The 55,209-nt window shown below is 67.1% G+C and carries 57 protein-coding genes (1 of these 57 only partly in view); 32 read left to right on the plus strand and 25 right to left on the minus strand.

Going from position 1 to position 55,209, the window contains the following annotated elements:
* Window positions 1–417, minus strand: a 417-nt coding sequence (locus tag ABFP37_RS12475; protein ID WP_347033760.1) for a hypothetical protein, incomplete at its 3' end; no start/stop codon positions are given.
* A 55-nt stretch (window positions 418–472) separates the two neighbouring features.
* A complete protein-coding gene (locus ABFP37_RS12480) occupies window positions 473–1,498 on the minus strand; it encodes a LacI family DNA-binding transcriptional regulator (RefSeq protein WP_347033761.1) in 1,026 nt (341 codons plus the stop codon).
* Between the two features lie 226 nt (window positions 1,499–1,724).
* Here ABFP37_RS12480 and ABFP37_RS12485 point away from each other — a divergent pair, with 226 nt between their 5' ends.
* From ABFP37_RS12485 to ABFP37_RS12520, 8 genes are all read left to right on the plus strand, one after another.
* Window positions 1,725–2,147: an L-rhamnose mutarotase gene (locus ABFP37_RS12485; RefSeq protein ID WP_347033762.1), complete on the plus strand. Its 423-nt coding sequence runs from the start codon at window positions 1,725–1,727 to the stop codon at window positions 2,145–2,147.
* 81 nt (window positions 2,148–2,228) lie between these two features.
* Window positions 2,229–3,395 (plus strand): L-rhamnose isomerase, encoded by a 1,167-nt coding sequence (rhaI, locus tag ABFP37_RS12490; protein ID WP_347033763.1) that lies wholly within the window; start codon window positions 2,229–2,231, stop codon window positions 3,393–3,395.
* Window positions 3,396–3,399: 4 nt separating this feature from the next.
* The gene (locus ABFP37_RS12495) at window positions 3,400–5,451 is read left to right on the plus strand and encodes a bifunctional aldolase/short-chain dehydrogenase (protein WP_347033764.1); all 2,052 of its coding nucleotides are present in this window, start codon (window positions 3,400–3,402) and stop codon (window positions 5,449–5,451) included.
* On the plus strand, window positions 5,448–6,941 hold the full coding sequence (locus ABFP37_RS12500) for a rhamnulokinase family protein (protein ID WP_347033765.1): 1,494 nt from the start codon (window positions 5,448–5,450) through the stop codon (window positions 6,939–6,941). The genes ABFP37_RS12495 and ABFP37_RS12500 overlap by 4 nt, the downstream gene beginning before the upstream one ends.
* Window positions 6,942–6,999: 58 nt before the next feature.
* Complete coding sequence (locus ABFP37_RS12505) at window positions 7,000–8,007, plus strand: acetylxylan esterase (protein WP_347033766.1); 1,008 nt, start codon at window positions 7,000–7,002, stop codon at window positions 8,005–8,007.
* A gap of 359 nt (window positions 8,008–8,366) precedes the next feature.
* Window positions 8,367–9,545, plus strand: a complete 1,179-nt coding sequence (locus ABFP37_RS12510) for a 3-deoxy-7-phosphoheptulonate synthase (RefSeq protein WP_078030225.1) — start codon at window positions 8,367–8,369, stop codon at window positions 9,543–9,545.
* A gap of 102 nt (window positions 9,546–9,647) precedes the next feature.
* A complete protein-coding gene (locus ABFP37_RS12515; protein WP_056634547.1) occupies window positions 9,648–9,860 on the plus strand; it encodes a helix-turn-helix domain-containing protein in 213 nt (70 codons plus the stop codon).
* Window positions 9,861–10,083: 223 nt separating this feature from the next.
* Window positions 10,084–10,182, plus strand: a complete 99-nt coding sequence (locus ABFP37_RS12520) for an AURKAIP1/COX24 domain-containing protein (RefSeq protein WP_003792170.1) — start codon at window positions 10,084–10,086, stop codon at window positions 10,180–10,182.
* 161 nt (window positions 10,183–10,343) lie between these two features.
* Here the strand turns inward: ABFP37_RS12520 and ABFP37_RS12525 are convergent, their stop codons facing one another.
* On the minus strand, window positions 10,344–11,162 hold the full coding sequence (locus ABFP37_RS12525; protein WP_078030226.1) for an HAD-IB family hydrolase: 819 nt from the start codon (window positions 11,160–11,162) through the stop codon (window positions 10,344–10,346).
* A gap of 69 nt (window positions 11,163–11,231) precedes the next feature.
* Here ABFP37_RS12525 and ABFP37_RS12530 point away from each other — a divergent pair, with 69 nt between their 5' ends.
* Both ABFP37_RS12530 and ABFP37_RS12535 read left to right on the plus strand, forming a co-directional pair.
* The gene (locus tag ABFP37_RS12530) at window positions 11,232–11,489 is read left to right on the plus strand and encodes a glutaredoxin family protein (protein ID WP_078030227.1); all 258 of its coding nucleotides are present in this window, start codon (window positions 11,232–11,234) and stop codon (window positions 11,487–11,489) included.
* 86 nt (window positions 11,490–11,575) lie between these two features.
* Window positions 11,576–12,271 carry a redox-sensing transcriptional repressor Rex gene (locus ABFP37_RS12535; RefSeq protein ID WP_078030228.1) on the plus strand — a complete coding sequence of 232 codons (696 nt, stop codon included), beginning with the start codon at window positions 11,576–11,578 and terminating at the stop codon, window positions 12,269–12,271.
* A 76-nt stretch (window positions 12,272–12,347) separates the two neighbouring features.
* Here ABFP37_RS12535 and ABFP37_RS12540 read toward each other — a convergent pair whose 3' ends face one another.
* The 3 genes from ABFP37_RS12540 to ABFP37_RS12550 all read right to left on the minus strand — a co-directional run bounded on the left by ABFP37_RS12540 (window position 12,348) and on the right by ABFP37_RS12550 (window position 14,966).
* Window positions 12,348–13,244, minus strand: coding sequence for a hypothetical protein (locus ABFP37_RS12540; protein ID WP_347033767.1), 897 nt, complete (start codon window positions 13,242–13,244; stop codon window positions 12,348–12,350).
* Window positions 13,245–13,481: 237 nt separating this feature from the next.
* Window positions 13,482–14,276, minus strand: coding sequence for a hypothetical protein (locus tag ABFP37_RS12545; protein WP_347033768.1), 795 nt, complete (start codon window positions 14,274–14,276; stop codon window positions 13,482–13,484).
* A gap of 141 nt (window positions 14,277–14,417) precedes the next feature.
* Window positions 14,418–14,966, minus strand: coding sequence for a YceI family protein (locus ABFP37_RS12550; RefSeq protein WP_078030230.1), 549 nt, complete (start codon window positions 14,964–14,966; stop codon window positions 14,418–14,420).
* A gap of 203 nt (window positions 14,967–15,169) precedes the next feature.
* On the opposite strand from ABFP37_RS12550, the gene ABFP37_RS12555 reads away from it, so the two are divergent.
* From ABFP37_RS12555 to ccsB, 5 genes are read left to right on the plus strand one after another with little or no spacing between them, the layout of a single operon-like run.
* The gene (locus ABFP37_RS12555; RefSeq protein WP_078030231.1) at window positions 15,170–15,835 is read left to right on the plus strand and encodes a histidine phosphatase family protein; all 666 of its coding nucleotides are present in this window, start codon (window positions 15,170–15,172) and stop codon (window positions 15,833–15,835) included.
* Between the two features lie 2 nt (window positions 15,836–15,837).
* Complete coding sequence (locus tag ABFP37_RS12560) at window positions 15,838–16,449, plus strand: TlpA disulfide reductase family protein (protein WP_078030232.1); 612 nt, start codon at window positions 15,838–15,840, stop codon at window positions 16,447–16,449.
* 15 nt (window positions 16,450–16,464) lie between these two features.
* Window positions 16,465–17,220, plus strand: coding sequence for a cytochrome c biogenesis protein CcdA (locus tag ABFP37_RS12565; RefSeq protein WP_078030233.1), 756 nt, complete (start codon window positions 16,465–16,467; stop codon window positions 17,218–17,220).
* The gene (locus ABFP37_RS12570; protein WP_347033769.1) at window positions 17,220–19,040 is read left to right on the plus strand and encodes a cytochrome c biogenesis protein ResB; all 1,821 of its coding nucleotides are present in this window, start codon (window positions 17,220–17,222) and stop codon (window positions 19,038–19,040) included. Before ABFP37_RS12565 ends, ABFP37_RS12570 begins: the two co-directional genes overlap by 1 nt.
* On the plus strand, window positions 19,040–20,155 hold the full coding sequence (ccsB, locus tag ABFP37_RS12575) for a c-type cytochrome biogenesis protein CcsB (RefSeq protein ID WP_347033770.1): 1,116 nt from the start codon (window positions 19,040–19,042) through the stop codon (window positions 20,153–20,155). Before ABFP37_RS12570 ends, ccsB begins: the two co-directional genes overlap by 1 nt.
* Window positions 20,156–20,278: 123 nt before the next feature.
* On the opposite strand, the gene ABFP37_RS12580 is transcribed toward ccsB, so the two are convergent.
* Entirely contained in the window at window positions 20,279–21,202 is a 924-nt protein-coding gene (locus tag ABFP37_RS12580; protein ID WP_347033771.1) for a hypothetical protein, read from the minus strand.
* 199 nt (window positions 21,203–21,401) lie between these two features.
* Entirely contained in the window at window positions 21,402–21,836 is a 435-nt protein-coding gene (locus tag ABFP37_RS12585) for a PLD nuclease N-terminal domain-containing protein (protein ID WP_078027589.1), read from the minus strand.
* Window positions 21,837–22,034: 198 nt separating this feature from the next.
* Here ABFP37_RS12585 and ABFP37_RS12590 point away from each other — a divergent pair, with 198 nt between their 5' ends.
* Window positions 22,035–22,343, plus strand: a complete 309-nt coding sequence (locus ABFP37_RS12590) for a DUF4229 domain-containing protein (RefSeq protein WP_260680550.1) — start codon at window positions 22,035–22,037, stop codon at window positions 22,341–22,343.
* A gap of 116 nt (window positions 22,344–22,459) precedes the next feature.
* Here the strand turns inward: ABFP37_RS12590 and ABFP37_RS12595 are convergent, their stop codons facing one another.
* The 5 genes from ABFP37_RS12595 to ABFP37_RS12615 form a co-directional block, all read right to left on the minus strand.
* Window positions 22,460–23,341: a 1,4-dihydroxy-2-naphthoate polyprenyltransferase gene (locus ABFP37_RS12595; protein ID WP_347033772.1), complete on the minus strand. Its 882-nt coding sequence runs from the start codon at window positions 23,339–23,341 to the stop codon at window positions 22,460–22,462.
* Window positions 23,342–23,446: 105 nt separating this feature from the next.
* Window positions 23,447–24,586: an AMP-binding protein gene (locus ABFP37_RS12600; protein WP_078027587.1), complete on the minus strand. Its 1,140-nt coding sequence runs from the start codon at window positions 24,584–24,586 to the stop codon at window positions 23,447–23,449.
* A gap of 60 nt (window positions 24,587–24,646) precedes the next feature.
* Window positions 24,647–25,600, minus strand: coding sequence for a 1,4-dihydroxy-2-naphthoyl-CoA synthase (locus tag ABFP37_RS12605; protein ID WP_078027586.1), 954 nt, complete (start codon window positions 25,598–25,600; stop codon window positions 24,647–24,649).
* Between the two features lie 21 nt (window positions 25,601–25,621).
* Window positions 25,622–26,062, minus strand: a complete 441-nt coding sequence (locus tag ABFP37_RS12610; protein WP_078027585.1) for a VOC family protein — start codon at window positions 26,060–26,062, stop codon at window positions 25,622–25,624.
* A 63-nt stretch (window positions 26,063–26,125) separates the two neighbouring features.
* Window positions 26,126–26,887 (minus strand): type II CAAX endopeptidase family protein, encoded by a 762-nt coding sequence (locus ABFP37_RS12615; RefSeq protein WP_078027584.1) that lies wholly within the window; start codon window positions 26,885–26,887, stop codon window positions 26,126–26,128.
* A gap of 88 nt (window positions 26,888–26,975) precedes the next feature.
* Here ABFP37_RS12615 and ABFP37_RS12620 point away from each other — a divergent pair, with 88 nt between their 5' ends.
* The 4 genes from ABFP37_RS12620 (at window position 26,976) to ABFP37_RS12635 (ending at window position 31,801) form a co-directional block, all read left to right on the plus strand.
* Window positions 26,976–27,998 carry a metal ABC transporter substrate-binding protein gene (locus tag ABFP37_RS12620; RefSeq protein WP_347033773.1) on the plus strand — a complete coding sequence of 341 codons (1,023 nt, stop codon included), beginning with the start codon at window positions 26,976–26,978 and terminating at the stop codon, window positions 27,996–27,998.
* Window positions 27,995–28,867: a metal ABC transporter ATP-binding protein gene (locus tag ABFP37_RS12625; protein ID WP_078027582.1), complete on the plus strand. Its 873-nt coding sequence runs from the start codon at window positions 27,995–27,997 to the stop codon at window positions 28,865–28,867. Before ABFP37_RS12620 ends, ABFP37_RS12625 begins: the two co-directional genes overlap by 4 nt.
* A gap of 2 nt (window positions 28,868–28,869) precedes the next feature.
* Window positions 28,870–29,745: a metal ABC transporter permease gene (locus ABFP37_RS12630; RefSeq protein ID WP_078027581.1), complete on the plus strand. Its 876-nt coding sequence runs from the start codon at window positions 28,870–28,872 to the stop codon at window positions 29,743–29,745.
* A 211-nt stretch (window positions 29,746–29,956) separates the two neighbouring features.
* Window positions 29,957–31,801: an ABC-F family ATP-binding cassette domain-containing protein gene (locus ABFP37_RS12635; protein ID WP_347033774.1), complete on the plus strand. Its 1,845-nt coding sequence runs from the start codon at window positions 29,957–29,959 to the stop codon at window positions 31,799–31,801.
* A gap of 187 nt (window positions 31,802–31,988) precedes the next feature.
* On the opposite strand, the gene ABFP37_RS12640 is transcribed toward ABFP37_RS12635, so the two are convergent.
* Window positions 31,989–33,917, minus strand: coding sequence for a hypothetical protein (locus ABFP37_RS12640; protein ID WP_347033775.1), 1,929 nt, complete (start codon window positions 33,915–33,917; stop codon window positions 31,989–31,991).
* A complete protein-coding gene (locus ABFP37_RS12645) occupies window positions 33,914–34,393 on the minus strand; it encodes a hypothetical protein (protein WP_139362727.1) in 480 nt (159 codons plus the stop codon). The genes ABFP37_RS12640 and ABFP37_RS12645 overlap by 4 nt, the downstream gene beginning before the upstream one ends.
* Window positions 34,394–34,765: 372 nt before the next feature.
* Here ABFP37_RS12645 and ABFP37_RS12650 point away from each other — a divergent pair, with 372 nt between their 5' ends.
* Complete coding sequence (locus tag ABFP37_RS12650) at window positions 34,766–36,226, plus strand: amino acid permease (protein WP_078027577.1); 1,461 nt, start codon at window positions 34,766–34,768, stop codon at window positions 36,224–36,226.
* Between the two features lie 87 nt (window positions 36,227–36,313).
* On the opposite strand, the gene ABFP37_RS12655 is transcribed toward ABFP37_RS12650, so the two are convergent.
* Both ABFP37_RS12655 and ABFP37_RS12660 read right to left on the minus strand, forming a co-directional pair.
* Entirely contained in the window at window positions 36,314–37,039 is a 726-nt protein-coding gene (locus ABFP37_RS12655; protein WP_347033776.1) for a dienelactone hydrolase family protein, read from the minus strand.
* Between the two features lie 86 nt (window positions 37,040–37,125).
* On the minus strand, window positions 37,126–37,302 hold the full coding sequence (locus tag ABFP37_RS12660; protein WP_078027575.1) for a CsbD family protein: 177 nt from the start codon (window positions 37,300–37,302) through the stop codon (window positions 37,126–37,128).
* 207 nt (window positions 37,303–37,509) lie between these two features.
* On the opposite strand from ABFP37_RS12660, the gene ABFP37_RS12665 reads away from it, so the two are divergent.
* From ABFP37_RS12665 to ABFP37_RS12690, 6 genes are all read left to right on the plus strand, one after another.
* On the plus strand, window positions 37,510–37,968 hold the full coding sequence (locus tag ABFP37_RS12665; protein ID WP_347033777.1) for an SRPBCC family protein: 459 nt from the start codon (window positions 37,510–37,512) through the stop codon (window positions 37,966–37,968).
* Window positions 37,969–37,979: 11 nt separating this feature from the next.
* On the plus strand, window positions 37,980–38,657 hold the full coding sequence (locus tag ABFP37_RS12670) for a pentapeptide repeat-containing protein (RefSeq protein ID WP_260680551.1): 678 nt from the start codon (window positions 37,980–37,982) through the stop codon (window positions 38,655–38,657).
* 121 nt (window positions 38,658–38,778) lie between these two features.
* The gene (locus tag ABFP37_RS12675) at window positions 38,779–39,990 is read left to right on the plus strand and encodes an acetyl-CoA C-acyltransferase (RefSeq protein WP_078027572.1); all 1,212 of its coding nucleotides are present in this window, start codon (window positions 38,779–38,781) and stop codon (window positions 39,988–39,990) included.
* A 29-nt stretch (window positions 39,991–40,019) separates the two neighbouring features.
* Window positions 40,020–40,826: an enoyl-CoA hydratase/isomerase family protein gene (locus tag ABFP37_RS12680; RefSeq protein ID WP_347033778.1), complete on the plus strand. Its 807-nt coding sequence runs from the start codon at window positions 40,020–40,022 to the stop codon at window positions 40,824–40,826.
* Window positions 40,823–41,677, plus strand: a complete 855-nt coding sequence (locus ABFP37_RS12685; protein ID WP_078027570.1) for a 3-hydroxyacyl-CoA dehydrogenase family protein — start codon at window positions 40,823–40,825, stop codon at window positions 41,675–41,677. The genes ABFP37_RS12680 and ABFP37_RS12685 overlap by 4 nt, the downstream gene beginning before the upstream one ends.
* Window positions 41,678–41,729: 52 nt before the next feature.
* The gene (locus tag ABFP37_RS12690; RefSeq protein ID WP_078027569.1) at window positions 41,730–42,194 is read left to right on the plus strand and encodes a hypothetical protein; all 465 of its coding nucleotides are present in this window, start codon (window positions 41,730–41,732) and stop codon (window positions 42,192–42,194) included.
* 83 nt (window positions 42,195–42,277) lie between these two features.
* Here ABFP37_RS12690 and ABFP37_RS12695 read toward each other — a convergent pair whose 3' ends face one another.
* Window positions 42,278–42,706, minus strand: a complete 429-nt coding sequence (locus ABFP37_RS12695) for an SgcJ/EcaC family oxidoreductase (RefSeq protein ID WP_078027568.1) — start codon at window positions 42,704–42,706, stop codon at window positions 42,278–42,280.
* Between the two features lie 83 nt (window positions 42,707–42,789).
* Between ABFP37_RS12695 and ABFP37_RS12700 the strand changes: the two genes are divergently transcribed.
* Complete coding sequence (locus ABFP37_RS12700; RefSeq protein WP_347033779.1) at window positions 42,790–43,398, plus strand: GNAT family protein; 609 nt, start codon at window positions 42,790–42,792, stop codon at window positions 43,396–43,398.
* Window positions 43,399–43,439: 41 nt separating this feature from the next.
* Here ABFP37_RS12700 and ABFP37_RS12705 read toward each other — a convergent pair whose 3' ends face one another.
* Window positions 43,440–44,309: a GDSL-type esterase/lipase family protein gene (locus ABFP37_RS12705; protein WP_347033780.1), complete on the minus strand. Its 870-nt coding sequence runs from the start codon at window positions 44,307–44,309 to the stop codon at window positions 43,440–43,442.
* 256 nt (window positions 44,310–44,565) lie between these two features.
* Here ABFP37_RS12705 and ABFP37_RS12710 point away from each other — a divergent pair, with 256 nt between their 5' ends.
* Both ABFP37_RS12710 and ABFP37_RS12715 read left to right on the plus strand, forming a co-directional pair.
* Window positions 44,566–45,279, plus strand: a complete 714-nt coding sequence (locus ABFP37_RS12710) for a tyrosine-protein phosphatase (RefSeq protein WP_347033781.1) — start codon at window positions 44,566–44,568, stop codon at window positions 45,277–45,279.
* Window positions 45,276–47,645, plus strand: coding sequence for a trypsin-like serine protease (locus ABFP37_RS12715; protein ID WP_347033782.1), 2,370 nt, complete (start codon window positions 45,276–45,278; stop codon window positions 47,643–47,645). The genes ABFP37_RS12710 and ABFP37_RS12715 overlap by 4 nt, the downstream gene beginning before the upstream one ends.
* A gap of 36 nt (window positions 47,646–47,681) precedes the next feature.
* Here ABFP37_RS12715 and ABFP37_RS12720 read toward each other — a convergent pair whose 3' ends face one another.
* From ABFP37_RS12720 to ABFP37_RS12735, 4 genes are all read right to left on the minus strand, one after another.
* The gene (locus ABFP37_RS12720) at window positions 47,682–47,990 is read right to left on the minus strand and encodes an antibiotic biosynthesis monooxygenase (RefSeq protein ID WP_078027564.1); all 309 of its coding nucleotides are present in this window, start codon (window positions 47,988–47,990) and stop codon (window positions 47,682–47,684) included.
* Between the two features lie 117 nt (window positions 47,991–48,107).
* The gene (locus ABFP37_RS12725; RefSeq protein WP_078027563.1) at window positions 48,108–49,433 is read right to left on the minus strand and encodes a hypothetical protein; all 1,326 of its coding nucleotides are present in this window, start codon (window positions 49,431–49,433) and stop codon (window positions 48,108–48,110) included.
* Window positions 49,434–49,679: 246 nt separating this feature from the next.
* Window positions 49,680–50,429 (minus strand): ABC transporter permease, encoded by a 750-nt coding sequence (locus ABFP37_RS12730; RefSeq protein ID WP_347033783.1) that lies wholly within the window; start codon window positions 50,427–50,429, stop codon window positions 49,680–49,682.
* A gap of 75 nt (window positions 50,430–50,504) precedes the next feature.
* The gene (locus ABFP37_RS12735; protein ID WP_347033784.1) at window positions 50,505–50,948 is read right to left on the minus strand and encodes a PaaI family thioesterase; all 444 of its coding nucleotides are present in this window, start codon (window positions 50,946–50,948) and stop codon (window positions 50,505–50,507) included.
* Between the two features lie 185 nt (window positions 50,949–51,133).
* Between ABFP37_RS12735 and paaZ the strand changes: the two genes are divergently transcribed.
* Together paaZ and ABFP37_RS12745 are read left to right on the plus strand one after the other, a co-directional pair.
* On the plus strand, window positions 51,134–53,245 hold the full coding sequence (gene paaZ, locus ABFP37_RS12740) for a phenylacetic acid degradation bifunctional protein PaaZ (RefSeq protein WP_347033785.1): 2,112 nt from the start codon (window positions 51,134–51,136) through the stop codon (window positions 53,243–53,245).
* Window positions 53,246–53,422: 177 nt separating this feature from the next.
* A complete protein-coding gene (locus ABFP37_RS12745) occupies window positions 53,423–53,830 on the plus strand; it encodes a VOC family protein (protein ID WP_078027559.1) in 408 nt (135 codons plus the stop codon).
* A 61-nt stretch (window positions 53,831–53,891) separates the two neighbouring features.
* Here the strand turns inward: ABFP37_RS12745 and ABFP37_RS12750 are convergent, their stop codons facing one another.
* Both ABFP37_RS12750 and ABFP37_RS12755 read right to left on the minus strand, forming a co-directional pair.
* Window positions 53,892–54,734: a DUF427 domain-containing protein gene (locus tag ABFP37_RS12750; protein WP_347033786.1), complete on the minus strand. Its 843-nt coding sequence runs from the start codon at window positions 54,732–54,734 to the stop codon at window positions 53,892–53,894.
* 57 nt (window positions 54,735–54,791) lie between these two features.
* A protein-coding gene (locus tag ABFP37_RS12755) for a TetR/AcrR family transcriptional regulator (protein ID WP_078027557.1) crosses the window boundary here: on the minus strand, window positions 54,792–55,209 show its 3' portion. 200 nt of this gene lie beyond the right edge of the window; 418 of the gene's 618 nt are visible here — the last part of the coding sequence; the start codon falls outside the window, past its right edge — the gene reads right to left on this strand; its stop codon occupies window positions 54,792–54,794.

The raw sequence follows: 55,209 nt of genomic DNA on the forward strand, positions 1-55,209 counted from the left end.
CCCCGCACTGAGGAGTTGCAGGTGCTCGGCCCGGCGGGCGATCTCTTCGGCGAGCCCGGCGAAATCCGCGGCGGCCGGGAAACCGGCCAGGGCCAGCTCACCGGGTGCGGACTCGACCGCGGCCTCCAGCAGCCCCAGGCACCGCTGCAGGTTCTCTGTCGCTCCGCCGGTGAAAGCTGGATCCGTGGCGGCTGCGCCGTCGGTGACTGTGTCAGTTAAAACTGCGCCAGTGAACGACGCAGCGGTGAGAGACCGGCCGGCGGCAGCACCGCCGTCGGACGCCACGCAATCCGTGCGGAAGGCAGAAGCAGGAACGCTGCGAAGCCGGCGGCCCCGCAGCAGGGCAACCGCGCCAAGGCCTGGCGTGACCGCCCGCCCCGCGGCGTGATCCGCTGCGCATTCCCCAATGGCTTCCATGGGGAAACTCTCCCAGAGGGGTCAGACAATTAACGGGGCAATTACCGCGGGGTTTCTACGGCGCGCCAACGGTGCTCTGCCGCACCACGAGTTCGGGAGTGAAAATGACCGCGCGGTGGTGCGGCTGCGCCGAATCCGGGGTGTCCAGTTCCTCGGCCAGCAACTGGATGGCCGTCCGACCCAGGGCCTCGGTGGGTTGCCGAATGGAGGACAACGGGACCACGGCGGACACGGCGAAGTCGATGTCGTCGTAGCCGATCAGTGCGATGTCCTCGGGAATCCTGAGCCTGTGCATCATGGCCAGGGACTGCATGACGCCTAGGGCCAGAAGGTCGTTGGCGCAGAACACGGCGTCGGGCAGCTGGCCTGCGCTGCGGCGGACCAGCTGGTCACCCACGCTGCGGCCCGCCAAGACGGTCTGCCCCGCAGAATCCAATACTTCCAACGAAGCATCCGGCACTTCCGCGACGGCGCGCTGCGCCCCCTGGAGGCGGTCTGCGACCTGGCGTATCGACGTCGGGCCTCCCACGAAGGCGAGCCGACGGCGGCCGAGGTCCAACAGGTGCCGGGCGGCCAGGTAGCCGCCGGCGTCGTCATCCACGGAAACGGAACTGTACTGTGCCTCATCGGCCAGGCGGTCCACCAGAACGGTCGGCACGCCGCGTTCCCGCAGCACGTTGAGGCGGTCCGTCACGTCACCCACGGGCGAGATCAGCAGGCCCTGGACCCGTTGTTCCTGGAACAGGTCGATGTAGTTCGACTCGCGCGCCGCGTCGTGGCCGCTGTCCCCGAGCAGGACGGCACTTCCGTGCAGGGCTGCCGCGTCCTCGGCGGCGCGCACCACGGACGTGAAGAAGGGGTTGCCGACGTCGAGGACTATCAGGCCGATGGTCCGGCTGTGCCCGGCCCGGAGCTGCCGAGCGGCGTCGTTGCGGACGAATCCGAGCTCGTCGATGGCCTGCAGTACGCGGTCCTTGGTCCGTTGGGAGACCCGGTCCGGGTAGTTCAGGACGTTTGAAACCGTTCCGACCGCCACTTGGGCATGCGTCGCAACATCCTTGATGCTGGCTGACCGTGACATCTTTCTCCAAGCTCTCTACTGCGGCGACGGTGTGCAAGGCGCCTAGTCGGTTCCCGTGACCAGTTGCGTGATCCAGCCCCCGCCCGTTGCCGGACAGGCGGACCAGCCTAGGCGAAAGCTCCCGCTCCCCGACAATTGCTTGACACCTGCTCAAATCCAAGGGTACTTTGAATCGTGCCAATGAAACGATTCAAACGTCAAGATTTCAGGAGAGTCGCAGATGAGGGTGTGTTTTCGATCCTCGGTCCAGCCCGGACTGATCGGTGAATACAGGCGCCGGCACGCCGCCGTCTGGCCTGAGATGCTGCGTGCGCTCAAGGACGTCGGCTGGAATGACTACTCGCTGTTCCTCGGCGAGGACGGTCTCCTGGTGGGCTACGTCGAGTGCGACTACTTCGACTCCGCCCGGGCGCGGATGGCTCTCACTGCGGTGAACGCTCGCTGGCAGGCGGAGATGGCCACGCTGTTCGCGGACACGGAACAGCCGCCGGACGCGGGATTCGTGGCACTCGAGGAAATCTTCAACCTGGAGGACCAGCTGGCCACGGCCAGCGACTCGGCCAGGGCCGGGACTAGCGGCTCGGCCCACGCCGGGACCAATGCCGGAGCCCACGGCGGGACCAAGGAACCAGCGCCGCGGACCGACTGAAAGCCGCGGACAAATAGACATGGCCGGCACGGGAGCCGGCCAACAACAGACAACGCAGTACGAGAGACCGGAAGAACCATCATGAATGACGTAGCAACGGCGCTGGGCAGGCTCGGGGAGCTTGCCATCGAAGTCCCCTCGTGGGCGTACGGCAACTCGGGCACCCGCTTCAAGGTGTTCGGCACGCAGGGCACCCCGCGGACCGTGCAGGAAAAGCTGGCGGATGCCGCCAAGGTCCACGAGCTTACCGGCCTGGCTCCCACGGTGGCGCTGCACATCCCTTGGGACAAGGTTGATGACTACGCGGCCCTGAAGGAGTACGCGGCGGGCCTGGGCGTCGGCCTTGGCACCATCAACTCCAACACATTCCAGGACGACGAGTACAAGTTCGGCTCCCTTACGTCCTCGAACGAGGCAGTCCGCCGCCGGGCCGTCGACCATCACTTCGAGTGCATCGACATCATGCACGCCACCGGGTCCAAGGACCTGAAGGTCTGGCTGGCGGACGGCACCAACTACCCGGGCCAGGACGACATGCGGGGCCGGCAGGACCGCCTGGCGGAATCGCTCCAGGAGATCTATGCGCGCCTTGGCGAGGACCAGCGCCTGGTGCTGGAGTACAAGTTCTTCGAGCCGGCTTTCTACCACACCGATGTTCCGGACTGGGGCACGTCGTACGCCCAGACGCTGGCGCTGGGTGAGAAGGCGTTTGTCTGCCTGGATACCGGCCACCACGCGCCGGGAACCAACATCGAATTCATCGTCATGCAGCTGCTGCGCCTCGGCAAGCTCGGCTCCTTCGACTTCAACTCGCGCTTCTACGCCGACGACGACCTGATCGTTGGCGCGGCGGATCCCTTCCAGCTGTTCCGCATCATGCACGAGGTGATCCGCGGCGGCGGCTTCGGCAAGGATTCCGGCGTCGCGCTGATGCTGGACCAGTGCCACAACCTGGAGGAGAAGATCCCGGGCCAGATCCGCTCGGTGCTCAACGTCCAGGAAATGACGGCGCGGGCCCTGCTGATCGACACCGCGGCGCTGTCCGAGGCCCAGCGGGCCGGCGACGTCCTGGCCGCGAACGGCATCTTCAACGACGCCTTTTACACCGACGTCCGCCCGGTCCTGGCGGAATGGCGTGAAACCCGCGGCCTGCCCGCGGACCCGATGGCCGCGTTCAAGGCCAGCGGCTACCAGAAGAAAATCAACGAGGACCGCGTGGGCGGTCAGCAATCCGGATGGGGCGCCTAAACCGATGAGCACCGACAAGAACACGAACAAGACCGTTGACGAGCTGATTTCCCGTTCCAACCGCCTGGGCGCGGACAAGCGCAACACCAACTTCGCCGGCGGCAACACCTCCGCCAAGGGCGCCGGGAAGGACCCGGTAACGGGCGAGGACGTCCAGCTCCTTTGGGTGAAGGGTTCCGGCGGCGACCTCGGAACTTTGCGGGCGGAGAACCTCGCCGTGCTCCGCCTGGACCGGATCCAGGCGCTGAAGAAGGTCTACCCGGGCGTGGAGCGCGAGGACGAGATGGTGGCGGCCTTCGATTACTGCCTGCACGGCAAGGGCGGCGCCGCCCCCTCGATCGACACCGCCATGCACGGGCTGGTGGACGCCGCGCATGTGGACCACCTGCACCCTGACTCGGGCATCGCGATCGCCACCGCGGCCGACGGCGAGTCCCTCACCACCAAGATCTTCGGCGACAAGGTGGTCTGGGTGCCTTGGCGCCGTCCCGGCTTCCAGCTGGGCCTGGACATTGCCGCGATCAAGGACGCCAACCCGCAGGCTGTCGGAACCATCCTGGGCGGCCACGGCATCACCGCCTGGGGCGCCACCAGCGAGGACGCCGAGGCCAACTCGCTCTGGATCATCGACCAGGCCGAAAAATTCATCAAGGAAAACGGCCGGCCCGAACCCTTCGGGCCGAAGCTTCCCGGCTACGCTGCCCTGCCGGAGGCCGAACGCCGGGCCAAGGCCGCCGCGCTGGCTCCGGTGATCCGGGGACTGGCATCCACGGACAAGCCGCAGCTGGGCCACTTCAGCGATGAACCCGCCGTGCTGGAGTTCCTGGAAGCCGCCGAGCACCCGCGGCTCGGTGCGCTGGGCACCTCCTGCCCGGACCACTTCCTGCGTACCAAGGTCAAGCCGCTCATCCTGGACCTGCCCGCCGAGGCCTCGATCGAGGACTCCGTCGCAAGGCTGAAGGAACTCCACGCCGAATACCGGGAGGACTACCAGGCGTACTATGACCGCCACGCGGCCCCGGACAGCCCTGCCCTGCGTGGCGCAGACCCTGCCATCGTCCTGGTCCCGGGCGTGGGCATGTTCTCCTACGGCGCCAACAAGCAGACCGCACGGGTCGCCGGTGAGTTCTACCTGAACGCCATCAACGTGATGCGAGGCGCCGAGGCGATCTCCACCTACGCCCCGATCGAGGAATCCGAGAAGTTCCGGATCGAGTACTGGGCCCTGGAGGAAGCCAAGCTCGCCCGGATGCCCAAGCCCAAGTCGCACGCCACCCGCATCGCGCTGGTCACCGGTGCGGCGTCCGGAATCGGCAAGGCCATCGCCACCCGGCTCGCCGCTGAAGGCGCCTGTGTAGTCATAGCGGACCTGAACCTGGAGAACGCCCAGGCCGTCGCCGCCGAACTCGGCGGCGCGGATGTCGCCCTCGGCGTCCAGGCCGACGTTACGGACGAAGCGCAGATCGCCGCGGCCATCCAGGAAGCAGTGCTGGCTTTCGGCGGTGTGGACCTGGTGGTGAACAACGCCGGGCTCTCCATTTCCAAGCCGCTGCTGGAAACCACCGAGAAGGACTGGGACCTGCAGCACAACGTGATGGCCAAAGGATCCTTCCTGGTGGCCAAGGCCGCGGCAAAGGTCATGATCGACCAGGACATGGGCGGGGACATCGTCTACATCTCCTCCAAGAACTCGGTCTTCGCCGGCCCGAACAACATCGCCTATTCCGCCACCAAGGCGGACCAGGCCCATCAGGTCCGGCTCCTCGCCGCCGAGCTCGGCGAGTACGGCATCCGCGTCAACGGCATCAACCCCGACGGCGTGGTCCGCGGCTCCGGGATCTTCGCCGGCGGCTGGGGCGCCAAGCGCGCGGCGGTCTACGGCGTGGACGAGCAGGAACTGGGCAAGTACTACGCCCAGCGCACCCTGCTCAAGCGCGAGGTGCTGCCGGAAAACGTGGCCAACGCCGCCGCCGTCCTCACCAGCGCCGAGCTGTCCCACACCACCGGCCTGCACATCCCGGTCGACGCCGGCGTCGCCGCAGCCTTCCTGCGATGAGCGCTCCGGCAACGGCACCACGTGCGGAGACCGACGTCGACGGCGGCCTGTTCGCCGCCGTCGACATCGGCGCCTCCTCCGGACGCGTCATCCTGGGACGTATAAGCAACGGACGAACCACCGGCGGCGCCGGCAAAGGCGGCGTGGTGCTGGAGACGGTGCACCGCTTCCCCAACGGCGTGGTGCAGTCCGACGGCGGCCTCCGCTGGGACTTCGACGCCCTCTTCACCGAGGTCCTCGCCGGCCTCGCGGCGGCCGGGCGCGCCGCCGCCGAGCGCGGGGAGCACCTCACGAGCATCGGCATCGACACCTGGGCCGTGGACTACGGCCTCGTGAGCGCCGCCGGGGAGCTCACCGCGCAGCCGTTCAGCTACCGCGACGAACGCAGCCGCGCGGCCGTGTCCGGAGTGCACCGGCAGCTGGACGAGTCCCGGCTGTACGCCTCCACGGGGCTGCAGTTCCTCCAGTTCAACACCATCTACCAGCTCGCTGCAGAACGGGAATTGGGCGGGCTGCAGGCGCTGCTCATTCCCGACCTGATAGCCTTCCTGCTCACGGGCCAGCGGCGCACCGAGGCGACAAACGCCTCCACCACCGGCCTCTTCGACGCCGTGGCGGGGGAGTGGGCCACCGAGTTTTTCACGGCACTTGGGCTGCCGAAAAACCTGTTCCCGCCGCTGATCCAGCCCGGCGAAACCATTGGCACGCTGTTGCCCGGGATCGCCGAGCGGACGGGGCTGCCGGCAGCAACCCGGGTGGTCGCGGTCGGCTCGCACGACACCGCGTCCGCGGTCGCGGCCGTCCCCGCAGAACAGGAGAACTTCGCCTACATCTCCTCCGGCACGTGGTCGCTCGTCGGCGTTGAACTGAACCATCCCGTCCTCACCGAGGCCAGCCGGGCGGCGAACTTCACCAACGAACGCGGCGTGGACGGCACCATCCGGTACCTGCGCAACGTCGGCGGGCTCTGGCTGCTCAGCGAATGCCAGCGCACGTGGGCGCATGAAGGGCACCGGCCTGCCCTTGCGGAACTGCTGGACGCCGCAGCCGCACTGCCCGCGGGCGGCCCACGGATCAACGCGGACGACCCCGCGTTCATCGCCCCGGACAACATGCCGGAGCGAATCCGTGCCGCCGTCCGGAACACCGGCCACGTCCTGCCGGACGAGCCCGCCCGCATCGTCCGCTGCATTCTGGACAGCCTTGCCGCCGGTTACGCCCGGACCATAGCGGACGCCGAACGGCTCGCCGACGTCGCCGTCGACACCGTGCACATCGTCGGTGGCGGCTCGCAGAACCGGCTCCTGTGCCAGCTCACCGCGGAAGCCACCGGCAAGCGCGTGGTCGCCGGACCGGTCGAGGCCACGGCGCTCGGCAATGTGCTGGTCCAGGCGAGAGCCGGAGGAGCGGTAGCCGGAGGGCTGGCCGAGATGCGCGCCCTGGTGCGCGCATCCCAGGCGCTGGACAGGTTCGAGTCGTCGCTGGTCTGAGATCGAAGCTCTGAGATACTACGAACGCAGACCCTGCCGACCCAGAGAACGGAACCCCATGCCCCTCTTCGATCTCCCGCTTGATCAGCTGCGCGGCTACGCATCAGGTGTCACGGTTCCCGCCGACTTTGACGCCTTCTGGGACCGGACCATCAGCGAATCCGGGGAGTTCCCGCTGGGCGCAGTCTTCGAACCGGTGGACAACTACCTGGCCGTGATCGACACCTTCGATGTCACGTTCGCCGGCTACGGCGGCTCCCCGGTCAAGGGCTGGCTGCACCTCCCGGCGAACAGGGACGCTGGGACGCGGCTGCCGGCCGTCGTGCAGTACGCCGGCTATTCCGGCGGCCGCGGCCTGGCAAACCAGGACACGAAGTGGGCCCAGGCGGGCTATGCGCACTTCATCATGGACACGCGCGGGCAGGGCTACGGGGGAGCGGTCGGCGACACCGCCGATCCTCACCCCTCGGCCGGCGATGTAGCCTACGCGGGGCTGATGACGCGCGGTGCCGGCAGCCGTGAAGACTACTACTACCGGCGGGTGTATGTGGACGCGTTCCGCGCCGTCGAGGCCGTGCAGGCGCACCCGGACGTGGACGCCTCGCGGGTTGTGGTGGCCGGCGTGAGCCAGGGCGGCGGCATCACCGTCGCCGTCGCCGGGCTGGCTGCCGGAAGGCTCGACGGCGTTATCGCCGCACTGCCCGATGTCCCGTTCCTGCAGGACTTCCCGCGCGCCATCGACATCACGCCCCGCGGCCCCTACTCCGAGATCGCCGCATTCCTGGGGCGGCACCGTGAGCGGTACGAGCCGATCCTGGCCGTGCTGAACTACTTCGACGGCGTCAATCTGGGCCGCGCCGCGACGGTCCCGGCACTGTTCTCGGCGGCGCAGATGGACGATGTCTGCCCGCCCTCCACCGTCTTCGCCAGCTACAACGCCTACGGGGCTGACGCCGGCGGCGGGACATCCAAGGACATCGACGTCTACCGTTTCAACAACCACGAAGGCGGCCAGGAGCACCACTGGATCCGGCAGCTGCAGTTCCTGCGCAAGCTCCTGGGCTAAGGCGAAGGTTCCGCCTTCCCCCCGCCCAACTTGGTAGCAGCAGACGTCGTTTTGACGGCTCAAAACCGCACCTGCTGCTACCCAGTTGTGCCACGGATGGCAACAAACGGGATGAGGGGCGTCGGCGGAGTTTTGTGACGCCCCGGTTTGCGGACCGTGCGTTCGGCCGTTATGGTCTTGGCTATGACTAACCGTTGGTATGCGTATTTTTCGTTGGCTCTGGAGGGGCCCGCGTCTAACTGACACGCATCCAACTTTCCTTCAGAGCCAACAGGGCAGAGATCATTCTCTGCCCTTCGCCATTTCTCCGGCGGGTTCTGATTGGGCCCGCTCCGCCCCACCCGGAACAGGACCCGCACATGAGCACCGCAGCCACCGAAACCCAGCAGCCCTCGTCGGCACAGCCCGCGTCGGCGCAGATTGCATCGCAGCAGTCCGCGCCGCAGCAATCCACGTCCAACCTGAGGGTCAGTGAATTCACTGCGCTGCCCACCCCGCAGGAAATGATCGCAGAACTGCCGCTGGAAGCCCGCGTGGCAGACGTCGTCGAACGCGGCCGGGACGAAGTCCGGGCCATCATGGACGGCGTGGACGACCGCCTGCTGGTGATCGTGGGCCCGTGCTCGATCCACGACCCCAAGGCCGGCCTCGAATACGCCCGCCGCCTTGTCAGCCAGGCCGAGAAGCACAAGGAAGACCTGCTGATCGTCATGCGCGCGTACTTCGAAAAGCCGCGCACCACGGTGGGCTGGAAGGGCCTGATCAACGATCCTCGCCTGGACGGGACGCACGACATCGCCGGCGGCCTGCGCGCGGCCCGGCGTTTCCTGCAGCAGGTCACGGCGCTGGGGCTGCCCGCCGCCACGGAGTTCCTCGAACCGATCAGCCCCCAGTACATGGCGGACCTGGTGTCATGGGGAGCCATCGGCGCCCGGACCACGGAAAGCCAGATCCACCGCCAGCTGGCCTCCGGGCTGTCCATGCCGATCGGCTTCAAGAACGGGACCGACGGCGACCTCCAGGTGGCGGTGGACGCCTGCAGCGCCGCCGCGGCCGCACAGGCCTTCCTGGGGATTGACGGCGACGGCCGGGCGGCCCTCGTGGCCACGGCGGGCAACCCGGACACCCACGTGATTCTCCGCGGCGGACGCAAGGGTCCCAACTACTCCGCGGCCGACGTCGAGGCGGCTTCAGCCAAGCTCGCTGCCAAGAACCTGAACCCGCGGCTCATCGTGGATGCCAGCCACGCCAACAGCGGCAAGAGCCACCACCGCCAGGCCGAGGTTGCGCTTGAAATCGGCGCCCAGCTCGAAGGCACGGGTGAGGCAGCGGGTGCCATCGCCGGCGTCATGCTGGAAAGCTTCCTGGTCGGCGGGGCCCAGAACCTGGACGTCGCCGAGCACGCCGCCGGACGGTCAGCGCTGGTCTACGGCCAGAGCGTGACCGACGCCTGCATGGAGTGGGATGTGACGGCATCCGTGCTGGAACAGCTTGCCGCTTCGTCGCGTAAACGCCGGGCTTTCACAATGGCCCCGTGAGCATCTAGAGTAACTAGCACACGGTTGTCCGATGGCTCAGCATCGGCGCACCGCAGACAATTGGGGTCGCCGCAAGATGCTGAGAGCAAAGGAATATGGGAAATGTCCGCAGAGTCGAACTTCTCGAACGCCAAGTTCTTGACCGTGGCTGAGGTGGCTGAGCTGATGCGTGTCTCCAAGATGACCGTGTATCGCTTGGTCCACTCCGGGGAAATGCCCGCGGTTCGGTTCGGCCGGTCCTATCGGGTTCCGGAGAGCGCCGTCGAACAGTACCTCAAGGGCGCTGTTGTCGACGGACACTCGGATACCGCGTAGTAGCTGGCGCACGGTTGTCCGCACAGTCTTCATGACAATGCAGCTGCCTTGGGGGCCGCTGCAGGTCATGGCGGGTGGCGGTCAGAAGGTGCTCCGGATAAGCGGTACCCTGTTAAAGAACGTTTTACGTCATTGTAAGAATCTGTCAGTTGTTTCAGTCTGTTGCTTAGTCCACGGACCTTCTCCATCAGACAGGTACGCATCTAGTTTGTAAGGAACTTTCGTGGGTTCAGTTATTAAGAAGCGTCGCAAGCGTATGGCCAAGAAGAAGCACCGCAAGTTGCTTCGTAAGACGCGCCACCAGCGCCGCAATAAGAAGTAGAGATACTTCCTGCGCGTCAATGCCCGCTCCCTTTCGAGGGTGCGGGCATTTTTGCGTTCTGGTGTGGGACGCCCACGCTGCCCGGCGACGCGGAAACTGCATTGAGACGCGGGAATTCCGGTGTCCTCAGGGATTTTGCGCGTCGGTGGGACGGATGCGCGTCAGACGCGGGGGGCGCGGAAGCGGGAGTAGCCGCGCCAGAGGCCGTAGATGGCCCCGCCGGCCGTGGCGGCCTTGAGTCCAAGCGTGGCGGCGCGGCGGCCGGAACGGAAATCGTAGACCGGCCAGTTGTGCTCGCGGGCGTGCTTGCGCAACCGCGCGTCCGGATTGATGGCCACCGGATGGCCCACGAGGGTCAGCAGCGGAATGTCGTTGTACGAGTCGCTGTAGGCCCAGCACCGCTTGAGGTCCAGGCCTTCGGCATCGGCGATGCCCTGGACCGCCACCGCCTTGGCAGCGCCGTGCAGGATATCGCCCACCAGTCGGCCGGTGTAGAAGCCGTCCCTGATCTCACCCACGGTTCCCAGGGCGCCGGTGAGCCCCAGTCGAGTGGAGATGACTGTGGCCACCTCGATCGGAGTGGCGGTGACCAGCCAGACCTTGCGCCCCACCCGCAGGTGCTGCTCGGCCAGGGCTTTCGTGCCCGGCCAGATCCGGGAGACGATCATCTCGTCGAAGACTTCCTCGCCCAGGGCCTTGATGTCCTCCTCCGTGATGCCGGCCGCGAGCGTCAGCGCGGAGTCCCGCACTGCGTGGACGTCGTCCATGTTCTCGCCGCGGAGCACGAACTTGAACTGCTTCCACGCCATCCCGGCAGCCTGCGGAAGGGTGAACGCGCCGCGCTGGTGCATTTTCCGGGCCACGTGGAAGAGGCTGGCGCCCTTCATGAGGGTGTTGTCGACGTCGAAGAATGCGGCCTCGCCGTGTTGCGGCTGCGCAACCGGCTGCGTGACCACAGCGACGTACTTCTCCTCGGGCATGCCACTGAGTCTAGTCAATGCAGGGGATGTGCCCGGCAGACGAGGCCGCTGCCGCGATACGGTTGGAATATGGCAAACCCCGACGTCGTTCTCCTCACCAAAGCTGACTGTCACCTGTGCGCCGCGGCGCGCGACGCCGTTGGGCGGGTGACTGGCGCCCTGGGACTTGAGTGGACGGAGCGGTCGGTGGACATCGACGACGCCCTGCGGGACCAGTACGCAGAGGAAATCCCGGTGGTTCTCGTGGACGGAATCCAGCGGGACTTCTGGAAAATTGACGAAGCCAGGCTGGACAGGGTGCTGCGTCAGGCGATGGCGAGGCAGTAGCCTGTTCCGCGCAATGGCACCGGCTTTGTTGACATAAGTGATGGGGATCTAGAGTGGACTCACAACGCGACGCAATGGAGCAGATAGTGACCTCGCTCGATTCACCACCCCAGGCCGTGCCCGGGGACACCGGAGCTGCCGGAAAGCAGATTCCGCCTGCGGCCGTGGCCCGGCTGACCATCTATTTGCGCGCCCTGAACACCCTGATGGCCGAGGGCACCGAGCGCGTATCTTCCGAATCGCTGGCCGAGCTGTCGGGAGTCAGCTCGTCCACGCTTCGCAAGGATCTGTCCCATGTGGGGTCGTACGGTACGCGCGGCGTGGGCTATGAGGTCCAGTATCTGAGCCGTCACATCGCCGCCGCGCTGGGCCTGACGCACGATTGGAAGGTCGCGATCGTCGGCGCCGGTAACCTGGGCAAGGCCCTCGCTAGGTACGGCGGTTTTGAATCCAGGGGCTTCGACGTTGTTGCCATTTTCGACGCTGACCAAATGGTTGTGGGCAATGAAGTGGGCTGGCTCCGCGTCAGCGATGTGGCCGACCTTGAGCCGGTGCTGGAACGGACCGGTGCCAATATGGTGGTCCTCGCCCTGCCCGCTGCCGTGGCTCAGAGTGTGTGCGACCGTGTGGTGGCGGCCGGGGTACACAGCATCCTCAGCTTCGCGCCCGTGATGCTCCAGGTTCCCGACGGCGTGAATCTTCGCAAGGTGGACATGGCCACTGAGCTGCAGATTCTGGCGTACCACGCGCAACGGGCGCAGACCCCAGGTCAGCCGGAGTAAGTCCGGCCTTCCTGGAATCCGCGCCCGTTGGTTGGTTTTCGTGCAGGTGCTGGCGGGTGAGCCTAGCGGCTGAGCCTTAGCGGCCGAAAGGGCCGCCCGGCTGCGAGTACGGGTTGGCGAACGGCTGGGGCTTCTGGAAGTACGATGCCGACGCCGGCATGTACAGCATCACAATCGCTGCGATGCCCACGAGCCCCACGAGCGTGTTCAGGCCAAGGGGGAAGATGCTAAACACGGACAGCGCCGCCAGGACCGTTCCCAGGATGCGGGCCCAGTTCCTGCCTTTTCGGACGTTGAAGGCCACCAGCGCATAGAGGCCCGCGCCGATCAGGGCGAAGACCACCATGGTTCCGATGAGGAAGCCCTTGACGTCGTCGAACGCCACGTTCTGGCCGCTTCCGCGGAGCTGCTCTTCGAACGAGTTGCGAATGGCGGGATCATCCAGGGTCGGAATCGCCAGCAGGACTGACAGGACGGACAGGACGCCGGCGCCGAGGATCATCCAAAAGGAAGTGTTCACCAGCTGCGGCGCACCGGCTCCGGTTCCACCCTGCGGCTGTTCCGACGGATACCCGTACGGGGGCTGGCCGTAAGGTGACTGACCGTACGGGGACTTGCCGGACTGTGCCTGACCGAAGGGGGACGGGGCAGAGGACTGCTGGCCGTACTGGGGCGCGTTCTGTCCATACTGCGGCTGCTGAGGTGCGCCCTGACCGTACCGGGGCGTGTTCTGGCCGTACTGGGGAGCGGGCGGCGTGTTCTGGCCGTACTGGGGAGCGGGCGGCGTGTTCTGGCCGTACTGGGGAGCGGGCGGCGTGTTCTGGCCGTACTGGGGAGCGGGCGGCGTGTTCTGGCCGTACTGCGGAGCATCCTGGCCATAGCGGGGCTGCGCGCCGCGTGCTTCCGCAGCGTCCTGGCTCGGCTCGTTGGAGTTCGGGTCGCTGGGCGTTGGGGGAACTGGAGGAGTGCTCATGAGCGGTCCTTTGCGTGTTGACGTCGGGATCGGCCACCGGGTTCAGTAGCCTGCCCTGCCCCCAGCATGGTTCACTTCCACCGTACCCCTCGGCGGGCACCGTGAGGATCATTCCACAGAGGTATTCGTGCGGCGCGTCCGCAGGCCGGGAAGGCGGCTCGGGGCCCGCGTTGAAGCGCCTCAAACGAAGCGGCGGCGCCTGCCGCGGCGACCCTAATTGGCGACGCGAACTGGAGATCAGGCGGAACCCCGTGCGGCCGCAAACCAACTCTGCGAGTTGGGCACCCACATGAGCACGGTTGCCACCAGGCTGATCAGGAATCCCAGCCAGTTACCGCCCTGGCCCCCCGCGAAACTGGAATTGATGGCCGCCAAAAGCAGCGATACGCCCGCGACAATCGTCAGCGCCAGCCGGGCCCACTCCCGGCCTTCCTTCATCTTCATCGCAAGAACGATCTGAGCAGCGGCCAGTGCAAGTGCCACGAGCACAAGCAACAGCACCAGGATGGCCAGGCCGGGCAGGATCGCAAAGAGCACCAGCGCCCCGAACAGCCCGATCACTCCACCCAACAGGCCCAGCAGGCCACCGATCACCCAGACCCAGTAGGACACTTTGAGTTCCGTGGGGAGATTTGTCACCTCGAAGATGCCCGAGAAGCCGCCGTTGGGCATGACCTCGTAGAAGCTGCGCGGCCGGTCGGCGGGCATCGTGAAGCGTCCGGCGCCGCCGGGCTGCCCCGCCTGCCAGCCCTGCTGCCCCGACGGCGGCCCGTCCTGCCAGCCCGGCTGCCCTGCCGCTTGTTGCGGCGCCTGCCCCGACGGCGGCCCGTCCTGCCATCCCGGCTGCCCTGCCGCCGGAGACACCCCTGGCTGCGACGCGGGAGGCTGGGATGCGGGTGCCGGAGACGCGGGTGGCTGCGACGCTGCCGGCCGGGACCCGGTCGGCTGCTGTCCCGCGGGCGCGGGATGGTCCTCAAGCGGCGGCTCGGAGCCCGGCTGCTGAGGCTGCGGTTCATCGCTGGGGTTGCTCATGGCTCTCACTGTAGACCCGCGATTTGGCGAATTCTAGGAGGTCCCGGACCATGTCCCGGCCAACGCAAAACGCCCCGCTCGTGGAGTTCACGGGCGGGGCGTCGGCGGCGTACTGCGTGGCTAGGAACCTAGCCGAGCAACCTACGCGGCGGGGGCGATGAAGGCCAGTTCCAGGTTGATGGCCACCTTGTCGCTGACCAGCACGCCGCCGGCTTCCAGCACGGCGTTCCAGGTCAGGCCGAAGTCCTTGCGGCTGATGGTGGTTTCCGCGGAAACTCCGGCGCGGGTGTTGCCGAACGGGTCCACGGCCACGCCGTTGAATTCGGTCTCGAGGGCCACCGGGCGGGTAACGCCCTTGATGGTGAGGTCGCCCTGGAGCTCGTAGCCGTCGCCCGTGGCAACCAGCCCGTTGGAAACGAAGGAGATTTCCGGGAACTTCTCGACGTCGAAGAAGTCTTCGCCGCGGACGTGGCCGTCGCGGTTCACGTCGCCGGAGTCGAAGCTCGCGGTCTGGATGGTGGCGTTGATCCGGGAGTCAGCGACGTTCTCGGCGAGGTCCAGCGTTGCGGCCGCTTCCTTGAACTGGCCGCGGACCTTGCTGATGCCCGCGTGGCGGACGGTGAAGGCGATTTCGCTGTGCGAGTTGTCGAGGGTCCAGGTGCCGGCGGTGACGTTGGTGGGAAGTGCCATGATGGTTCTCCTTGAATCTGTGGACGAAGCGGAATGTTCCGGTTGAAGCTTCATTTGTTGAAGTATCAACTAACTGCTGCATCCAGTATAAACATGCATTTGCATCTTTTATTCCATCGCCGGGGAACATTTTTAAAAATTCCTGAGTTCTACTAGATGTAGAAGATTTCAGATCGTCCGACATCTTTGAGAAACTGGTAGACATGCCCCAAGCCACTGTTCATTTGCTCCGCCACGGCGAGGTCCACAATCCCGAGGGCGTCCTGTACGGCAGGCTGCCTGAGTTCCACCTCTCCGAGCTAGGCCAGCAGATGGCGCAGACCCTCGCGGAGCACTTCCGCGACCGGGTTTCCCAGGGCGCAAAGATTGTCTATCTGGTGGCCTCCCCGCTGACCCGCGCCCAGGAGACGGCGGAGCCAACGTCCCGGGCCCTCGGCCTGGAGATCCATACGGACCAGCGCATCATCGAGGCCGAAAACCACTTCCAAGGCCTCAAGGTCACCAAGGCCGAGCTGCTCAAGCCCCGGCACTGGCCCCAGCTCGTCAACCCGCTCAGGCCCTCATGGGGTGAGCCGTACAAGGACCAGGCCGCCCGGGTGAGGGAAGCAGTGCAGGACGCCCGGGCCAAGGCAATTGAACTCGGCGGCGACGGCGCTGAGGCCGTCATGGTCAGCCACCAGCTGCCCATCTGGGCCACCCGGCTCAGCGCGGAGGGAAAGCCGCTGTGGCATGACCCGCGCAAGCGCGAGTGCACGTTGACGTCACTCACCTCCCTGATTTTCGACGGCGACGGCACCCTCCTCCGCGTCGAGTACAGCGAACCGGCCGCAGCCCTTCTGCCCGGCGCCTCCACCACCCCCGGAGCCTAACCATGCCCAACAGCCCCATAAGTTCCCGGCGCAGCGTTCTTGCCGCCGGTGGCCTAGCCCTGACTGCCCTCACGCTGGGGCTGTCCGCGTGCGCGCAGGAAGACGCCCTGGCCAAGCAGGCCAAAGCGGGGGACAACAAGAACTACGTGGCCGGCGACGGCTCGGTGACTGAATTCGCAGCGGCCGACCGCAAGTCCGCCGTCGACATCAAGGGCAACCTTTTTGACGGCACCGCCGTAACGGCCAGGGACTTCCTGGGCAAGGTGACCGTGCTGAACTTCTGGTTCGCTGCCTGCGCGCCGTGCCGGGTGGAAGCCCCGTCCCTCGAGGCCCTCCACCAGGAGTTCAAGAGCAAGGGCGTGCAGTTCCTCGGCGTGAACCTGCGTGACGAGAAGGCTACGGCCGACGCCTTCGACAAGACATTCGGCCTCACCTACCCGAGCTTCAACGACAAGGACGGCGCCGTGCTGCTGGCCGTGTCCGGACTCGTGCCCCCGGGTGCGGTCCCCACCACGCTCGTCATTGACAAGCAGGGCCGGGTGGCTTCGCGCGTGCTCGGGGAGATCCAGAAGGGCACCCTCAAGGCCCTCATCGAATCCGCCGTGGCTGAGTAGCGGCGGTCTCCCAACGTGAACAGCCCCTTCGCCGAAGCCATCCTGAACGGATCACTCCTGCTTGCCATCCCGGTGGCGCTGCTGGCAGGCTTCGTTTCCTTCCTTTCGCCCTGCGTGCTGCCGCTCGTGCCCGGATACCTGGGCTATGTCACCGGGCTGACCGGTGTGGACCTGCAGAAGCAAAAGCGCGGCCGCATGCTTGCCGGGATCGGTTTGTTCGTGCTCGGGTTCTCCGTCATTTTCGTGCTGCTCGGCGGGGCCTTCGGCCAGCTGGGAACGCTGATCACCGGCTCGCAGAATGCCTGGATCACGCAGCTCCTCGGGGTCCTGGTGATCATCATGGGCGTGGTGTTCATGGGCGGCTTTAGCTGGCTGCAGCGCGACGCCAAGATCCATGCCAAACCGCCGGCAGGCCTTTGGGGCGCGCCGCTGCTCGGGATCACCTTCGGCCTCGGATGGGCACCCTGCATCGGCCCCACCTATTCGGCCGTGCAGCTCCTGAGCCTCTCCGGCGGCTCTTCGGCCGCGAAGGGCGCCTTCCTGGCATTCGTCTATAGCCTTGGCCTAGGCATTCCGTTCCTCCTGATCGCCCTCGCGGTGCGCCGCGGCGCCGGGGTCCTGTCCTTCTTCCGCACCCACCGGGTGGCCATCCAGCGGACGGGCGGCGGCGTCCTGATTGCCCTGGGCGTCCTGATGGCCACGGGTGTCTGGGGAGCCTGGGTCACGCAGTTGCAGTACTGGTTCCAAAACGATGTGAAATTGCCGATCTGATGAGCGAGCGTGTGAAGCCAACTAAGAATTCCCCCGGAGCGGCCAGCCCCAAGGCTGCGCCCGAAGATCCCCGCAAGGACCCCGTCAATGCGGCCAAGGCCGACGCGGCGCTCCCGGCGCTGGGGATCATCGGCATGCTCCGCTGGGCGTGGACCCAACTGACCAGCATGCGCACAGCACTCTTCCTCCTCCTGCTGCTCGCCGTGGCCGCGGTGCCGGGATCGCTGTTTCCGCAGCGCCCGGCAAACCCGTCGATAGTCACGCAGTACATCAAGGACCACCCGGACTACGGCAAGATCCTCGATTCGGTGCAGCTCTACGACGTCTACTCCTCGGCCTGGTTCTCGGCCATCTACATCCTGCTGTTCATTTCGCTGATCGGCTGCGTCGTTCCCCGTGCCATCGCGCACTACCGGGCCATGCGCTCCCAGCCGCCGCGCACCCCAAAACGCCTCTCCCGCCTGCCGGAGTACGGCACCCTGGTGCTGCCGGCGGAAGCCGGCGTCCCGGCGTCGGACGCTATTGAAGACGCAGCCGCGCTGCTCAGGAAACGCGGTTACCGCGTTGACGTACGGCACGACGACGGCGCGCGGCCGTCTTTGGGGGCGGAGCGCGGCTTCCTCAAGGAAGTGGGCAACCTTGTCTTCCACACGTCGCTGATCGGCGTGCTCGTGTCCGTGGCTGTTGGCGGGCTGTTCGGCTACAGCGGGCAGCGGATCCTCGTGGAGGGCGACACGTTCGTGAACACGCTGGTGGGCTACGACCAGTTCACGCCGGGCACCAACTTCCAGAGCAGCCAGCTGCAGCCGTACTCCATCCAGCTGGACAAGTTCCAGGCAACGTTTGACAGAGAGTCCAAGGGCAAGTTCGGCCAGCCCATCGACTTCACGGCGGACGTCACCACCAAGGAGAACCCGGGCGCGCCGGCCAAGAAGGAAGTCCTCAAGGTCAACGATCCCGTCACCCTGGGCGGGACCAGCATCTACCTGACCGGCAACGGCTACGCCCCGGTGGTGACGGTCCGGGACGGCAAAGGCAACATCGCCATGCAGGGCCCCGTGGTGGCGAAGCTCCAGGGCGAAAACTACTACTCGTCCGTGGTGATCAAGGTTCCGGATGCCAAGCCGGACCAGCTCGGGTTTGCCGGGTTCTTCCTGCCCACGGCATTCGTGACGGACAAGGGCATTTCCTTCAGCGGGGACCCCGACCTCATCAACCCGCAGCTGAGCCTGAACTCGTACTACGGTGATCTGGGCCTGGACAAGGGTTCACCGCAGAACGTGTTCGAGCTCGACGTCAAGGACCTGAAGCCGCTCAACAGCCGGGACCTCAAGGCCGGCGGCATCACCCTGGGCCCGGGCAACACGTACACGCTGCCTGACGGCAAGGGCTCCATCACCTTCGACGGCGTGAAGAAGTACGTCGGCGTCGACATCCACCACAATCCGGGCCAGCTCTCCGCCCTGATCTTCGCGCTGCTGGCCGTGGCGGGGCTCGTCGTCTCGCTCTACGTCAACCGGCGGCGCGTCTGGGTCCGCACCGGGACGCACGAGGACGGCCGCACCATGGTGGAATACGGCCTCCTGGCCCGCGGCGAGGACCACAGGCTGGCCGGCGAAGCGGTTGCGCTCCGCGGGCTGCTGGCAGAGGCGTGGGGCCTGGACTCCCAGAAACCTCCCAGCGAACTGGCGGATAATGGCCCGGCGGGCACCGGGCCGATGGATGCCTCGGCCGACGGCGCCGACGCCTCCGCGGCAATGACCTCAGAAGACTTCATCCAGTCAACAGCAGGCTCGAACGAGTCAAAGAAGGACCAGTAATGTTCCCCATCAACGAAACCATGGGCCAGTACAGTGAGCTCTTCATGCTGCTGGCCGGCGGCACGTACACGGTGGCGTTCATAGCCTTCGCGTGGGACCTGGCCAAGAGCAGCAGGGCACTCCGCGCTGTGGACCTCAAAGCGGCCACAGCCGACGCAGCAGCGGCAGACGCCGGCGCAAAGGTCCCCGTGGCCGCTGGCTCCGTCAGCAGTGCTGCCGGGGATGCCGACCGTGTTGCGGGGCACCTGGCCGGGCCTGCCGGCCGAGCCGAGCGGCCGTCGTCGTCCGTTTCTGCGGGAGGGAACGGCAGCGGAGCGGGACGGACCGCCAATGCCAGCATGAAGTACGACGCCGAGCGCCGCGTTCCCGCCCGCGTTGCCGTCGCGCTGACGGTTCTGGGTGCTTCGATCCACGCTGCCGGTGTGCTGACGCGTGCCGTCGGCGCAGGCCGTGTGCCGTGGGGCAACATGTACGAGTTCCTGACCACCGGCGCCTTCGTGGCTGTGGCCGTGTTCCTGGTGGTGCTGATCCGCCGCGACCTCCGCTTCCTCGGCACCTTCGTGGTGGGCCTGGTGATCATCATGCTGGTTGCTGCCTCAGTGGCCTACTGGACCCCGGTGGGCCACCTCGTGCCGGCGCTGCAAAGCTACTGGCTGGTCATCCACGTTTCCATCGCGGTGCTCTCCTCGGCCCTGTTCACCCTGACGTTCGCCATGTCCGCACTGCAACTCGTGCAGTCACACCGGCAGAAGATCATCGCGGCCGGCGGCCAGGACAAGCTGGGCTTCATGCGCCTGGTGCCGTCCGCCCTGAGCCTGGAGAACCTCTCCTACCGGATCAACGCCATCGCCTTCATCGGCTGGACGTTCACCCTCATGTTCGGTGCCATCTGGGCCGAGAAGGCGTGGGGCCGCTTCTGGGGCTGGGACACCAAGGAAGTATGGACGTTCGTGATCTGGGTGGTCTACGCCGGCTACCTGCACGCCCGGGCCACCCGCGGCTGGACGGGCACCCGCGCGGCCTGGCTGTCGATCGTGGGCTACCTGTGCGTGGTCTTCAACTTCACCATCGTGAACCAGTTCTTCAACGGCCTGCACTCCTACTCGGGGCTGTAAGGCGGGGCTGTAGCTTCGGGGTTCCGCCGAGGCAGCCGACGGGGCCCCTCCCATTCACCGATTCGCCAAAAATGGCCGCTCAGCACGTACGCTGGGCGGCCATTTTTGGCGAATCGGCGAGGCTTAGCGCCCGGGCTTCCAGCCGCGGCTAACCAGTGCCGCGCGCACCCTAGTCACGGCGGAGGGCTCCATGCCGGGCCCGAACGGGTCCAGATCCCACTGGGTCAGGACCACCACGTGCCAGCCGAGCCCGCGCGCGTTCTCGTCACGGAAAATGTCGCTCCGCCGCTGGGTGGGGGAGGCGTGGTGGCCGCCGTCGTACTGGATGGCGATCTTGAACTTTTCGTAGGACATGTCCGGGTCCTGGATCCAGCCGCCGGTTTCATCCAGGAGCGGCAGGTTGATGGCTGGTTCGGGGAGTCCGGACCGAACCAGCAGGAGGCGCAGTTCAGTTTCCTTGGGCGAATCGGTGTCCGCCCGGATCAGCGCACGGGCCTTCACGGCCTTGCGGTAGCCGGGCCGGCCTGCCTTCGTGGCGAGGTAGGCGTCCAGGGCAGCCAGCGTGGACAGCGGGTTCCGGCGCCTGAACAGGAAGTCGCCGGCGATGACGAGGTCCTGCAGGTCCAGCACACCGGCCAGATCAAACCAGGTCCGCAGCGGGGACGTGCAGGCCACGAGACGGCCTTCGACGATTTCCTCCGGCATGAGGACTGCCTGGTGGCCGCGCACGTCCTTGCGCCGCACCGCCCTGGCGCCCGGCCTGCACGTGAGATGCACGACCACGTGGGTGTCGAAGCAACGGGGCAACGGAAATCCCCACAGCGCAGCGGCCGTGAGGTGGCTGGCGACCGCTCCGGTAGCCAAAGCCAGGGATCTGGCCCGGACCAGCAGGGTGAGGTCGGCCGACGCCGGAATCCGCACGCCGTGGCAGGGGCTGGCCAGGTCCCGGGCCCTCGAACGCCGGCGGGTCAGTCCGGCAGCCTTGGCCTGCTTTATGGTGAACGGCTGCCCCGACAGCGGGGGAGGAAGCGGGCGGGGGCGCGGCATAGAAGCATTCTGATCCCGGAACGAGGTCGCAGCGCGTTGTCCACAGATATGGTCCCGTGTGGAGGACCAGTCGGGCCTCGGGCTGGGGCTCCCCGGTTCCGCCATTCGCCAAAAAGGGCCGCCCGGCGGGGTGCCAGGCGGCCATATTTGGAGAATCGCGGGCCCGCCGGTTGCCGGCACAAGCTCGGGCCGGACCGGACTACTTGATCTCGGGATTGCCCTCGGCGCTGGCATCTCCCGCGGCGCCAGGCGTGCCCGAGCTCCCCGTGCTGGGGCTGCCGCTGCCGTGCGGACCGGCGCCGGGCTTGGGTTTCTTCGACTCGAGGTCGTCCTTCAGCTTCCTGAGGCGCTCGGCTTCGGCCTGGTTGCGGCGTCGCTGCTCCAGGTTGCGGAGGAAATCGGGGTCGTCGTCGGGCGCAGTGGGGTGGCGGTACGTCTGAGGTACCGGAGCCGAATAGCGGGGGCGTCCGATCAGGAACCACAGGGCGGCACCGATGATCGGCAGGAAGACAACGATGATGATCCAGGTTGTTTTGGAGAATCCCCGGGTGAGGTGCGAATCAGTCCGGATCACGTCCACAAGTCCGTAGACGTATATGGCAAGAACGGCGACTGCAATGGCAACACGGAGCATGCAATCAGTCTAGCCGCCGGATGCCCTTGCGGAGATTACAGTATGCCCACAGAACCCGCCACCAAAAGGCCGGTGAATTCTTGTCGCGGATCCCGGCCACAAGGGGCAGGAAACCGCGCCAGCCAGGCGATCCGGGGCAGATGCAAAGCCAGCCTCCGGTGGGAGGCTACGTTCAGGGAGGGCGGCTAAACTTGGATGGTGGCATTCTTGAAATACTCCCTGATCCGGCTCGCCCTCTTCGCTCCGCTGTTTGCGCTGTTCGTCTTCCTGCAGCTGGGATGGCTGCTTGCCGTCGTCTGCGCCGGGCTGATTTCCTTCGCCCTCAGCTACCTCTTTTTCCAGAAGCAGCGCGATGCCGCTACGGCCTCCCTGCACGCCCGCTTCTCGGGCCGCGCCAAGCCCCTGCGCTCCGCCGGTGAAGTGGACGACGCCGACGCCGAGGACCGCCTGGTCGATTCCAACCCGGACATCACGGTCCGCAACGACCTCCGGAACAAGGAAGCCTAGGAAGCAACCCGCTCCCGCGCTGAGCAGCCCGCTCCCGCGCTGAGCAGCTAGGCCCGGGGGCCGCCCGGAGCCGCCAGGCTCCCAGGCATCGTGGGCCGCGTCAGGCCCCGAGGCTCTCAGGCCCCGTGGCTCAGCACGAGTCCCAGCGAGAACAGCACCGCGTAGCCGAGGTTGATGAGGCCGGTCTGCTTCAGGACCGGGATGAGGCTCTTGCGCTTCCGGCCGTTGATCATGAGCCACGCGGGCATCAGGCAGGCCGGGATGAGCAGCAGCACGATCAGCATCCAGGGCCGGACGGGCGCGAGGATCACCACCAGCAGGATGGCGACGGCGAGCATCAGCACGTAGCTTTCACGGGCGTGCTTGTCGCCCAGCCGCACGGCGAGGGTGCGTTTCCCGGCCTGGATGTCGGACGGGATGTCGCGTACGTTGTTGGCCATCAGCAGGGCGCAGGCTATGAGCCCGGTGCCGATCGCGCCCACGACGGCGGCCAGGCTAATCTGGCCCGCCTGCGTGTACGTGGTGCCCAGTGTGGCCACCAGGCCGAAGAAGACGAACACGAACACGTCGCCCAGGCCCATGTACCCGTAAGGGTTCTTGCCCCCGGTGTAGCCCCACGCGGCCATCACGCAGCCGAGGCCCACGAGGAGCAGCCACCACGTCTGCGTCAGGATGATGAGGACCAGCCCGAACAGCATGGCCACCCCGAACGCACCGAACGCGGCGTACTTGACGTGCTCCGGGGCCGCGGCGCCGGATCCCACGAGCCGTAGCGGCCCCACCCGGTTCTCGTCCGTTCCGCGGATCCCGTCCGAGTAGTCGTTGGCGTAGTTGACGCCCACCTGCAGCAGGAGTGCCACCAGCGCCGCCAGGATGGCGTTGAGCGGGCGGAAAGCGCCCAGCTCGTATGCCGCCGCCGTGCCGATCAGGACAGGGGCGATCGCGGCCGGCAGGGTGCGGAGCCGGGCGCCTTGGATCCATTGTGCGGCTGTGGCCACGGTGAGTACCTCGTGTTGGTTCGGTGGACGTTCGGTGGAACGTTTTGTGATGAGTTCGGTGGGACATTGCCCGTGCCGCATCATCGCGGCGTGCCGGGAACTAGTCTATTTTCCCTGATGGAGGGCGTTGAGCCGTTCAATCATCGCCAGCCTGTCGGGTTTCCCGTTCGGCAGCATGATCAGTTCGCCGGCCGGGAGGACCGTCTTGGGGGCCAGCAGTCCCAGCGTACGGTGCCATTGCTCGGCCCACGCCTCCCCGTCGGCCTCGGAAGGGGTGGGGCCTGCCACGGCCACATAGGCTGCCACGGCCTGGCCCCACATCGCGGACTCGACGCCGGCCACGAACGCCGCGGTCACGCCGTCGGACTTTTCCAGCTCGGCCTGCACATGCGCGGCGGAGACTTTGACGCCGCCGGTGATGATGACGTCATCCGCGCGGCCCAGGACGGTGAGGCGGCCGTCGGAGTCCAGCACGCCGAGGTCGTTGGTGCGGTACCAGCGCATGCCGTCGTCCTCGGCGAATGCCTCCCGGGTCAGGCCCGGAGCGTCCAGGTAACCGGCGGCCAGCGTGGCTCCGCCCAGGTGGATGCGTCCATCCTCGGACAACCGGACGGCCACGCCCTCGAGCGGAAACCCGTCGTAGACGCAGCCGCCGCAGGTCTCCGCCGCGCCGTAGGTGGTGGTCACGCGGATGCCGGCGTCCCGGGCGGACTCAAGGAGCTCTGCGGATGCCGGCCCGCCGCCAAGCAGGATCCCGTTGAAGCGCCGCAGTACAGCCAGCGTGTCCGTGGAGGGCTCCTCCAGCAGACGCTGCAGCTGCGCGGGAACCAGGGACGTGAAACGGATCTTGTCCGTCAGCTCCAGGGCGGCGGCAGTGAAGCCGTCCGTGGTGAACCCGTTGGACAGGTCCATGGCCCAGGGCCGCGTGCCGGCGAAGAGCGACCGCACCAGCACCTGCACGCCGGCCACATACTGCACCGGCAGCGCCAGGAGCCACTGGCCCTCACCCTTGAGCGCGAACGCCGTGGCCATGGACGACGCCGCGAGGGCATCCACCGTCAGGACAGTCGCCTTCGGCGTGCCGGTGGACCCGGAGGTGCGGACCACTACGGCGGCGTCGTCGATCCCGGGGGTCTCGACGAGCCGGACCACGGGCTCGCCGTTGGGGCCGTCGGAAAGCTCGACGGCGGGCCCCTCACCGTGGAGGGCGGCGGCCAGCGCCTTGAGAGCGGGTTCGATGTTCACTTCGCCTGCCTTGGAAACGTGGGCCTGGGAATCATGGGGCTGCCTTTGGCTAGTGGTGCTTTAGAAGTAGTGCGGGAACCTGGACCAGTCCGGATCGCGCTTCTCGAGGAAGGCCTCCTTGCCCTCCACGGCCTCATCGGTCATGTAGGCCAGGCGGGTGGCTTCGCCGGCGAAAACCTGCTGGCCGGCCAGGCCGTCGTCGGCGAGGTTGAAGGCGAACTTCAGCATCCGGATGGCCTGCGGGGACTGCCGGGCGACGTCCGCGGCATATTCCAGCGCCACTTCCTCGAGCCGTTCGTGGTCCACGGCCTCGTTGACGGCGCCCATCCGGACCATGTCGTCGGCCGAGTATTCGCGGGCCAGGAAGAAGATCTCCCGGGCGGCCTTCTGGCCGATCTGGCGGGCCAGCAGCGCCGAGCCGTAGCCGGCGTCGAAACTTCCCACGGTGGCGTCGGTCTGCTTGAACTTGCCGTGCTGGCGGGATGCGATGGTGAGGTCCGAGACAACATGGAGGGAATGGCCTCCGCCGGCTGCCCAGCCGTTCACGACGGCGATGACCACCTTGGGCATGGTCCGCATGAGCCGCTGGACCTCCAGGATGTGGAGCCGACCGGCCCGGGCGGGATCGATGGTTTCCTGGGTTTCGCCGTCTGCGTAGCGGTACCCGTCCCGGCCGCGGATCCGCTGGTCCCCGCCGGAGCAGAAGGAGTGCCCTCCGTCCTTGGGCGAGGGACCGTTGCCGGTGAGCAGGACCGTGGCGACATCAGGGGTCATCCGGGCGTGGTCCATGGCGCGGTAGAGCTCGTCAACCGTGCCGGGGCGGAAGGCGTTGCGGACCTCGGGGCGGTTGAAGGCGATCCGGACCGTGGGCAGGTCCCGCACCACCGCGCCGTCTGCGGAGCGCTCCACCTGCCGGTGGTACGTCATGTCCTGGAAGTCGTCGAAGCCGGACACGGTGCGCCAGCGCGACGGGTCGAACACATCGGATACCTTGGCGGGGATTTCGTTGCTCACCGTCCAAGTCTAGTAATCGGGTCAGCTGATGCAGAACTCGTTGCCCTCGGGGTCCGCCATGGTGTGCCAGGAATGCGGGCCCTGGTTGGCGGTCCAGAGGAATGTCGCGCCGCGCGCCTCCAGTTGCTTGCGTGCCACATCCTTGTCCTTGCCCTCAAGGCGGACGTCCCAGTGGACGCGGTTCTTCACGGTCTTTTCTTCCTGCGATATCTGGAACAGCATGCGCCGCGCAGGCTGCTTGGCTTCGATCTCCTCACCCGGGCGGATCGCCGCGCCGTCCCGCCACACCAGCTTGCCGCTGTGGGTCAGCGTGTCAGCGTCCGTGGCGAAGCCCTGCTCAATCATGGAGCGGATGAAGCCTTCGTCCTGCGGCTCCACGGCCCAGCCCAGCGTTTCGGCCCACCAGTCGGCGAGATCGTGTGGATTCTTACAGTCGACGGTGATCTGAATGTTGAGTCCCATGGGACAAAACTACGACGCCGGCGGTCGCCGTGAACAGGGCAGCGGCGGTCGCGTGCCGGGGCACTACCCCTGCACGTGCTGCAGCTGGTCGAGCAGTTCCGGCGGGATCGAGTAGAGGAAGATGGCGGCCAGCAGGTTCTTGGCCGCGTGGACGAAGTAGGAGAACATCAGGTTCCGGCCGGTCCACACGTACACGAACACCAGGGTTGCGCCCATGGCCAGGTAGGGCATGAGTGCGGCAAGGGTGAGGGCTTCCTGGCCCACGATGTGCAGGGCGGCGAAGAGCACCACGGACAGGGCGCAGCAGATCCAGATATTGAGGCGCCTGCTGAGTTTGCCGATCAGCAGGTGCCGGAAGATGTACTCCTCCACGAACGGTCCCACCACAACGACGAGCGGCACCATGAGCCACGCGGGCACCTGCCGCATGAGCACCTGCAGCCCGGCCTGGTTGGCGGACGTCTCCGTGGTGCCGCCCACCAGCACCAGCACGGCGGTGAAAATCATCATGGCGAGGACCGATGCCGGCACCATTGCTGCGGTGAACCACGGCCTGGTGGCCAGCACCCTGAGGTCGCGCGCCACCACCTGGCGGGCGGCGAACAGTGCCAGGATGCCAAGGCACCCGTAGAACAGGAGGTTTACTCCATATGACGCGACGGCGGGGGTCGGGGCAAGCTGCCGGAGCAGCGGAAGGAGGAGGTCCCCGGCCACGGCGAAGAACACGGCGAGAGTCACGTAGAGGCCCACCGTGGTGAAGTCCAGCGGCGAAAACCGGTAGAAGTCCGCGCGCGGCGGGGGAACGGTGCGTCGGATGGTCGCCATCCTTCAAGCGTAGTCCGGACGGGCGGCGTGGAGTTCGACGGCGGGACCCGCGTTGCAGGGGCCCGGTCGCCACCGTAGAATATTCGGCATGCCTAACTCTCTGTTTCGGTGTGCCAAAGTTGTCCGCCGAACCATCGCCCGCCGGCGCGCGACGACGCACGCCGTGTCCAGCCAGTCCGTTGCCCGCAGCGCCGCGGCCGCCCGCGGGACGGGAGCCGCCGCCGTCGTGCTTCTCAGCCTGGCCCTGGCCGCCTGCGGCGGGAGCACCTCCGGCCGGGGCGACGACGGCCGCCCGGTGGTGCTGACCACGTTCACGGTGCTGGCGGACGTTGCCCAGAACGTGGCTGGCGACAAGCTGCGGGTGGAGTCCATCACCAAGGCCGGCGCGGAAATCCACGGGTACGAACCCACCCCGGGTGACATCCGGAAAGCATCGCAGGCGGACCTGATCCTGGACAACGGGCTCAACCTCGAGGCGTGGTTCGCGCAGTTCGTGGAGGGCGTGGACGTCCGGCATGCCGTGGTGAGCGACGGCGTGGACGCGATGCCCATCAGCGAGGACTCCTACAAGGGCAAGCCGAACCCGCATGCGTGGATGTCGCCGGTCAACGTGCAGATCTATGTGGACAACATGGTGAAGGCCTTCTCCGAGCTGGATCCCCAGAACGCCAAGGTCTTTGAATCGAACGGCAAGGCCTACAAGGCGAAGCTGCAGGCTGTGCAGGACGAGATGAAGGCCAAACTGGCAGCAGTTCCGAAGAACCAGCGGGCCCTCGTGACCTGCGAGGGCGCATTCTCCTACCTGACGCGGGACGCTGGCCTGGAAGAGGTGTACATCTGGGCGGTCAATGCGGAGCAGCAGGCAACGCCACAGCAGATCACTGACGCCATCGGCTTCGTCCGGAAGAACAAGGTCCCGGCCGTCTTCTGCGAATCAACCGTGTCCGACGCACCCATGAGGCAGGTGGTGGAGGCCACCGGCGCCAAGTTCGGCGGCGTGCTTTATGTGGACTCGCTCTCCGAATCGGACGGGCCGGTGCCAACGTACCTTGACCTCATCCGGCACGACTCCCAGCTGATCACCACCGCACTGGCAGGGGCTGCATCGTGAGCGCCTCCGCCACGCCGCAGCCAGCCACGGCTGAGCCTGCCGCGCCGCAGCCCGCCATCCTGGTGGAAAACGTCACGGTGCACTACGGCGAGGTGCTCGCCCTCGACGGCGCCTCCCTGAGCCTGGAGCCCGCCCGGATCTGCGGGCTGGTCGGCATGAACGGCTCGGGAAAGTCAACGCTGTTCAAGGCCATCATGGGCATGATCAAGCCCGACGCCGGCCGCGTGCTCATCAACGGTTCTCCGCCGGCCAAGGCCCGCAAGGAAGGCGGCATCGGCTACGTTCCGCAGAGCGAGGACGTGGACTGGCAGTTCCCGCTGTCCGTCCGGGACGTGGTGATGATGGGCCGCTACGGGCACCAGGGATTCACACGGCGTCCGTCGAAGGCGGACCGCGCCGCCGTCGAGCTTGCCCTTGACCGGGTGGAACTCTCCGAGTTCGCGAACCGGCAGATCGGCCAGCTGTCCGGCGGACAGAAGAAGCGTGCCTTCGTTGCCCGGGGCATCGCCCAGGGCGCCACCATGATGCTCCTTGACGAACCGTTCGCCGGCGTGGACAAGCGCTCGGAAGCCACCATCACACGCCTGCTGCGCGAGCTCGCGGCGGACGGCTGCACCATCCTGATCTCCACGCACGACCTCCACGCCCTGCCGCAACTGTGCGACGAGGCCGTGCTGCTCATGCGCAAGGTGCTCATGCACGGAGCGCCCGAGGTGGTGCTGCAGCCGGAGAACCTGGCCATGGCATTCGGCCTGGATGTCCTCAACCGGGCGCTTCCGGATGAGGACCTCCCGGACCAGGACGCTCCGGATGCTTCCGGCGCGGGCCGCCAGGCGCAGGATCTCTCGAACCAACAGGGCAGGAACTGACCATGGACCTCTTCGACCTCCTGCTGGAACCGCTGAGCTATGACTTCATGGTCCGCGCCATCCTCACCACCGCGCTCGCCGCCATTGTCTGCGCGGTGCTGAGCTGCTGGCTGGTGCTCATCGGCTGGTCGCTCATGGGCGACGCCGTCTCCCATGCAGTGCTTCCCGGCGTCGTGCTTGCCTACATCGTGGGCGCGCCCTTCGCGCTGGGTGCCCTGGTGTTTGCCCTGATCGCGGTGACCCTCATCGGGGTGGTCCGGAACACCAGCCGGGTCAAGGAGGACGCGGCCATCGGCATCGTCTTCTCGTCGCTGTTCGCCCTCGGCCTGGTGCTGATCTCCGTCACGCCGAGCCAGACCGACCTCAACCACATCATCTTCGGGAACCTGCTGGGCGTCAGCATCCCGGACCTCATCCAGGTCCTCGTGCTGGGAGTCGTGGCGTTCGCCATTTTGATCCTGAAGCGGCGGGACCTCACCCTGTACGCCTTCGATCCCACGCACGCCCACGCCATCGGGCTGTCCCCGAAACGACTCGGCGCGCTGCTGCTGGGACTGCTGGCGCTGACGTCGGTGGTGGCACTGCAGACGGTAGGCGTGGTCCTGGTGGTTGCCATGCTCATCATTCCGGGCGCCACCGCGTACCTGCTGACGGACCGGTTTTCGCGCATGCTGGTGATCGCTCCGGTGATTTCGGCGACGTGCTCCATCGCCGGGATCTACTTCAGCTATTACCTGGACACGGCGTCCGGCGCCATGGTGGTGCTCACGCAGGGTGCCGTGTTCGCCGTCGTCTATCTGTTCAGTCCGCGGCAGGGACTGATCGGCACCCGGCTGGCGAAGGCCCGCCGGCGGAAGGCTGCTGCGCTCGCCGTCTGAGCCGCGCTCGCGGTTTGAGGCGAGGGCCGACGGCGGTGCGCGCCTTGACGCTATCGCCGCCGCCGGGCAGGCTTGACGCATGAAGTCCTAATTAGCGGCGCCGGCCCTGGCCGCGCTGCATCCCGTCGACCGGGCCCCGTGGAGTACCCCCGTGATTCACTTCCCTGCGGGACAGGCTCCGGGGCCGCCCTTCGGATTGCGAGGACTTTCCATGACTGAACCCACCGCCCGTACTGAACAGCTGCACCTTTCCGGCGTCGCCCACGGTTACGGGGACCGCGAACTCTTTGCCGGCGTCGAGCTGGTGATAGCACCCGGCGAACATGTGGCGATCGTCGGCGAAAACGGCGCGGGCAAGTCCACCCTGTTGAGGATCCTGGCCGGCCATGAGGCGCCGGACTCGGGGACGGCCGTCCGCCAGGGCCGGGTGGGATACCTTGCCCAGACCTCCGGCCTGCCGGCGGGGTTGACCGTTGCCGACGCCATCGACGACGCCCTGCGCGCCCTGCGCGGCATGGAAGCCGAACTGGAACGGCTGGAGGCGGGACTGGCCACGGCTGAAGCACAAGAACTTGAGGCGTACGGGAGCCTGCAGACGCAGTACCAGCTGCGCGAGGGCTATGCCGCGGAATCGCGGGTGGAGGCGGCGCTGGACCGGCTGGGCCTGGGCGGCGTGGAGCGGGGCCGGACGCTGGGGTCGCTGTCCGGCGGGGAGCAGGAGCGGGTTGCGCTGGCGTGCCTGCTGGCTGACCCGGCGGACATCCTGCTCCTGGACGAGCCCACCAACCACCTCGACGCCAGCGGCACGGCCTGGCTGGAGAACCGCCTCGCCGCGCACCGCGGAACCGTGGTGGTGGTCTCACACGACCGCGTGCTGCTGAGGAGGGTCGCGTCCACCGTGATTGAAGTGGATGCCGAACGCCGCACCGTGAACCGCTACGGCAACGGCTACGACGGCTACCTGAAGGAGAAGCGGGCCGAACGCCAGCGCTGGGTGCAGCAGTACCACGGGTGGATCGACGCGATGGCCGCGGAGCAGCGGCAGGCCGAAACGGTCTCCTCGAAGATGGGCTACGCCCGCCAGCGCGACGGCGACAAGATGGGTTTCGACTTCAAGGCTGGGACGTGGGAGCGCGCTGCCACGAGCAAAATCCGCAACGCCCAGGAACGCCTCCGCCGCCTGGAAGCCAACCCGGTGGAGCGGCCGCCGGAGCGGCTGAAGCTGGATGCCGGGCTGGAGGAAGTTCCGGGCTCCGGCCCGGGCGCCGACGGCACGTTGTCTGGCGGTTGGTTGCCCGGCGGTGGGACGGCCGGCGGCGGGACGGCCGGTGATGGGGCGGCCGGTGGTGGAACTGCCGATGGTGACGCGTCCAACCTGGTGCTGAGGGCGCGCAGAGCCCGGCTGCCGGGCCGGCTGGACCTGTCCGAATTCCGCGTGGACCGGGGGCAGAAGATCCTGATCACGGGCCCCAACGGTGCGGGGAAATCCACCCTGCTTTCGCTGCTGGCAGGCACGCTGGAGACTCCTGTGGGCGAGGTGGAGCGCCGGGGACGGATCGGCTATCTCCAGCAGGAGCTCGAGCCGCCGCGTTTTCCGGCACTGCGCCTGCTTCCGGCTTTTGCCGCCGGGCTGGGCGGAAACATTGACGACCACGCCGACGCGCTGCTGCGCCTGGGACTCTTCCGTGCCAGCGAGTTCCACGTGCCGGTGGGCGGGCTGTCCGCCGGGCAGCAGCGGAGGCTGGCGCTGGCCAGGTTGCTGCTCGGCCACAACGACGTCATGCTGCTCGATGAACCCACCAACCACCTGGCGCCAGTGCTCGTGGAGGAGCTTGAGACCGCGCTCGCGGGCTTCGGCGGAACGCTGGTGATGGTCAGCCACGACCGCGCCCTGCGCCAGTGGTTCAGTGACTGCGCCGGCCGCTCCGGGCACCGGCCGGCTGAGCGGGGCGGGGGAGATCATCCCGCAGGATTGACCGCGGCACCTCCCCGCGGCACGTGGCTGAGGTACACCATGGAGGGCGGCATACTCGAACCGGCACCCGTGTCCGCCTAGCGCGCCTTCCGGAAAAAGCTGACGCCCGGTGCCGGCGGCTTGCGGCCGCCGGCACCGGGCGTCAGAGTGTGCCTGACTACTTCGTGCCTGACTACTTCGTGCGGAAACTACTTCGTGCGGGAACTACGTATCGGAGGACGACCGTCCTATCGGGGACGGCCGTCTTGTCGGCGGACAACCGTCCGGTTTACCGGAAGAGGTCGTTGTAGGTTCCCATGATGATGCGGTCGCCAGGTGTCGACTTCCTGATGTAGTCAACAACTGCCCAGTCGTCCAGCGAGATGCATCCCGCCGTCGGGACCTTGTTCATGTGCAGGAAGATGGCGAAGCCGGCGTCCTGGACAATGTTGGGGCGGTTGTAGTTGACCACCACGCCCTGGCGGTAGTCATGGGTGGCGCGGGTGGCGAAGTACCACATGTTCTCGTCCCAGCCCACCCACGAGGAGGACTCGAAGTACTTGTTGTACGTCGCGGTCCAGGGGTTTCCGCCCCAGCGGGAGCGGGGGCTCAGCGTGCGGTAGGCAAGCTTCGTACCCGGGTTGCCCAAGCCGAAGGCCTCGGTGACCGAGTAGGACCCGGTGGGGGAATACAGGTTGCGGGTTGGCCCGGATGCGACGCCCGGCGCCTTAAACCCGGACGCGCCCACGTAGCCGTCGGTCTTCCAGTCCGGGACGTACGTGCCTGCGATCCGGACGCAGTAGACGTTGGTGGCCCGGGACATCCCGTAGCCCTGCGTGAACGTGAGGAGGACCCGGTTGGCACCGTACGTGGAGTACTTGGTCCGCCCGTTGTTGAGCTTCTGGCACTCGGTCATCCCGTACGTCCGGGTGCCCGCCGGCATCCAGCTGATGAAGCCGCGCTGGAACGACTGGATGCATTGCCCGGGCGAGCACTTCTCGTTAGCCGTGGGGTAGCCGAGTGTTCCGCCGGCACCCCCGCTGGCAGCGAACCTGCTGCCGATTCCGCCCCGGACAATCCAGGCGCTGGTGGTGGGCGACCAGTGAATTGTGCCGCCCTGGAAGCGCTGGAGGCAGCCGCTGGCCGGCTGGCCGCAGGCCTCGTTGGCGAGCGGGTACCCGAGGGAACTGCGGTTTGCCCCGGCGGCGGCGTAGCGGCTGCCGATGCCGGCCCGGGTGATCCACGCTCCCGCGGCCGGGGACCAGTAGATGAGTCCGCCCTGGAATTTCTGGCTGCAGCCTCCGGCGGCCTGGCCGCAGAGTTCGCCGGCGGTGGGGTAGCCCAGGACGCCGTTCTGAGCGGCGGTTGCGCGCCACCGTCCGGCGATGCCGCCGCGGACCGCCTGTGCTCCGGTCAGCGGCGACCAGAAGATGGCGCCGCGGTCGAAGGCCTGCGAACAGCCTCCGCCCTTGAGCCCGCAGATTTCGGCAGCGAGCGGGAGGCCGAGCACGGTTTCGGCGCCTGACGCGGCCCAGCGGCTGCCGATGCCGGTCCTGGTGGAGAGATTCAGGAACTGCGTGCCGGTCCAGACCAGCACTTTTCCGCTGGAGAACTTCTGCAGGGACTTGCTGCCGATGACTGTTTCATCGGTGACCGGGTACCCGAACGTTGGAAGTGCCCCGGCCGCATGCCATCGCGGGCCGGTGCGTCCGGAGGCCGTGAAGACGGGGTGGGCGCCGGTCGTGGAGGACCAGTAGATCGAGCCGGCCGTGAACGCCTGGACGCAAAGGCCCGCCGAGCACTGCTCGTTGGCTGTCGGCGCACCGAGAGCGCCGCCCTCGCCGCCCAGGGCGAGCCACTTGGAACCGATGCCGCCGCGCGTGACGAACTCTGGTGCCGGATCTGGTGCCGGGTCAGGTGCGGGCGCGGGGTCGGGCGCGGGGTCGGGTGCGGGCGCCGGGTCAGTGGTTGGATCGGCCAGTTGAGTGGCCGGCATTTCCCCTGTTCCGGACGTCTCGGCCGGGGCTGCCGGGGTATCGGGCTGCGGGGTGGCTTCTGCCGTTGCGGGCAGGCTGCCCGTATCCGTGGCCGGCCCTGTATCCGGGCTCTGCGCCGGCGGCGTGGACGGCGGGGCGTCGTCGGCGAGGGCGGGCGAAGGCGCAAAGGATCCGGCCGCGAAGCTCAGGAGCAGGGCAGCCGCAAGTAATGTTTTTTTCACGAAGCGTCCTCCACCGAGACAACCGGTTCACACGTGCCTTGTTGGCCCGCGGTTTTCGCAAAGTTCTCGGCTGACACGTCCGCAGACTTTCCTGGCTGGACGGTTTCCGTGATGAGGGCGTGGCCCTGGACGGCAGCGCCGACGGTCACCGCGACCGCCACCGAGTACGTCTTGGCTTTGTCCGACTTGTTGACCAGTGTGGCCTTGAACGTCCAGGACCCGTCCGGGCCCGCCGTGCAGGTGTGTTTCTCCAGGGCGTCGATCGCATTGAGCGATGTGGAGACGTCCGTGGGCAGGGATGGTGCGGTGGTAGCCGGCAGTGACTCGGCCGGCGTCTGAGACTCCGCCGTCGAGGTTGTTGCCGTTGGTGAAGGTGCCGATTGGCTTGCGCTCGGTTCGGCAGGGCCGGAGCCGCCGCCTGAACACCCCGCAACTGCTAGCAGCAGTGCTGCGGGCAGTAGTGCTCTCTTTCTCATAGTCCCCCCTGAGGAATGGCGCGAGTGCCATGTGCCCGCGCGAGCGGCGCGGACGCAGGGCCGAAACGTGTCCCGGCCCATGGTGCTCAGGGTAGCGGTAATTAGTGACATTCTGGAGGATTTTATCCATTCGAATTAGGAGCCGGCCGCCCCGGTCCAGGATGCTGCGCAGGCCGGAAATGTTGCCCGCGTCACGGGGCACTCCGGAAATCTTGTAAGATGGATGAGCCGCGCGAACCTTCGACGCTTCGCGAGTTTTTGCACACATACGGCCCTCATAAGGGGTTGGAACGCGAATTATCTGTGCAAATACTCCAGGTTCCGGAACCGGCATTGCCCCTACGGCATCCCCCCGACCTACAAGGAACAGCTGTGCCTCAAAGTACCCCCACCGAACTTAAGAGCCCGACGGCACCATCCATCGCCGTCGACTCGACCCTCAGCGCCGAGGGCTATAAGAAGACCCTGAGCGGCCGCCACGTCACGATGATCTCGATGGGCGGCGCCATCGGCGTCGGCCTGTTCATGGGGGCCGGCGGACGCCTGGCCTCCACGGGCCCGGCGCTGATCTTCTCCTACGCCATTGCCGGTGTGATCGCCTACCTGCTGATGCGGGCACTGGGCGAGCTCATCATGTACCGCCAGACCTCGGGCTCCTTCGTCAGCTACGCCGGCGAAATGTTCGGCAAGAAGGGCGCCTTCCTGTCCGGCTGGATGTACTTCATCAACTGGGGCATGACCGGGATCGCGGAACTGATCGCGATCGGCCTGTACTTCCAGTTCTTCTTCCCCAACGTGCCGGTGGAAGCCTCCGCGATTGCCGCCCTCGCGCTGCTCGTGGCGGTGAACCTGCTCAGCGTCAAGGCGTTCGGCGAGTTTGAATTCTGGGCGTCCTGCCTCAAGGTCGGCGCCATCCTGATCTTCCTGGCCGTCGGCACCTTCATGGTGGTCACCAACGCCAAGGTCGGCGCCGGCCACGCCTCAGTCGCCAACCTCTTTGCCGACGACGGCGGGATGTTCCCCAAGGGCGCCCTGGTGATGGTCCTCGTGCTCAACGCCGTGATCTTCGCCTACAACGGCATCGAACTCGTCGGCATCACCGCCGGCGAGATGGAAAATGCCAAGCGCGAAGTGCCCAAGGCGATCCGCGCCGTCGTCCTGCGCATCGTGGTGTTCTACGTAGGGTCCGTGCTTCTCCTGGCCATGCTGCTGCCCTCCGACCAGTACAAGGCCGGCGTGTCCCCGTTCGTCACCGTGTTCGGCCAGATGGGCCTCGGCTGGGTGGGCGATGTGATGAACATGATCGTCATCACCGCCGCGCTGTCCTCCTGCAACTCGGGCCTGTACTCGATCGGCCGCGTCTTCCGCACCATGGCCAACAACGGGCATGCCCCGCAGTGGCTCACCAGGATGTCCAAGCGCCACGTGCCGTACGCGGCCATCCTCGCCATCGCGGCCTTCTACCTCGTGGGCATCCTGCTGAACATCTGGCTGGGCGGCTCGCACGCGTTCGACCTCGCGCTGAACACCGCGTCCATCGGCGTGATCTTCACCTGGGGCGCCATCTTCGCGAGCCAAATCGCACTGCGCCACCAGAAGGGCAAGGTTTCCAGCCTCCCGATGCCCGGCTCGCCGTGGACCAGCTGGGCCGGACTGGTCGCGCTGTTGGCCATCGCCGTGCTGATCGGCTTCGACACCATGACCAGCAAGACCGGCGAGGTCTTCCACCTGGGCCTCTGGACCCTGGCCACCATCCCGTTCTTCGCCGTTGTGCTGTGGCTGGGCTGGCAGAAGGTCAAGAACAACCAGCCCAAGAGCGAGCTCTTCAGCTAGCCTTTCCACCCAAGCAGTCCGACTCAAAGTCGTTCGACGGCAGGCCCTCCTTTCGGGAGGTGCCCGCCGTCGTCGTTCTTCCCGATGTCAGGTCTTCAGGTGTTTGGCGAAGTGTTCCTCGATCCGGCGCCACGCCTCCGGGGCGGACTGCGGATCCGGTCCGATGCCGAGCACGCGCATCAGCGGGCGCAGCGGGCGCGGCCCCTCTTCCTCATCGTTCAGGAAGGAATGTCCCGCGGCGGGGAATTCCTGCACGTCATGCTCGACCCCCAGCGCGTCCAGGGCGGCTTCGAGCCTGGCGGCGGCACCCTGCAGCGTCCGGTCCTTGCCGCCGTAGTTGGCCACCACCGGGCAGGCGCCCTGCAGTGCTGAACCCAGGTCGCGGGGGAGGCGGCCGTAGTTGACCGAGGCGGCGTCAAAGCCGTCATTGGCGGCCAGCAGGGCGAATCCGCCGCCCATGCAGAACCCGATGACGCCCGTCTTGCCCGTGCTGAGGTCAGAGTCGCGCAGCCAGGTCCGCGCCGTGGCCAGGTCAGTGAAGACGCGGCCTTCGCCGGTGATCATGGACCTCATGGCGCCCACGAGGCAGCGCCGCGGGCCGCCGTCGCTGAACAGGTCCACGGCCAGGGTCAGGTAGCCGGCTTCGGCGAGCCGGTCGGCGTGGCGGCGCATCTGATCGTTGAGGCCGAAGGCCTCGTGGATCATCACGACGGCGGGAAACGGGCCGGCGCCTTCTGGTATCGCAAGGTAACCGCCCAGATTGAGCGAACCGCCGGCGGCGACGCTGGCCCGGCTCAGGTCTACGTGGGTCATGGCCACAGTCTTGCAGACGCAAACAGCGACGGCGGCCTCCCCCCAAGGAGAGTCCGCCGTCGTTGCACATGCAGGTTCGTGAGGAGCTAGTCCTTCTTGAACTCGTCCTTGACGTCTTCGCCGACCTTCTTGGCGTCGGCAACAACCTGGTCCTTCTGGCCTTCGGCCTTCAGGCGGTCATTGTCCGTGGCGTTGCCGGCGGCTTCCTTAGCCTTGCCGCCGACGCCCTCAGCCGTGTTCTGAATCTTGTCTCCGATGCCCATGGTCGGGAACCACCTTCCGTTGCCGGTTGATCTGACAAAGCCGTTTCAGCCTAACACAAAGCATGCTTACTAATTCAAGGCGGGGACCCGGCGGCGGCCTCCTGGGCTGGGCGGTGGTGGCCTCCTGGCTGGCTGGGGCGGTCGCGGGGTGGGCGGGCAGGCAGCCGGTGCGTGCTCAATGTCGGTCCCCGGCACTAGGCTCGGAACATGGATCACAGCACCAGCCTGACTCAGCACGTAAACGCAAGCCCGGAGAAGGTTTGGGCGGTGATTTCGGACATCCCGGGTTCGGCGGCCACGCTTTCGGGCGTCGAATCCATCCAGATGGTCAGCGGGGGCCCGTACGGGGAGGGCACCCGCTGGAAGGAAACCCGGTCCATGATGGGCCGCCGCGAAACGGTGGAAATGTGGGTGTCCGAGGCCGACCCGCCGCGCAGCACCACGGTCAAGGCGCTGCAGGGCGGGGCCGACTACACCTCCCGGTACACGCTGGCGGAGCGCGACGGCGGGACCGACCTCACGCTGACCTTCGGCGCCGAGGTGCTCAAACCGACGGTGCTCAGCAGGATCATGATGGCCATGTTCAGCCGCATCGGCATGAGCATCACGCGGAAGGCACTCGCCAAGGACCTGGCCGAGATCGCAGCGAAAGCGGAGTCACTGTAGTGGCGGGCCGCGTGGCGGGGAAGCCCGCGCACGGCAAGGCCTTGAAGGTCACGCCCCCAAGGCTCGCAGCTGTCCGGCTGGAGGGGCTCCGGGATGATGACGCGCCGGACTTCCGGCGCGGAGAACGGTACGACGGCGTGCGGTACAGCAGGGCGGATGCCGACGGCCTGGAGCTGAGCGGCATTGTCTTTTCGGAGTGCGAATTTGCCGGGGTTTCCTTCAATGAGGCACAGCTGCGCGGCGCCAGCTTCCGTGACTGCGTCGTGGAGGAGGCTTACGCCCCGGTCCTCAGTGCGGCCCGGTCCACGTTGCACGACGTCGAGTTCAGCAATCCCCGCTGGGGCTCGGCTGAGCTGTATGAGAGCGGCTGGCAGTCCGTGAAGATCGACGGCGGGAAGCTGGACTATGTCAACCTGCGCGGCGCCCGCCTGGCGGACGTCCTGATCAGCGACTGCATCATCAACGAGCTGGACCTTGGTTCGGTCACCGCTGCCCGCGTATCGCTGAAGAACTGCACCATCGGAAGCCTGGACCTGAGCGGAGCCAAGCTGAAGGACTTCGATCTCCGCGGCACGGATTTCCGGACCATCAGCGGCCTCGGCAGCCTGGCCGGCGTGGTGATCGACGACTACCAGCTCGGCCTCATCGCCCCGCTCCTGGCGGCTCATATGGGAATGGTGGTGGCGTAGCCCGGGGCGTCTGTAACAGGGGGCCGGTTGACCGGCCCGGCTGGCCGTGTAATCTTTATAGAACGAACGGTCGGTAATTTATTCCTGTTCCGGCCCAGCTCCCTGCGAAAAGGATGTTCTCATGGTCGAGGCTTTTCTGGTTGGCGGTGCCCGCACCCCGGTAGGGCGATACGGCGGTGCGCTTTCGGCGGTCCGCCCGGATGACCTGGCCGCGCTGGTGGTCCGCGAGGCTGTGGCCCGGGGCGGAGTCGACCCGGACGCCATCGACGAAGTGATCCTCGGCAACGCCAACGGCGCCGGCGAGGAGAACCGCAACGTGGCGCGGATGGCCACCATCCTTGCCGGGCTGCCCCTCCACATCCCGGGCATTACCGTGAACCGGCTGTGCGCTTCCGGGCTGAGCGCCATCATCATGGCCAGCCAGATGATCAAGTCCGGCGCCGCGGACATCGTGGTGGCCGGCGGCGTCGAATCCATGAGCCGCGCGCCGTGGGTCCAGGAAAAGCCGCAGGCTGCCTTCGCGAAGCCGGGGGAAATCTTCGACACCTCCATCGGCTGGCGCTTCGTGAACCCGCTGTTCAAAAAGGGCGAGCTGTCGCGGGACGGCAAGATGACTTTCTCCATGCCGGAAACCGCTGAGGAAGTGGGCCGGGTGGACGGCATCTCCCGCGAGGACGCGGACGCCTTCGCCGTCCGGTCGCACGAAAAGTCCCTCGCAGCCATCGCGGCGGGACGCTTCAGGGACGAGATCGTCCCGGTGACGGTCAAAACCCGGAAAGCCGAGACCGTGGTGGACACGGACGAGGGCCCCCGCGCCGGCACCACCATGGACGTGCTTGCCGGTCTCCGGCCGGTGGTTCCCGGCGGCTCCGTCGTCACGGCAGGCAACTCCTCCACGCTCAACGACGGCGCCTCCGCCATCATCGTGGCCTCCGAGGCAGCCATCCAAAGGCTCGGCCTCACGCCGCGGGCCCGGATCATCGACGGCGCCTCCGCCGGCTGCGAACCCGAAATCATGGGCATCGGACCGGTTCCGGCCACCCAGAAGGTGCTCAAGCGAAGCGGACTCAGCGTCGGTGACCTTGGCGCCGTCGAACTTAACGAAGCCTTCGCCACGCAGTCGCTGGCCAGCATGCGGCGGCTGGGCCTGGACCCGGACATCGTGAACAACGACGGCGGGGCCATCGCCCTGGGGCATCCGCTGGGTTCCAGCGGGTCGAGGATCGCCATCACCCTGCTGGGCCGGATGGAGCGCGAAGACGCGCGGATCGGCCTGGCCACCATGTGCATCGGCGTGGGCCAGGGCACGGCCATGCTGCTGGAGCGTGTCTGATGGCCGGCCCGGACACCGCGAACGGACACTTGAGCACCTTGGATTTCAGCACGCTGCTGGTGGAGGAGCGCGACGACCGCGTGGTGGTGCTCCTGAACCGCCCTGAAGTCCGCAACGCGATCGACCAGCAGATGGTGGACGAGTTGCACGCCGTGTGTGCCGCGCTGGAGCAGAATCCCAAGGTGCTCATCATCGCCGGAGTGGAGGGTGTGTTTGCCTCCGGCGCGGACATCGCCCAGCTCCGCGAGCGGCGCCGTGACGACGCCCTGGCCGGCATCAACTCCACGATCTTCGTCCGCATTGCCAAGCTCCCCATGCCCGTGATCGCGGCGCTGGACGGCTACTGCCTGGGCGGCGGGGCTGAGCTGGCCTATGCGGCCGACTTCAGGATCGGCACGCCGAGCGTGCGGATCGGCAATCCCGAAACCGGCCTCGGAATCCTGGCCGCCGCCGGAGCCAGCTGGCGGCTGAAGGAGCTCGTGGGGGAGCCGGTGGCCAAGGAGATTCTCCTGGCGGGACGCGTCCTGCGGGCGGAAGAGGCGCTGAGGGTCAACCTGATCACCGAGATCCACGAGGCTCCGGTGCTCATGGACGGAGCACACCAGCTCGCGGACCGCATCGCCCGGCAGGATCCGCTGGCCGTGCGGATCACCAAGTCCGTCTTCCACGCGCCCGCGGAAGCCCACCCGCTGATCGACCAGCTGGCGCAGGGCATCCTCTTCGAATCGCAGGCCAAGTTCGACCGCATGCAGGCGTTCCTGGACAAGAAAGCTTCGGGCACGAAGGCCCCGGGCAAAACCTCAGAAGCAGACAGCACAGACAGGACCAAGCCATGACCGCCATTCCCCAGCACGTCGGAGTTCTCGGCGGCGGCCGGATGGGCGCAGGCATCGCCCACGCCTTCCTTATCAAGGGCGCCAACGTGGTGGTGGTGGAGCGCGACGACGACGCTGCCGCCGGCGCCCGCACGCGTGTGGCCGAAGCCGTGGCGAAGTCCGCCGCCCGCGGCGTTCTCGAGGGGTCCGCGGACGACGTCCTGTCCCGGTTCAGCACCTCGACCGACTACACGTCCTTTGCCGGCTGCGGCCTGGTGGTGGAGGCGGTTCCGGAGGACTTCGAGCTGAAGGTCAGCGCGCTCAAGGCTGTGGAGGAGCAGCTGGGGCACGAGGCAGTCCTGGCCTCCAACACGTCTTCGCTGTCGGTGACGGATCTCGCGGCCCAGCTGCAGCGGCCCGCCAACTTCGTGGGGCTGCACTTCTTCAACCCGGTGCCGGCGTCAACCCTGATCGAAGTGGTGCTGGCCAAGGAGACGTCGCCCGCTCTGGCGAGTGCGGCGAAAGCCTGGACCGAAGCGCTGGGCAAGACCGCCGTCGTCGTCAATGATGCTCCGGGGTTTGCTTCCTCACGCCTGGGCGTGGCGATTGCGCTGGAGGCCATGCGGATGGTGGAGGAGGGCGTGGCATCCGCGGCGGACATCGATGCCGCCATGGTCCTTGGCTACAAGCACCCCACCGGCCCGCTCAGGACCACCGACATCGTGGGCCTGGATGTGCGGCTCGGCATCGCGGAATACCTGCACTCGACGCTGGGGGAGCGCTTCGCGCCGCCGCAGATCCTCAAGGACAAGGTGGCACGCGGCGAACTGGGCCGGAAGACGGGCAAGGGCTTCTTCGACTGGGCCGACTGAGCGGGTGAGTCGCATGCCGTTGAGGAAGGCTCAGCGCCCCTAGAATCAGGGGATGCCGGAGTCCAAGAGCAATCCCGTGTCCTGGCCCTCGCAGCTGGTTGCCGGCCTGATCGATGCCGCCGTTTTCTGGACCGTGCCTGTGCTCGCGGTGACGCTCGGAGCTGAGCGGTATGGGCAGGGAGCCATGCTGGTGGCCGCGGCTTCATGGGTGGCGCTTCTGCTGATTTTCTGGGCGATGCACGCGAAGGGACACACGCCGGGGTCTGCCGTGTCGGGGTTCCGCTTCCTTACGTGGAAGAACCAGCTTCCGGGCGTGAAGTACGGACTCGCGCTGGTGTTCGCGCGCGTGCTGGCTCCTCCGGTCTGGGTGGCGGTTGCCGTGATCGCGTCCGACCCGGGCAGTGGGCCGTTGCCCGGTCTCGACGGGTTCCCCATCATCGGCGAACGGACGGGCAGGCGGCGGTTCCTCGAAGCCGCGGACGATTGCTGGGACAGCTACTGTGAGCGCTGGGGCTAGCGGAAACGCTGGGTTGCCGGTGAGGCGCGCTCGAGCGGGTGCCGCGAGCGGGTGCCGCGAGCGGGTGCCGCCCTGCCGCCCGGCTAGCGCGAAAAAATGCCCTTCCCGGATTCCATGTCGATCGGCAGCGAGGAGTGCTCGTGGACGATCTTCCACGCGCCGTCCTGCTTCGCAAGGTTGAGCGTGAGCCGGTTCGTCATTGACCGCTGGCGCTCGCCCTGGGCCGAGACGCCGGTGAAGGTCACTGCCGCATGACCGAACGCGATGTCCGCCCCGATGGAGGACCGCACGTCATGAAACTCGACCTCGACGCGCTCGTCGCCCAGCGAGCCGAACCACCCGGCCGCCATCTCGCGCCATTCGCCTATGCCGCTGTACTGCCACTGCCCCCACGAATCGAAGACGTGGACGTCGTCGGCGTACAGCGCGGTGAATGCCTCCACGTCCTTGGCGTGGACGGCGGCGGCGTAGGCCGCCAGGGCATGCGTCACGGGGGTGGGCTCGTGGGTCATGGATCGGCTCCTTGGTGTCCGTCGGTAGGGGAATCCTACAACTGGCGGCTCAACCGGCGGCGAGCGGCCTCTAGGATGGTGCGGTGAACGCGATCCAACCAATCACCCTGACCGGCACATATGTCACGCTCGAGCCGCTGGACCACAGCCACCATGATGGACTCGTGGACGCCGCCCGGGACGGCGACCTCTGGAAGCTTTGGTACACGTCCGTGCCCGCACCCCAGCAGATGGCGGCCGAGATCGACCGCCGGCTGGCGCTCCAGGCGCAGGGCTCGATGCTGCCGTTCACCACCCGGCTGGTGGATCCGGTCACCGGCGGTCCCGGCAGGGTGATCGGCATGACCACGTACATGAACATCGACGCTGCCACGCCCCGCGTTGAGATCGGGTCAACCTGGAATGCGGCGTCATCGCATTGCAGCGGCAGCAACCCGGATTCCAAGCTGCTGCTCCTGCGTCATGCCTTTGAAACCCTGGGTTGCCCCGCCGTCGAATTCCGCACGCACTGGCTGAACCACCAGTCCCGCGAGGCAATCGCAAGGCTGGGGGCCAAGCAGGATGGCGTGCTCCGCAGCCATTCCCGGACCGCGGACGGCGTGCTCCGGGACACCGTGGTGTTCTCGATCCTCGAGCACGAGTGGCCCATGGTCCGGAATGGCCTTGAATTCAGGCTTGCCAAGCAGCGGTAGTCCGGCAGGGGCTTCAGCATTCGCGGCAGAAAACGCCAGGACTAGGGCGCCAAGGCCGCGGCCACGGCAGCCCTGTAACCGCTGGTGTAGCCGGTGGCGGTTGGGTGGAACGTGTCCAGCGGCTGTTCGCCCGGCGGGCAGGTGGCACTGAGCTGGCATTGCGGCTGAAGCCCCACAATCCACGGGCTGGCCGATCCCACTCCGTGGTTGACGAACTGGTTGGTGACGCTGACGTACTTTGTTCTGGTCGCCAGCGCCGAGAGGGCGATGGTCGCATTCAGCAGGTCAGCCGCGGAGTTCATGGTTTTTGCCGCGGCCTTCTGTTCAGCGGGCATGAGGTCGCTGACGGTGAACAGCCGGGGGTAGCCGGTGAGCACCACCTTGGCGCGGGGGGCCTTCTGTTTGATCAGCGCCACCATGGCCTTGATCTTTGCGGGCAGCCTGGGAAGCTTCACGGCCAGCGAATTGAACAGCGCTGCCTTGCACCCGGCGGTGGCCGTGGACGGGACACAGTTGGCCGCCACTGCTCCGGTGTCGATGTCGTTTCCGCCAACCGTCACGGTGATGACCGACGCATTCGCCAAGTACGGTGCCGAGGCCGGATCGAGTGAGGCACCGTTCACCACCGCGGAGACACCCTCTGTGGTGTACCCAAAACAGCCCCAGTTGAAGCCATGCAGCTGAGTGGAGTAGGCCGAGGCTGTCTGGCGGCAGTCGGTGGGAGCGGGAAACGAGTTTGGCAGGTATGCCCCGCCGCCCGTTCCGGCCGCGTACGAGTCGCCCAGCCCGATATAGATCGGCTGCGGATCAGCAGTGGCTGGAGCGGCGGCAAAGCCTGCCGTGAGCGCCAGAGCGGCGAGGACGCCGGTAAAACGGGCGGCACGACGCCGAAGCAGTTTTTTGGTTAACACAATGAAACCCCCTCATTCAGGGAAAACCATGGACACAGGCGCAGGAAATGCTGCGGAGAAATCGGCAAGCGATGACGAATGCCCGCCGAACGGCAGGCATGGAATCTGACGGCGCGGTGCGGCGCTCATTGCCCAAGGGTACGCCCGGAAGGGCGGCCATGATCCGAGAACGTGTACTCGCTTTTGGATTGCCTGGACGTGAACTACTCGGACCCGCCCCGTACTGTCGCGGCGCCGGGTGTGGTTAGCTGGCACCGTGAATGCGAAGGATCAGGCACCCGTGGGCTGGGACGGGGCGGTGAACGCCCGGCGCGTCGCAGGCTCCGTTTACCGGATGGGGCGGCGCGAATGGGTCACGCGGGCCGGCTGGAAAGAGGCCTACGACGACGGTGTCCGCACCATCATCGATCTGCGCAATGCCGCCGAACGGCAGCCCCGTCACACCGATCCCGACGTGGGCGACGCGCTCGACGCATTCGATGTCGTCTTCACGCCCACCGAGGATCCGGACCACTGCGAGTTCCAAGCCCTCTGCGATCCGTACCTGAACGACCCCGCCCACTATGCCGCCAACGCCCGGATCTTCCCCGACAAACTGGCAGCTGTGTTCAAGGCCGTGGCCGCTGCGTCCGGCGGAGTGGTGATCCACTGTTCGGCCGGACGGGACCGCAGCGGCATGATCGCGGCCATGCTGCAGGATCTGGCCGGCGCCAGTGATCACGACATCGTGGCCGGCTACCAGGCCGCGATGCGGGCCATCAACGAGCGCCACCGGACGCTGTGGCCACCGCACCCGCACGAACGGTACCTCGATGAGGAAACGTTCGCGCCGCTCCTCGAGCGCCGCGGCGCTGTGGTCCTGGACTTCGTGCGGGAGCTCAACACCCGGCAGTTCCTGTTGCGGAATGGCGTCTCCGAGCCGGAGCTGGCAGCGGTTTTGTCCGCCCTCGGCGCTAGGGTGGCCCTGTGACTTCTTCCGCGTACAGCGCCGCAGCCCGGCGCGCGCTTGCCCTGGGGGCGGCAGGAGCCTTGGCGCTCGGTGCTGTTTTCGCTTCCGTACCGGCTTCCGCTGCGGAAAGCACGACGCCGGCAGTCACCGGGGGTTCTGCCCTTCAGCCCGTATCGTCCCCGGCGTCCGGGGAGTCGCGGGCATCCGGGGATTCCGGGGCCACTGGCGCCGCTGACCCGGCCGCCCCTGACGCCCGGGTTGCGGCCGGAAATATTGCCGAAGAAGGTCTCGCTGAAGCCGTTCAGCGGGATCTGGGCATGACGGTGGCGGAATTCGACGCCGCAGGCGCCCAGGGCAAGCACGCGGCCGACGCCATGGCCGCCCTCCGCGAGCTTCCGGGATTCGTGTCGGTGCGCCTGCGCCAGGGAAAAATCCTCGTCGAAGGCGCCGGCCCCGCAATCAACAAGGCGATTGGCGCCCTCAACGCAGCCGATGCTGCCGGCCGGAACGAGTTTGTGCTCGTCCCGCCGGGCACAAATCTCGGGGCTACCGCACTGGAACCAACGCGGCCCGTGAACACACCGGCGGAATTACCCGCAAGGACCCCGGTCGGCCAGGGCTCTTCTGCCCAGGCCCCGGCTGCCCAGGGCGCTCCTACCCAAGACATTCCCGGGCCGGCCGCTTCCGGGCAGGCAGCGACGCCCCAGCCTGCTCCGGCGCAGGGGACTGACCCGGCAAAGTCGCTCCAGGCCACCAGCACGGACCAGCTCTACCAGGCGTATGTGCGCGATGTCGGGGCAGCCGGTCTTCAGGCAGTGGCCGCCGCGGACGGCAAATTCATCATCCGCACGGGCGGCCAGAATGCGCCCGAGACCGGTGCAGCAACCGATACCGCCGCCGCTGGGGCTCCGCCCGGAGCTGACCCCGTCGCCGCAGCACGAGACAGGTCCTCCGCAGCGGCCGGGGATCCGGCATCCGCCGCCGAGCCCGCGCCGGCCGGCCAGCCCGGTGAGCCCCACATGTCGCCGTCGGATTTCGTAGCCCGATACGCCAACGTGGTGCTGGAAAAGGCTGATCCCATCGCCAGCGAAGAGGACTTCCTCGGCGGCCAGGGGTACCGGATCGACGGCCGGATTGTCTGCTCCGCAGGATTCAGCGCCTTCAGCCCAGACGGCAAGCCCCTGGTGCTAACCGCGGGGCACTGCGCGGACGACGGCGCCGCAAAGCTGGCCGAGGTCACCCTGCCCGCCGGCGATCCGGCCGGCGGATTCCTGGCGGAAAGCGGGGTCACCGGAGAGCTTGGGACGTTCGGCTTCAGCCAGTTCGGCGGGCCGGGAAACGCACGGATCACGGATCCCGCCAACCCGGGGGCGCCAGGTACCGACATCGCGGTCATTGAGTCCATCCGCTCCGATCTGGACCTGCTCCCGGCTGCCACCAAGTGGCAGAATCCCGCAGATCTTGGCGCCGGCTCCGTCCCGATCGTCGGCACAGCGGCTCCGCTCGAAGGCCAGGCCGTATGCCGCTCGGGGCGCACCGAGGGCTGGTCGTGCGGAACCGTGGATGAGGTGGGGATCTACGTAGTCGGCGGAAGCTCAGGAGATCCCGATGACCTCCGGTCTTTCCGTGGGTTCCTGTCCACCTCCGTGCAGTCCAGCGGCGGCGATTCGGGCGGTCCCTGGATCAGTGGAAACTACGCGGTGGGGACGCATTCGGCCGGCAACGCGAGGTCGTCGGTAGAGAACTTCGCCGTTGCGGCAACCCTGGAGCAGTCGCTCGCCGTCCTGCCGGGTGTGCAGCTCAGGCTCTTTTTGAACAAACCCGTACTTACGGCGCCCCTGCCGGCCGGGCCGGTTGTGGCGGGGCAGCGCATCGCGGGCAGGCTTGCCGCGGCGCCGGCGGCGGATGTGCCGGCGGGAACACAGGTCCGGATCACCCTGCCTGGCAGCGAACCGTTTGACGTGGCGGTGGACGCCGGCGGCAACTGGTCCTTCACCGCGCCGGCGTCAGCCACGCAGTTCACGGCACAGGCCATCAACGGCTTCAGCCGGTCCGTCCTGAGCAGCTTCAGCACGGTTCCCACACCCGCCCCGCCAAAGCCGGGCACGCGGTCGAATCCGCCCGCCGCGGGCCAGCCCGCTGTCCCGTCCCGGCCTGCAGCGGCGCACGGGGACCAGCCCGCCGTCCTCACCCCGGCAGCCGAACCGTCCGTTGTCGCGGCGCTGCCGGACAGGCTCGCGGACATCGCCATCGGGGACGGCGCCGGCACGGCGACGCTGGCAGACACGGGCGCGTCCGACCTGCTGGTTGCTGGCGGGGTCGCCGGTGCCGCGCTCGTGCTCGGCGGCGCGCTATTGGTGGCTCTCAGGCGCCGCGGCAGGCGTTAACTGGTTGTAGCCGCTGCTCAGCCGACGCCCGGCGGGCTATTTCGCGGCCATGCCGATCGTGGCAGCCTCATCCAGTGTGTGAGGCTCAAAGTGTTCAACTATTTCGCGGATCGACTGGAGACCTTCAGTGAACGCCGCCGATGCCCGCCACCGTTCGATTTGGTCCACCGATTCCCACGGCCCTGTACTGATGAAACGGTTAGGCACGTCCCGGTCGTGCATCAGAACCCCTTTGGCTTCCGGGAAATCCGTCTGCGTTCGTGCGGCCATGTCCTGCCACGCCTTCACGAAATCGTCCTCATGGCCCGGTTTGATGAGCCAGATTCCCAAGGTATATACCGACACGATCCACCACCTCCATGGCGCAAAGAGCAGTTACCTTGATTATCTTCCGGTGCCGGGGCGCGCGGAAGGTCCCAAAATGAAGTGCCCGGCGCCCTGCTGTGCCGGTCCGGCGGGGTACTAGCAGTTCGGTGAATCGTACTCGTAGGCGCCGGCGTCGGCCTTGCCGGTCCCGGTGCAATGGCCGTTCTGCGGCACCTGGAGCCGGTCCAGGTCCACCCCGAACGGGCTGCTGCCGACCCGGTCGATGGCCGGGCTGCCGCTGGTCAGGTGCAGGTTCGTGGGGGCGTTCACGAACAGCGCGGGAGCGGTGGTGGATGTTGGGTCCAGGAAGACGTTGCTTGGCCCGTTGACGACGTTGGCCTGCTCGGTCCAGCCGGAACCGTCCAGCCACAGGGCGTTGGCCACAGCGACCAGGATGTTACCCCTGATCACGGTCGACGCCGGGCACGTTGCGTGACAGACCACAGCCCGGGAATTGGGGCCGTTCAGCCAGACCGTGTTGAATTCAAACGTCGTGTTGTTGGTCGGGCCGAACTGCGAACCGGGCCCGCGAACAATCAGTCCCGAGGCCTCGGCGCAGTTCGCGCCGCAGGACGCGCGCACGAGGTTGTAGCGGAACACATTGCCGTCAGCGGTTCCGTTCGAGCGGCCAATTTCCGAGAACACGTTGTTGTCGATCGATGTATTGTGGTGGATTCTGTTGCGGCTGCCGTTGTAGATCTCAAAGGCGCCGCCGTCGCGGCCGAAGTCGTAGGAAAAGGCGCTGGAACCGGTGACGGTGTTGCCGGAGAACTCGTTGTCGTTGCCGTTGATGAGCACGCCGAATGCACCTGAATCGTCGCTGCAGTTCGCAGCCTGGGGCGATCCGCAGTTGGTACCCGGGGTGTTCGCATTCATGACGTTGTTGTCGGTCAGGACGTTGCCCGTGTAGTTGCCGAAGTCGGAACCGTCGCCCACTTTGATGCCCGCGGTGTTGCCGGAGGCCTCGGAATTCCTGACGGTGTTATTGTCGCCGTCAACGCTGAAGCCCGCGTAGCCGCAGGACGTGGCCCGCAATCCGTCCACCACGATGAAGTTGCCGCTGAGCCGGAAGCAGTTCCCGCCCTCGCCCCCGGTGACGGTCGGCAGGTTCCCTGTTCCGTAGCTGTTGAGCGTGATCGCTGAGGCCGCCGTACCGCTGTGGTCCAGCACCACGGTGCCGATCCACTCGTCACCCCGGCGGAAGCTGACGGAATCGCCGGGCCTCAGGGCGGATTCAGATACTTTCGCCAGAGACTGCCACGGCGACTCGGCGGACGTCCCGGAGTTGGTGTCGCTGCCCACCGCGCTGAGATAGTAGTGGGTTCCCGCGGTCGACGAGGCAAACGTGGACACGCCTGCCAGCAGGCCGCCCACCAAAAGGACAACCGCCAGCACCGCGGCCTTCGTGGAATTAGGGCTCATGATTGCACCTGCGGTGATGAGGACAATGCGGACTTCGGCGCAGCACCGTCGCTGGCCGCGGTCCGGAATCAGCCTCCGCGGGAATGTGATCCGAGCGGCGGCCTATGGTGAAGACGCGGCCGGATGGAGGGCCGGCCTCTGCCTGCCATCTATCCGGATGTGTCAGCGTACAAAGCCTCCGGGGGCAAAGTCAACGGTGCGCGTTGACCCATCCAAGATGCCCGGGCAGCCGCATTCGAAGCGGCCTCACAACAGCCGGCCGGGCCGCACGCGGACCGGGGCCAGCAGGCTGATGAGCATCATGGCGGTCACCGACCCGGCCGCCATGATGGAGGCCAGCACCACGATCTGGAAACGCCCCGCTTCCAAGGGCGAAAGCCCGCCGAAAATGGCGCCGACGAACGCCCCCGGCAGCGTGACCAGCCCGGTGGTCTTGGTCTGGTCAATCGACGGGATGAGCGCCGAGTACACGGCGCCGCGGGCCATGTCGCGCGTGGCCTGCCGGGGAGTGGCGCCCAGGGCCAGCCAGCCCTCGACCTCGTCCCACCGCTCGATGACCGCCTCGTTGAACCTGCGGCCGGACAGAGCCGCGATGGCCATAGAGTTTCCGACTACTATGCCGCCCACCGCCAGCGCATAGCGCGGCGTGAAGTCGATTGAACCTGCGGCAAAAACGATGACCAGGGAAACAGCGATGCCGGCAGCCATGGAACCGGCCACCATCGCCAGGTGCCCCCAGCCCCAACCCAGGCGGCGCGCCGCCGTCATGGCCGCCACACCAAACATGACCGCGAGCGCCAAGGCCACCCAGCCCTCGCTGGCAATCACGGCTCCAAGGATCAGGCTGACCGCGGCGAGCTGCGCCGCTCCGCGGAGGATGGCGAAGGCCGGCGCGGCGGCATGCGGCACCCGGGTGCCCGCGAGGACGGCGGCCGTCACCGCCATCAGGAGGGCAACCGCAATCAGGGTCGGGGCCAGGTCGCCAAGCTCAGTCACGCGTTCAGCCTATCCGCGTGAATCGCGGAACCCAGCGAAAAGCCGAAACCGCGCGGATCAAGGAACCGCGGCGGCTTAGGCCTTCCGGGCCAGCAGCAGGTTGGTGATCCGGAGGGTGCACAGCCGCTGGCCGGCGTCGTTGGTGATCAGCACCTCATGGGTGGTGAGCGTCCCGCCCAGGTGGATGGGGGTGGCCGTGATGGTGATGAGGCCGCTGCGCGCCGACCTGTGGTGGGTGGCTGAGACGTCCACGCCCACTGCCGTCTTTCCCAGCGTGCTGGCATGGATCACGGCCGCCCACGACCCCACGGCCTCGCCCACCGCCAGGGAAGCGCCGCCGTGCAGCAGGCCGAACGACTGCCGGTTCCCTTCCACGGGCATGGTGGCCACCACGCGCTCAACGGATTCCTCGAGGATCTTCACGCCCATTTTCTCGTCGAGTTCGCCCAGGGTGATCTTCCACAGCTCGGGGGTATCGGGCTGCTTGGTCAGCTCGGCGTCGCGGCGCTCGGGCGTCATGGGTGTCTCCTCAGAACGGTGTGGGAGCGCGGCAGGTGGCCAGGCCGGTGTGCTCAGCTCCTAGTGTGCAGCACGGCACATTCATGTACTGTAGACATATTACCGAACGGACGGTCAGTAATGCGCTGACCGGATTGCCGGATTGCCCGGATTTGTTTGTTCCGCGTTGGAAGGACCCGTCAACGATGACCACAACCGCTACCGCTCCCAAGCCCTCCCTGGACACCGTCGAGACCGTGCCCAGTTTTGTGCAGGACTCCTGGTGGACCCCCGACGCCGGTTCGGCGGCTTCCGCTGTTCCCGTGCGCGACGCGAGCACCGGGGAGATCCTGGCAAAGGTGAGCAGCGAAGGCCTGGACCTGGCCGCCGTCGTGGAGTACGGCCGCACCACCGGCCAGACGGAACTCGGCAAGCTGACGTTCCACCAGCGCGCCCTGAAGCTCAAGGAGCTCGCGCAGTACCTGAACGCCCGCCGCGAGCACTTCTACGCGTTCTCCGCGCAGACCGGCGCCACCAAGATCGACTCGATGATCGACATCGACGGCGGCATCGGCGTGCTGTTCACCTTCGGCTCCAAGGGCCGGCGCGAGCTCCCCAACTCGCAGGTTGTGGTGGACGGGCCCATGGAGGTGCTGTCCAAGGACGGCTCGTTCGCCGGCGAGCACATCTACACCCGCATCCCGGGCGTCGCCGTGCAGATCAACGCCTTCAACTTCCCGGTCTGGGGCATGCTGGAGAAGCTCGCGCCCGCGTTCATCGCCGGCGTCCCCACCATCGTCAAGCCCGCCACCCCCACGGGCTACGTCGCGGCGGCCGTGGTGAAGGCGATCATCGAGTCCAACATCCTGCCCAAGGGTTCGCTGCAGCTCATCTCCGGCTCCGTCCGCGGGCTGCTGGACGTGCTGGACTACCGCGACCTCGTGGCCTTCACAGGCTCGGCGTCCACGGCGCAGTCGCTCAAATCGCACCGCAACGTGGTGCAGGGCGGCGTGCGCTTCACCTCAGAGACCGACTCGCTCAACGCCGCCATCCTCGGCCCGGACGCCGTCGAAGGCACCCCGGAGTTCGACGCCTTCATCAAGTCCGTGGTCACGGAGATGACCGTCAAGGCAGGCCAGAAGTGCACCTCGATCCGCCGTGCCATCGTGCCGCAGGACCTGGTGCCCGCCGTCATTTCCGCCATCGGGGCCCGGGTTGAGCAGCGCGTGGTGCTCGGGGACCCCCGCGCCGAGGGCGTCACCATGGGCGCGCTCGCCTCGGTGGAGCAGCTTGCCGACGTCCGCGCCGCAGTGCAGTCCATGCTCGACGCCGGCGGCGAGCTGGCGTACGGATCCCTTGATTCGCCGTCGGTCACCAGCGCGGACGGCGCAACGGGCGTCGTCGACGGCGGCGCCTTCATGTCCCCGGTTGTGCTGAGCTGGGCTGACGCGGAGACCGAGCAGGTCCACTCGCTGGAGGCGTTCGGCCCGGTGTCCTCCGTGATCGGGTACAAGGACATTCCCGACGCCGTCCGCCTCGCCGCCCGCGGCGGCGGCTCGCTCGTGGCCTCGGTCTGCACCAACGATCCCGGCGTCGCGCAGGAGCTCGTCACGGGCATCGCGGCGCACCACGGCCGCGTCCTGATGCTCAACCGCGAAGACGCCCGCAGCTCCACCGGCCACGGGTCCCCGGTGCCGCACCTGGTCCACGGCGGGCCGGGCCGGGCCGGCGGCGGCGAGGAGCTGGGCGGCATCCGCTCGGTCATGCACCACATGCAGCGCACGGCCATCCAGGGCTCGCCGAACATGCTGACCGCAGTGACCGGCGTGTGGCACACCGGGGCGGACCGCAACTTCACCGTGGAGACGGAGGGCACGCACCCGTTCCGGAAGTCCCTGGAGACCCTGCGCATCGGCGACGCCGTCCGCTCCGAGCTGCGCCAGGTTTCGCTGGAGGACATCACGGCGTTCGCCAACTCCACGGGCGACACGTTCTACGCCCACACCAACCAGGAAGCCGCGGAAGCCAACCCGTTCTTCCCTGGCATCGTGGCGCACGGCTACCTGCTGCTGAGCTGGGCCGCGGGGCTCTTCGTGGAGCCGGCCCCGGGCCCCGTCCTGGCCAACTACGGCCTGGAGAACCTGCGCTTCATCACGCCGGTGGCGGCAGGTGACTCCATCCGGGTCACGCTCACGGCCAAGAAGATCACGCCGCGCGAAACCGACGAGTACGGCGAGGTGGCCTGGGACGCCGTGCTGACCAACCAGAACGACGAGATCGTGGCCACCTACGACGTCCTGACCCTCGTGGAGAAGTAAGCCAACCGATTCCCCCAACTAGGTCGCAGCACGCGTCGTTCTGAGCCCTGAAAACGGCTTCTGCTGCTACTTAGTTGGGCGGCGGGCGGGGGTGCTTGAACGGTGCCCAGGGAACAAATTTGGGCTGATCTTTCGCGGGCCGCCGGGCGTAAAATGTGCTCCGTAGGAGGTGGCGACATGACCCTAGTACTAAACACAGCCACAACTGTCCTGCCCGTGGATGACAAAGAGCGCGCCCGTCGTTTTTACGCGGAAACACTTGGACTCCCTCACCGTGGCGTGGCAGACGACGGAAGCGAATTGTTCGGCAGCGAAGGCGGACCCATGCTGCAGCTCATGCCTGTCAGGGACGGCAGGCACTCTGAGCACACCACGTTGAGTTTCGAGGTCAGCGACATCGAGCGGACCGTCCAGGACATGGAGTCCAGGGGCGTCCGGTTCCAGGACTATGACCGCCCGGATCTCAAGACCGAGAACCACATTTGTACAACCGACGCCGAAAAGTGCGCCTGGTTCATGGACACAGAGAACAACATTCTGTGCGTCCACGAGAGGCTCGGCACGCAGGCTGAATACCAGCTCTGATCCGGACCTCCGGCATCCCTCACCCGAACCCTTCCCCACGCCGTGGGGGAGGGTTCGGTTCTTATGACCAGGGCGTGACCGGGTGCCCCTGCGGCTCGCCGTCCACCAAAATGTCGGCGCGCTCGTTGAAGAAACAGACCAGGCCGTGGATCTGCTGAGCATCCACGTACCGGGAATCGTAAGCCCATGCGATGTTCTTGCCCCGGGCCGATTCCGGGAAGCTCCAGTACCTCGCCTCGCCCTTGTAGGGGCAAACGGTGCGGTGCTTGGTGGCCTCCAGCAGGTCCAGCCGGACGTCTGCGGGCGGGATGTAGTAGCGGACCGGGAGCAGCGTTTCGTACAGCAGCTGGGCCCCAACGGTGTCGGCCAGCATCACGCCGTCGAGCATGACCGCCACGCGCCGCAGCGTGGAGCGGATATCCACACGGTGGAACGGATCGCGGGGGTGGCCGATGATTTCCTCGTGGTCCTCCAGCCAGTGGAATGCGCCGAAGTCCAGGATCACGTAGCCGTCCAGATCGGGGTCATCCGGGCGGAACGCCGCGTGCGGCGCGGCGAAGGCCGCGGCCAGGACGTCCAGTTCCTCGCCCGGGGTGGTGTGCCGCCGGAAGCCGGTCCGCGGATCGAACGCGGGCGGGCCGTCGGCCGTGAGCCGGATGGGCAGCTCGTCCGTGCCCCGGCCGTCGCCGTTTCCGTTGTGGGCGGTGGGCTCGAGTCTGGCCAGGAGGTCCTCCTCCGGGACGGCGTACACCGGGGTGACCCGTTTCGGCTCCCACACGAGGAGGGCTCTTTGGGTGTCGACGACGGGACTTCCGTCGAGGCCTGCCCGGACCCTTTTGGCGGTGGGTTCGTAGCGGAGGTCCGGAAACGCGCCGAGCAGGAGTTCGGATACTTTGGTGGCCATGGAATTAGCGTGGGCGCGGCAGCGAGCCGGCGTCAACGGCCAATTCGTGGCGCGGCGTCAGGCCTTGGCGTGGAGGCCGTCGAACGCGATGGTGATGACGTCGTCGGCGAGCTTTTCCGGGGAGAGCGAGCCGCCGGGCTTGTACCACTCGACGATCGAGTTGATGGTGCCGAACAGCAGGCGGGTGACGGTGCGGGGGTCGATGTCCTGCCGGAGCGACCCTTCGTCCCGGGCAGCGGAAATCAGTCCAGCCACCTTGTGGTCGAAGGCACGGCGGCGTTCCATGGCCGTGCGCTCGATGTCCGTGTTGCCGCGCAGCCGCAGCAGCAGCGTGACGAACGGCAGCCGCTCCACCAGGACGGCGATGGTCTGGCGCAGCACGAACTCCAGGCGCGCGTCGGCGGCACCGGACGTGGCGCCCGGCTGCTCCAGGATGGCTTCGAGGCCGCCCAGCGCGTGGTCCAGGGCGAGCTTC

It is taken from the genome of Burkholderia sp. RS01 (assembly GCF_039748055.1).
In the GTDB taxonomy this organism is placed as follows: domain Bacteria; phylum Actinomycetota; class Actinomycetes; order Actinomycetales; family Micrococcaceae; genus Arthrobacter.

Excerpts from the sequence above, each read along its gene's own strand:
- ABFP37_RS12480 (WP_347033761.1), bottom strand. The coding sequence starts at position 1,498 with ATGTCACGGTCAGCCAGCATCAAGGATGTTGCGACGCATGCCCAAGTG.
- rhaI (WP_347033763.1), top strand. The coding sequence starts at position 2,229 with ATGAATGACGTAGCAACGGCGCTGGGCAGGCTCGGGGAGCTTGCCATC.
- ABFP37_RS12495 (WP_347033764.1), top strand. The coding sequence starts at position 3,400 with ATGAGCACCGACAAGAACACGAACAAGACCGTTGACGAGCTGATTTCC.
- ABFP37_RS12500 (WP_347033765.1), top strand. The coding sequence starts at position 5,448 with ATGAGCGCTCCGGCAACGGCACCACGTGCGGAGACCGACGTCGACGGC.
- ABFP37_RS12505 (WP_347033766.1), top strand. The coding sequence starts at position 7,000 with ATGCCCCTCTTCGATCTCCCGCTTGATCAGCTGCGCGGCTACGCATCA.
- ABFP37_RS12510 (WP_078030225.1), top strand. The coding sequence starts at position 8,367 with ATGAGCACCGCAGCCACCGAAACCCAGCAGCCCTCGTCGGCACAGCCC.
- ABFP37_RS12515 (WP_056634547.1), top strand. The coding sequence starts at position 9,648 with ATGTCCGCAGAGTCGAACTTCTCGAACGCCAAGTTCTTGACCGTGGCT.
- ABFP37_RS12525 (WP_078030226.1), bottom strand. The coding sequence starts at position 11,162 with ATGCCCGAGGAGAAGTACGTCGCTGTGGTCACGCAGCCGGTTGCGCAG.
- ABFP37_RS12530 (WP_078030227.1), top strand. The coding sequence starts at position 11,232 with ATGGCAAACCCCGACGTCGTTCTCCTCACCAAAGCTGACTGTCACCTG.
- ABFP37_RS12540 (WP_347033767.1), bottom strand. The coding sequence starts at position 13,244 with ATGAGCACTCCTCCAGTTCCCCCAACGCCCAGCGACCCGAACTCCAAC.
- ABFP37_RS12545 (WP_347033768.1), bottom strand. The coding sequence starts at position 14,276 with ATGAGCAACCCCAGCGATGAACCGCAGCCTCAGCAGCCGGGCTCCGAG.
- ABFP37_RS12550 (WP_078030230.1), bottom strand. The coding sequence starts at position 14,966 with ATGGCACTTCCCACCAACGTCACCGCCGGCACCTGGACCCTCGACAAC.
- ABFP37_RS12555 (WP_078030231.1), top strand. The coding sequence starts at position 15,170 with ATGCCCCAAGCCACTGTTCATTTGCTCCGCCACGGCGAGGTCCACAAT.
- ABFP37_RS12560 (WP_078030232.1), top strand. The coding sequence starts at position 15,838 with ATGCCCAACAGCCCCATAAGTTCCCGGCGCAGCGTTCTTGCCGCCGGT.
- ABFP37_RS12570 (WP_347033769.1), top strand. The coding sequence starts at position 17,220 with ATGAGCGAGCGTGTGAAGCCAACTAAGAATTCCCCCGGAGCGGCCAGC.
- ccsB (WP_347033770.1), top strand. The coding sequence starts at position 19,040 with ATGTTCCCCATCAACGAAACCATGGGCCAGTACAGTGAGCTCTTCATG.
- ABFP37_RS12580 (WP_347033771.1), bottom strand. The coding sequence starts at position 21,202 with ATGCCGCGCCCCCGCCCGCTTCCTCCCCCGCTGTCGGGGCAGCCGTTC.
- ABFP37_RS12585 (WP_078027589.1), bottom strand. The coding sequence starts at position 21,836 with ATGCTCCGTGTTGCCATTGCAGTCGCCGTTCTTGCCATATACGTCTAC.
- ABFP37_RS12610 (WP_078027585.1), bottom strand. The coding sequence starts at position 26,062 with ATGGGACTCAACATTCAGATCACCGTCGACTGTAAGAATCCACACGAT.
- ABFP37_RS12615 (WP_078027584.1), bottom strand. The coding sequence starts at position 26,887 with ATGGCGACCATCCGACGCACCGTTCCCCCGCCGCGCGCGGACTTCTAC.
- ABFP37_RS12620 (WP_347033773.1), top strand. The coding sequence starts at position 26,976 with ATGCCTAACTCTCTGTTTCGGTGTGCCAAAGTTGTCCGCCGAACCATC.
- ABFP37_RS12630 (WP_078027581.1), top strand. The coding sequence starts at position 28,870 with ATGGACCTCTTCGACCTCCTGCTGGAACCGCTGAGCTATGACTTCATG.
- ABFP37_RS12635 (WP_347033774.1), top strand. The coding sequence starts at position 29,957 with ATGACTGAACCCACCGCCCGTACTGAACAGCTGCACCTTTCCGGCGTC.
- ABFP37_RS12645 (WP_139362727.1), bottom strand. The coding sequence starts at position 34,393 with ATGAGAAAGAGAGCACTACTGCCCGCAGCACTGCTGCTAGCAGTTGCG.
- ABFP37_RS12655 (WP_347033776.1), bottom strand. The coding sequence starts at position 37,039 with ATGACCCACGTAGACCTGAGCCGGGCCAGCGTCGCCGCCGGCGGTTCG.
- ABFP37_RS12660 (WP_078027575.1), bottom strand. The coding sequence starts at position 37,302 with ATGGGCATCGGAGACAAGATTCAGAACACGGCTGAGGGCGTCGGCGGC.
- ABFP37_RS12665 (WP_347033777.1), top strand. The coding sequence starts at position 37,510 with ATGGATCACAGCACCAGCCTGACTCAGCACGTAAACGCAAGCCCGGAG.
- ABFP37_RS12675 (WP_078027572.1), top strand. The coding sequence starts at position 38,779 with ATGGTCGAGGCTTTTCTGGTTGGCGGTGCCCGCACCCCGGTAGGGCGA.
- ABFP37_RS12685 (WP_078027570.1), top strand. The coding sequence starts at position 40,823 with ATGACCGCCATTCCCCAGCACGTCGGAGTTCTCGGCGGCGGCCGGATG.
- ABFP37_RS12690 (WP_078027569.1), top strand. The coding sequence starts at position 41,730 with ATGCCGGAGTCCAAGAGCAATCCCGTGTCCTGGCCCTCGCAGCTGGTT.
- ABFP37_RS12695 (WP_078027568.1), bottom strand. The coding sequence starts at position 42,706 with ATGACCCACGAGCCCACCCCCGTGACGCATGCCCTGGCGGCCTACGCC.
- ABFP37_RS12725 (WP_078027563.1), bottom strand. The coding sequence starts at position 49,433 with ATGAGCCCTAATTCCACGAAGGCCGCGGTGCTGGCGGTTGTCCTTTTG.
- ABFP37_RS12735 (WP_347033784.1), bottom strand. The coding sequence starts at position 50,948 with ATGACGCCCGAGCGCCGCGACGCCGAGCTGACCAAGCAGCCCGATACC.
- paaZ (WP_347033785.1), top strand. The coding sequence starts at position 51,134 with ATGACCACAACCGCTACCGCTCCCAAGCCCTCCCTGGACACCGTCGAG.
- ABFP37_RS12745 (WP_078027559.1), top strand. The coding sequence starts at position 53,423 with ATGACCCTAGTACTAAACACAGCCACAACTGTCCTGCCCGTGGATGAC.
- ABFP37_RS12750 (WP_347033786.1), bottom strand. The coding sequence starts at position 54,734 with ATGGCCACCAAAGTATCCGAACTCCTGCTCGGCGCGTTTCCGGACCTC.